Origin of the sequence: Idiomarina sp. T82-3 (genome assembly GCF_001577655.1) — a bacterium.
Classification (GTDB): Bacteria; Pseudomonadota; Gammaproteobacteria; order Enterobacterales; family Alteromonadaceae; genus Idiomarina; species Idiomarina baltica.
Genome location: NZ_LSBQ01000019.1, coordinates 1 through 54,147, shown reverse-complemented (window position 1 = coordinate 54,147; position 54,147 = coordinate 1). Strand labels below are relative to the sequence as shown.

44 protein-coding genes and 1 pseudogene are annotated in these 54,147 nt (G+C 48.3%); 24 read left to right on the top strand and 21 right to left on the bottom strand.

Annotated features, from left to right (window positions below):
• Positions 1–734 precede the first annotated feature (734 nt).
• Positions 735–986 carry a hypothetical protein gene (locus AWU56_RS10705; protein ID WP_286682509.1) on the top strand — a complete coding sequence of 84 codons (252 nt, stop codon included), beginning with the start codon at positions 735–737 and terminating at the stop codon, positions 984–986.
• A gap of 232 nt (positions 987–1,218) precedes the next feature.
• Here AWU56_RS10705 and AWU56_RS10700 read toward each other — a convergent pair whose 3' ends face one another.
• From AWU56_RS10700 to AWU56_RS10690, 3 genes are all read right to left on the bottom strand, one after another.
• Positions 1,219–2,385 carry a YbfB/YjiJ family MFS transporter gene (locus AWU56_RS10700; protein ID WP_006956260.1) on the bottom strand — a complete coding sequence of 389 codons (1,167 nt, stop codon included), beginning with the start codon at positions 2,383–2,385 and terminating at the stop codon, positions 1,219–1,221.
• Positions 2,385–3,257, bottom strand: a complete 873-nt coding sequence (locus AWU56_RS10695) for a LysR family transcriptional regulator (RefSeq protein WP_286682508.1) — start codon at positions 3,255–3,257, stop codon at positions 2,385–2,387. The genes AWU56_RS10700 and AWU56_RS10695 overlap by 1 nt, the downstream gene beginning before the upstream one ends.
• A 147-nt stretch (positions 3,258–3,404) precedes the next feature.
• Positions 3,405–3,590 (bottom strand): hypothetical protein, encoded by a 186-nt coding sequence (locus AWU56_RS10690; protein ID WP_040488077.1) that lies wholly within the window; start codon positions 3,588–3,590, stop codon positions 3,405–3,407.
• Positions 3,591–3,796: 206 nt separating this feature from the next.
• Here AWU56_RS10690 and AWU56_RS10685 point away from each other — a divergent pair, with 206 nt between their 5' ends.
• The 8 genes from AWU56_RS10685 (at position 3,797) to AWU56_RS10650 (ending at position 12,830) form a co-directional block, all read left to right on the top strand.
• Positions 3,797–4,312 carry a TolC family protein gene (locus tag AWU56_RS10685; RefSeq protein ID WP_006956263.1) on the top strand — a complete coding sequence of 172 codons (516 nt, stop codon included), beginning with the start codon at positions 3,797–3,799 and terminating at the stop codon, positions 4,310–4,312.
• On the top strand, positions 4,297–5,046 hold the full coding sequence (locus tag AWU56_RS10680; protein ID WP_242603670.1) for a TolC family protein: 750 nt from the start codon (positions 4,297–4,299) through the stop codon (positions 5,044–5,046). Before AWU56_RS10685 ends, AWU56_RS10680 begins: the two co-directional genes overlap by 16 nt.
• A gap of 3 nt (positions 5,047–5,049) precedes the next feature.
• Positions 5,050–6,156, top strand: coding sequence for an efflux RND transporter periplasmic adaptor subunit (locus AWU56_RS10675; RefSeq protein WP_006956265.1), 1,107 nt, complete (start codon positions 5,050–5,052; stop codon positions 6,154–6,156).
• Between the two features lie 11 nt (positions 6,157–6,167).
• Positions 6,168–9,368 carry an efflux RND transporter permease subunit gene (locus AWU56_RS10670; protein WP_006956266.1) on the top strand — a complete coding sequence of 1,067 codons (3,201 nt, stop codon included), beginning with the start codon at positions 6,168–6,170 and terminating at the stop codon, positions 9,366–9,368.
• 94 nt (positions 9,369–9,462) lie between these two features.
• Positions 9,463–10,470 carry a DUF2339 domain-containing protein gene (locus tag AWU56_RS10665; RefSeq protein WP_006956267.1) on the top strand — a complete coding sequence of 336 codons (1,008 nt, stop codon included), beginning with the start codon at positions 9,463–9,465 and terminating at the stop codon, positions 10,468–10,470.
• A gap of 137 nt (positions 10,471–10,607) precedes the next feature.
• The gene (locus AWU56_RS10660; protein ID WP_006956268.1) at positions 10,608–11,252 is read left to right on the top strand and encodes a DUF1707 SHOCT-like domain-containing protein; all 645 of its coding nucleotides are present in this window, start codon (positions 10,608–10,610) and stop codon (positions 11,250–11,252) included.
• Between the two features lie 24 nt (positions 11,253–11,276).
• On the top strand, positions 11,277–11,894 hold the full coding sequence (locus tag AWU56_RS10655; protein ID WP_006956269.1) for a glutathione S-transferase family protein: 618 nt from the start codon (positions 11,277–11,279) through the stop codon (positions 11,892–11,894).
• Positions 11,895–11,906: 12 nt separating this feature from the next.
• Positions 11,907–12,830, top strand: a complete 924-nt coding sequence (locus tag AWU56_RS10650) for a mechanosensitive ion channel family protein (protein ID WP_006956270.1) — start codon at positions 11,907–11,909, stop codon at positions 12,828–12,830.
• Between the two features lie 29 nt (positions 12,831–12,859).
• On the opposite strand, the gene AWU56_RS10645 is transcribed toward AWU56_RS10650, so the two are convergent.
• The 7 genes from AWU56_RS10645 to argC all read right to left on the bottom strand — a co-directional run bounded on the left by AWU56_RS10645 (position 12,860) and on the right by argC (position 24,315).
• Entirely contained in the window at positions 12,860–15,526 is a 2,667-nt protein-coding gene (locus tag AWU56_RS10645) for a TonB-dependent receptor domain-containing protein (protein WP_006956271.1), read from the bottom strand.
• 91 nt (positions 15,527–15,617) lie between these two features.
• Positions 15,618–18,374, bottom strand: coding sequence for a beta-helix domain-containing protein (locus AWU56_RS10640; RefSeq protein WP_006956272.1), 2,757 nt, complete (start codon positions 18,372–18,374; stop codon positions 15,618–15,620).
• Between the two features lie 156 nt (positions 18,375–18,530).
• Positions 18,531–20,360 (bottom strand): argininosuccinate lyase, encoded by a 1,830-nt coding sequence (argH, locus tag AWU56_RS10635; RefSeq protein ID WP_286682507.1) that lies wholly within the window; start codon positions 20,358–20,360, stop codon positions 18,531–18,533.
• A gap of 9 nt (positions 20,361–20,369) precedes the next feature.
• Positions 20,370–21,572 carry an argininosuccinate synthase gene (locus AWU56_RS10630; RefSeq protein WP_006956274.1) on the bottom strand — a complete coding sequence of 401 codons (1,203 nt, stop codon included), beginning with the start codon at positions 21,570–21,572 and terminating at the stop codon, positions 20,370–20,372.
• 10 nt (positions 21,573–21,582) lie between these two features.
• Positions 21,583–22,515 (bottom strand): ornithine carbamoyltransferase, encoded by a 933-nt coding sequence (locus tag AWU56_RS10625; RefSeq protein WP_006956275.1) that lies wholly within the window; start codon positions 22,513–22,515, stop codon positions 21,583–21,585.
• Between the two features lie 22 nt (positions 22,516–22,537).
• Positions 22,538–23,281: an acetylglutamate kinase gene (gene argB / locus AWU56_RS10620; protein ID WP_006956276.1), complete on the bottom strand. Its 744-nt coding sequence runs from the start codon at positions 23,279–23,281 to the stop codon at positions 22,538–22,540.
• Positions 23,278–24,315: an N-acetyl-gamma-glutamyl-phosphate reductase gene (argC, locus tag AWU56_RS10615; protein WP_286682506.1), complete on the bottom strand. Its 1,038-nt coding sequence runs from the start codon at positions 24,313–24,315 to the stop codon at positions 23,278–23,280. The genes argB and argC overlap by 4 nt, the downstream gene beginning before the upstream one ends.
• Before the next feature lie 92 nt (positions 24,316–24,407).
• Here argC and argE point away from each other — a divergent pair, with 92 nt between their 5' ends.
• The 4 genes from argE to aceA all read left to right on the top strand — a co-directional run bounded on the left by argE (position 24,408) and on the right by aceA (position 30,354).
• On the top strand, positions 24,408–25,568 hold the full coding sequence (gene argE / locus AWU56_RS10610; RefSeq protein WP_006956278.1) for an acetylornithine deacetylase: 1,161 nt from the start codon (positions 24,408–24,410) through the stop codon (positions 25,566–25,568).
• A 49-nt stretch (positions 25,569–25,617) separates the two neighbouring features.
• Positions 25,618–27,243, top strand: coding sequence for a methyl-accepting chemotaxis protein (locus AWU56_RS10605; RefSeq protein WP_286682505.1), 1,626 nt, complete (start codon positions 25,618–25,620; stop codon positions 27,241–27,243).
• Positions 27,244–27,411: 168 nt separating this feature from the next.
• On the top strand, positions 27,412–28,995 hold the full coding sequence (gene aceB / locus AWU56_RS10600; protein WP_286682504.1) for a malate synthase A: 1,584 nt from the start codon (positions 27,412–27,414) through the stop codon (positions 28,993–28,995).
• 24 nt (positions 28,996–29,019) lie between these two features.
• Positions 29,020–30,354, top strand: coding sequence for an isocitrate lyase (gene aceA / locus AWU56_RS10595; protein WP_286682503.1), 1,335 nt, complete (start codon positions 29,020–29,022; stop codon positions 30,352–30,354).
• On the opposite strand, the gene aceK is transcribed toward aceA, so the two are convergent.
• Complete coding sequence (gene aceK / locus AWU56_RS10590; RefSeq protein WP_286682502.1) at positions 30,338–32,038, bottom strand: bifunctional isocitrate dehydrogenase kinase/phosphatase; 1,701 nt, start codon at positions 32,036–32,038, stop codon at positions 30,338–30,340. The two genes, aceA and aceK, sit on opposite strands and share 17 nt — an antisense overlap.
• Positions 32,039–32,149: 111 nt before the next feature.
• On the opposite strand from aceK, the gene AWU56_RS10585 reads away from it, so the two are divergent.
• From AWU56_RS10585 to AWU56_RS10550, 8 genes are all read left to right on the top strand, one after another.
• Complete coding sequence (locus AWU56_RS10585; protein ID WP_286682501.1) at positions 32,150–33,421, top strand: efflux RND transporter periplasmic adaptor subunit; 1,272 nt, start codon at positions 32,150–32,152, stop codon at positions 33,419–33,421.
• Between the two features lie 10 nt (positions 33,422–33,431).
• The gene (locus AWU56_RS10580; protein ID WP_006956284.1) at positions 33,432–34,133 is read left to right on the top strand and encodes an ABC transporter ATP-binding protein; all 702 of its coding nucleotides are present in this window, start codon (positions 33,432–33,434) and stop codon (positions 34,131–34,133) included.
• Between the two features lie 9 nt (positions 34,134–34,142).
• A complete protein-coding gene (locus AWU56_RS10575) occupies positions 34,143–35,456 on the top strand; it encodes an ABC transporter permease (protein WP_272978040.1) in 1,314 nt (437 codons plus the stop codon).
• Positions 35,457–35,470: 14 nt separating this feature from the next.
• The gene (locus AWU56_RS10570; RefSeq protein WP_286682500.1) at positions 35,471–36,694 is read left to right on the top strand and encodes an ABC transporter permease; all 1,224 of its coding nucleotides are present in this window, start codon (positions 35,471–35,473) and stop codon (positions 36,692–36,694) included.
• A gap of 62 nt (positions 36,695–36,756) precedes the next feature.
• The gene (locus AWU56_RS10565) at positions 36,757–37,698 is read left to right on the top strand and encodes a LysR family transcriptional regulator (RefSeq protein ID WP_071464094.1); all 942 of its coding nucleotides are present in this window, start codon (positions 36,757–36,759) and stop codon (positions 37,696–37,698) included.
• 65 nt (positions 37,699–37,763) lie between these two features.
• The gene (locus AWU56_RS10560; RefSeq protein ID WP_286682499.1) at positions 37,764–39,128 is read left to right on the top strand and encodes a GAF domain-containing sensor histidine kinase; all 1,365 of its coding nucleotides are present in this window, start codon (positions 37,764–37,766) and stop codon (positions 39,126–39,128) included.
• A 22-nt stretch (positions 39,129–39,150) separates the two neighbouring features.
• Complete coding sequence (locus tag AWU56_RS10555; protein ID WP_286682498.1) at positions 39,151–39,612, top strand: tellurite resistance TerB family protein; 462 nt, start codon at positions 39,151–39,153, stop codon at positions 39,610–39,612.
• A complete protein-coding gene (locus AWU56_RS10550; RefSeq protein WP_286682497.1) occupies positions 39,609–40,358 on the top strand; it encodes a substrate-binding periplasmic protein in 750 nt (249 codons plus the stop codon). Before AWU56_RS10555 ends, AWU56_RS10550 begins: the two co-directional genes overlap by 4 nt.
• On the opposite strand, the gene AWU56_RS10545 is transcribed toward AWU56_RS10550, so the two are convergent.
• The 3 genes from AWU56_RS10545 to azu form a co-directional block, all read right to left on the bottom strand.
• Positions 40,339–43,452 (bottom strand): efflux RND transporter permease subunit, encoded by a 3,114-nt coding sequence (locus AWU56_RS10545; RefSeq protein ID WP_286682496.1) that lies wholly within the window; start codon positions 43,450–43,452, stop codon positions 40,339–40,341. The genes AWU56_RS10550 and AWU56_RS10545 overlap by 20 nt on opposite strands.
• Positions 43,452–44,513 (bottom strand): efflux RND transporter periplasmic adaptor subunit, encoded by a 1,062-nt coding sequence (locus AWU56_RS10540; RefSeq protein WP_286682495.1) that lies wholly within the window; start codon positions 44,511–44,513, stop codon positions 43,452–43,454. The genes AWU56_RS10545 and AWU56_RS10540 overlap by 1 nt, the downstream gene beginning before the upstream one ends.
• 65 nt (positions 44,514–44,578) lie before the next feature.
• Positions 44,579–45,028, bottom strand: coding sequence for an azurin (gene azu, locus AWU56_RS10535; RefSeq protein ID WP_006956293.1), 450 nt, complete (start codon positions 45,026–45,028; stop codon positions 44,579–44,581).
• 82 nt (positions 45,029–45,110) lie between these two features.
• Between azu and AWU56_RS10530 the strand changes: the two genes are divergently transcribed.
• Complete coding sequence (locus tag AWU56_RS10530; RefSeq protein WP_286682494.1) at positions 45,111–46,262, top strand: trans-sulfuration enzyme family protein; 1,152 nt, start codon at positions 45,111–45,113, stop codon at positions 46,260–46,262.
• Here the strand turns inward: AWU56_RS10530 and AWU56_RS10525 are convergent.
• Positions 46,259–47,950, bottom strand: a complete 1,692-nt coding sequence (locus tag AWU56_RS10525; RefSeq protein ID WP_272978036.1) for an NAD-dependent malic enzyme — start codon at positions 47,948–47,950, stop codon at positions 46,259–46,261. The genes AWU56_RS10530 and AWU56_RS10525 overlap by 4 nt on opposite strands.
• 198 nt (positions 47,951–48,148) lie before the next feature.
• Here AWU56_RS10525 and AWU56_RS10520 point away from each other — a divergent pair, with 198 nt between their 5' ends.
• Positions 48,149–48,556: a hypothetical protein gene (locus AWU56_RS10520; protein WP_286682493.1), complete on the top strand. Its 408-nt coding sequence runs from the start codon at positions 48,149–48,151 to the stop codon at positions 48,554–48,556.
• A gap of 2 nt (positions 48,557–48,558) precedes the next feature.
• On the opposite strand, the gene AWU56_RS10515 is transcribed toward AWU56_RS10520, so the two are convergent.
• From AWU56_RS10515 to AWU56_RS10495, 5 genes are read right to left on the bottom strand one after another with little or no spacing between them, the layout of a single operon-like run.
• Positions 48,559–48,981, bottom strand: coding sequence for an MAPEG family protein (locus tag AWU56_RS10515; protein WP_006956302.1), 423 nt, complete (start codon positions 48,979–48,981; stop codon positions 48,559–48,561).
• 9 nt (positions 48,982–48,990) lie between these two features.
• The gene (gene murI, locus AWU56_RS10510) at positions 48,991–49,737 is read right to left on the bottom strand and encodes a glutamate racemase (protein ID WP_286682492.1); all 747 of its coding nucleotides are present in this window, start codon (positions 49,735–49,737) and stop codon (positions 48,991–48,993) included.
• Positions 49,738–49,746: 9 nt separating this feature from the next.
• A complete protein-coding gene (locus AWU56_RS10505; protein WP_272978034.1) occupies positions 49,747–51,987 on the bottom strand; it encodes a heavy metal translocating P-type ATPase in 2,241 nt (746 codons plus the stop codon).
• Positions 51,988–51,995: 8 nt separating this feature from the next.
• A complete protein-coding gene (locus AWU56_RS10500; RefSeq protein WP_006956308.1) occupies positions 51,996–52,631 on the bottom strand; it encodes a DUF998 domain-containing protein in 636 nt (211 codons plus the stop codon).
• 9 nt (positions 52,632–52,640) lie between these two features.
• Positions 52,641–52,964, bottom strand: coding sequence for a heavy metal-binding domain-containing protein (locus AWU56_RS10495; RefSeq protein ID WP_006956310.1), 324 nt, complete (start codon positions 52,962–52,964; stop codon positions 52,641–52,643).
• Between the two features lie 114 nt (positions 52,965–53,078).
• Between AWU56_RS10495 and AWU56_RS10490 the strand changes: the two genes are divergently transcribed.
• Positions 53,079–53,825, top strand: coding sequence for a 3',5'-cyclic-nucleotide phosphodiesterase (locus tag AWU56_RS10490; RefSeq protein WP_272978033.1), 747 nt, complete (start codon positions 53,079–53,081; stop codon positions 53,823–53,825).
• Here the strand turns inward: AWU56_RS10490 and AWU56_RS10485 are convergent.
• Positions 53,826–54,050: pseudogene (locus tag AWU56_RS10485) on the bottom strand (septal ring lytic transglycosylase RlpA family protein); the annotation flags it as partial.
• Positions 54,051–54,147: the final 97 nt, after the last annotated feature.

Below are 54,147 nucleotides of genomic sequence, written 5' to 3'. Positions count from 1 at the left end.
CACCAGCAGTAGGTGAAGCATCAACCAGATAATCCGATGAGATGCCGGTCTGTCTCACTCTCATGCAAAGGTAAGATCAACCATTTAATCCGCTTACCCGAATTTATTTGCCACTACACGTTCACAAGTTGCAGACCACTATAGCTATGTTCAACGTGTTAAGCGAGTATTGGGCATAGCCAAAAAGTTAAAAGATTCATTTGTGAAAAAGCTTTCAATCAAAAAACTAAAGCTGAAGTTTTAGTAACAAGGTAAGTAACACGCTTGAATCTTAATATTTTTTATCCACTATAAAACAATAAGTTATTAGATCTTATCGATTCCGCCTCCGGCACCACTATTCTAAAGGCCCTGCACTTTGTGCGGGGCTTTTTAGTTTCTGATGGTGTACCAGATTTGTACCAATCGAGCCATCAACGTTACAAGCCACTCGTTTCAAGTGCTCGGTAGCCAAATGTGCATAACATGGTAACGGTTAGCCGTTGAGGCAGACGCTTCACTCCGAATATCAAACTTTACCTCGTCAATCAGACTTCGATTGATTTGGTCTAGATAGAGACCTCTAAAGTAAACGTCTAACCGTCTTAACTTACCAATATCTTTTTGGTGGTCGCGTTTATCTTGCTTTTCAGTCAACCAACGGATTGGTGAGCCCGACAGCTTAACGTCTGACTCATGGTTAACGATTACGGAATCAGATCAGTTATTAGTAGTCAACGATCATGGCTCTAATTATGAATTTGCCAATACGTAATCCAATGAACCACAACCAAACACTCTACTCCGACAGTTCGTACAGAGGGCTTCCGCTTTGGCCTCAGCATTTGCCTTATATTCAGGAACTCTTATTTGATCTACATGACACAATGACAAGAGCGATTGAGGAACATCCACGTACGCTGGCTGTTCGCTTTGATTTGAAAGTGCCTGTAGCCCGTATTCCCTTGCACCATAAACCACGAAAGACCGCACGACTCACTCAATGATATGACACCGTTTGATTACCGAACTGCGGCATAAATATTCTATCAGATGACTGTGTTATAAATGGGATATTTACACTTCTACCTGCCTAAAATATTCACGCTCGAAGTTGTTCGGTGACATTCTGAAGGCCCTGCACTTTGTGCGGGGCTTTTTTATTTCTACAGACCGACTACCAACAATTATTCGTACCATGGAGCCGAATTCTAGAAGGGCTGTCGATCTCTTAAAACCTCAGTTTGTCAATTGTTTAGAGGGTTTAGCAGTTATCGCTCCCGCTAGTACCAAGCCAATGGCGGCAGCTATCAAAGAGCTGTTGAATGTTTCACTATAAGCTCTAAGCGCCTCTGCCAAGAGAGGACCTATAATTTGCCCCACTCCATAAGAAAGCGTCATGACTGCCAGCATATTAAACTTTACTCTGTACTTTATTTTTTGTGCGGCTGACATTGCAATTGTTACGGTTCCCATGAAGGTGGAGCCGACCAAAATGGCACTTAAAAGATAAAAGCTAGAGGACGAACCCATCGTCGGTAGCACTACACCTAACGCCTGTACGCCTAGGTTAGTTTGTAAGGCAAGCTGGGAACCTAGACGTTGATGAATTTTGTGCCAAATAAAGCACGAGGGCATGGCACCTAATCCGAATACCGCCCAGATATGTGACGAATCAACCTCGGGTAACACTTGATGGACTAAAAACGGTAAATAGGTTGCGGTGATTATGTATCCTAAGCCAGCCAGTCCGTAGCAAAAAATAAGTGCACCGGTACCGATATTGGGCGCTTGCCTTTTACTTTCCGTTTGGTAGTTTGGGCTTGCTTTGGGATTGCTATCAAATAGTCCTCTGAGCACCATGATACCGAGAGCTACGGTCAATAATGCCAGTGCTAGCCACATTTCAAAACTGGTTAACAGCAACCAATCCGCTAACACGATCAGTTCTGCAGAGACGACGATGCCAAAACCCACCCCCGCAAATAATAAAGGTGCATGGTGCGAGTGGCCGCGGTGTTCAAGTAGCCAAAGCGAGGCTGCCACCATAGAAAAAGCACTAAACACGCCAGCAATAAAGCGCACCGCAATAATCGCTACTGCGGGCAGTGGCATTGCTAATAATGCCATAAATACAGCCGTGCCGATGACAGCACAAAGACACATACGATGAGCGTTGTGAGGTTTAATATATATAGACAGTAGTGACCCGACCAAATAGCCACAGTAATTGAGTGTAGCTGCCAAGCTACCCGCCCAAACACTCAACACGCCTTCTTCGACCATGTGAGGCAAAATTGCTGTGTAGGCAAATCGCCCAAAACCCATTCCAATAGTAAGAATTAACGCCGCTTCTAGCGCCGTTCTGATGCCGCGATCTTGATTATTACGGTCCACCGATTCCATTACAGCGTGTCCTTAACGACATCGATCAGACGTGAAAGTGCGGGAGTCAGGTGGCCTTGTCGCCATACGAGATAAGTATCAATGGTTTGACAATTTAACGAGGCTAACGTCTTAGCAGCAGGACTCAACTCTAAGACGCTTCTAGGTAACAAAGTGACACAGTGCCCCGCTGCAACGCATGCAATCATGGCGTGATAAGAATTTAACTCCTGGACACACCACTCGGAACTCGCATCAATATCCAAAACCGTCTCAGCTATCTTGCGATAAGTACATCCCGAAGCAAAAGCGGCAAGAGTGCGAGTTTCTAATTGAGTTATATCTTTCACACCCGCTTCGTTGGGTGGTAGTAGAAGAACTAAGTCTTCTTGCCAAACAGGTAGCGAATTGAGTGTCCGATCATCGAGCTCATCGTGCGCTATTTGCTCTGCATGCAAAGCCACAAAAGCACAGTCAATTAACCCTTTTTGCACCTCATCAATAAGCCTGCTTGAGGGGGCTGTCTTTAAACTTACATGAACCTGCGAGAATCTCTTAGTAAAGTCCGCTAGCAGCTGTGGTAAACGACTTGCAGCTGTACTTTCCATACTTCCCATTCGCACACTACCACCGCTTTGTTCCCCCAAAACGACCTGTTTAGCCTCCTCTTCTAGCGCGATAAGGCGTTTCGCATATTCTAAAAATTGCTCGCCGGCATGAGACAACGATAACCGCTTATTAATACGTACAAACAGGTCAGTGGCGACCTCAGACTCAATCTGCTGAATTCGAGTAGTAACATTTGAAGGCGCTCGACCCAGTCTCTCTGCAGCGCGAGTGATACTTAACTCATCAGCCACACAGCAAAAGATTTTCAACGATTCAATATTCATTATATTCTCAATACAGGAATTTATTTAAAAATACATTCTTTATATGAGAATTTCAAATGCTACAGCCAAACTTGAAGCGAATTAGCGTTTAATGTAGCTTTACAGGGTTCGTATCAACCGCGAGAAGTAATGCGTAGACTGGGATTTTTAATTTTTGTACTGTTTGCCGTTCTGACTCAAATCAGTCAGGCGGTCGCTGACGTGCATCAAACCCATCAATCTGCGTTCGAGCAACACCTCAATTTCGAACACGACGAATCCCATATCGATAAAAGCAATCTCCCGAGTAGTGGTCAAATTAGTTTTGATTGTCACCACTGTTGCCATTGTCATGGCTCATTTCACCTCTATGCCATAAAAGCGGAGCGGACATTGACTTTGCCGCGTGTCGCGACGATCCGTCCGGGCTATGCCCAGGCTTATACAAATCCCTCTTCAGCGCCATTATTCCGGCCTCCCATCTCCTCATAACTGCTTAACACGCTGCTTTCGCAGCACTTAATTTGTTTTACGCAGTAACATGACTGAGGAGTCTACCTATGCGTTCGTTTTCGAAACGCAGCAAACGCTTGTTTGCTGCAATTAGTATGGCGTTGAGTTCAAGCTTCGCCAGCGCACAGCAATTGCCTGACCTATGGCAACAAGCAATACAGCAACATCCAAGTGTTCAGGCGGCCGAGCAACAAGCTCAAGCACTGATCCAGCAAGGCCGCCAGCTCAATCAACCGCTATATAATCCAACCTTGTCTTCTCGCTTAGAGCGCGAGGGAGACGTCAATAACTACGCGGTGGGTGTGAGTCAAACGCTCGACTGGAGTACCGGTAATGAAGCTCGCGCCAGCCAAGCCGATGCCATGACAGCGTTAGCACAAAGCCTCTATCGTCAAACGGCGACCCAGCACGCTAAAGAGCTACTCGATGCTTATGTGCGCTGGTTTGATGCCCAAAGGCGATACAGCTTGGCGAAACAGCAGGAGGACGTGGTTCAGCAAGCTATCGACATCGTCTCTGAGCGTCGTCGAGCAGGTGACTTGGGGCCGTGGATGAACAACTGACCATTTTGGCGTTAAGTCGTCAATTACAGCAAACCGCTGCAACATACCAAACGTTGCAGTCTGCTGAAGCGGATTTAAACGCCTTACTGACCACCTCTGATTTCAATCAACTCACCATTGAGGATGGCGTATTTGATATTACACCCAGTTTAACGGTTCGCTGGCAACAGCATCCGCAGTTAAAGGCCGCTTATCTGCAATGGCAGCTTAAACGTGCCGATGTCGACTGGAAGCGCTCACTAACGACGGCCAACCCGACGTTGGGTATTGAAGCGGGCGAGACCGACCACGAAACCGTCGTTGGTTTATCTTTCAGTATGCCTTTGCAGATCCGTAACAGCTACAACGACGCAGTGCATGCGGCGAGTAGCGAAGCACTGGCGGAAGAGAAGCGACTCATGGCGTTGAAGCATCAGTGGCAAGCGGCGCTCAAATCCTCGCTTAACAACTATCGCTTTATCAAAAGCCAATGGCACAGCTGGCAACAACGCTTTCAAGACCGACAGAGCGCTTCGTCCCAAGTGATAGAGCAGTCCTGGGTCGAAGGCGACTTATCAACCACCGATTACCTCACCGCAATGCGCCAACAACTCGACAGTCAATACGCAGGTATCGCGTTACAAACGCAATACCGTTTGGCGGCTATCGAATGGTTATATCGCTCGGGTGAACTCAGCAAAGCTCTGAAGTTAAGCCCGCTCAGTCAGCACACAAGTAACGCGATTGGAGAATAAATCATGTCAGTAAAACCTTTACATGCAGTCATAGCAATGGTGCTGAGCGTTTCAACTCAGGCGCAGGAGCAACATCAAGAAGACCATGAAACACACCAAGAGCCCGCTGGCATCACACTTTCTGAGCAGCAACGTGATATGGCCGACATTGCCACTGGCAAACTCAGCGCTCGCGTGATCGAGTACCCCGTGTATGCGCCCGGCGAGGTAGTGGCGAACGATTTCAATAGCTACGTTGTCAGTCCTCGAATTGATTCCACCATTTTAAGACGCTTTGTCAGTATCGGCGATCACGTCGAACAAGGTGAACCGCTGGCTACGCTATTTAGTGCGCGTATGGCGGACGCACAAAGCAGTTATTTAGTTGCGCTAAACGAGTGGCAACGGGTGCAGTCGCTGGGTGAATCGACAGTCGGTGAAAAACGCTTCGTCGAAGCACAAAATACGTTTACCTCAGCGCGCGCTAAACTCAAAGCGTTTGGTATGCTACTTAACGAAATTGAGCGTTTAACCAAGCCCGATTATCCACTTGGAGAATATCAACTGACGTCTGATATTAACGGCATTGTGGTTAGCGATAACTTTAAGCAAGGTCAACAAGTGAGTGCAGGTACCGAGCTCGTTGATGTGCTGCAAGAAGCAAGTTTGTGGGTGAACGCACGACTACCCGGTACCACCGATCTTAACGTTAAGTTTGGTGATCAAGTGATGGTGACAGTCGATGGAGTCGACTACCCTGCAAAAGTCATTCAGGAGGGGCATACCATCGACCATAAAACCCGCACACGCACTATCCGACTGGCAGTCGATAATAAGCAAGACCGCCTTCATCCTGGACTTTTTGCTGATGTCTACTTCACCGTTGAGTCGGAGCAACCGGTATTAGCGGTTCAGGACTCAGCACTGATGCGTGCTCCAGATGGCGACTGGCAAATCTTCATTGAACGTGCTCCCGGTCAGTTCGAACCCCAAGAAGTCGAACTAATTGATGAAAAAGGTCCGTGGAAGATTATTGACGGGGTATCGGAAGGCACACGATACGTCAGTCAGGGGGCTTTTTTCGTCCGTTCACAAATTGCTAAGGGCGGCTTTGACCCGCATAACCATTAATAGGAGGTTGTATGTTTCAGCGCATTATCCAATTTGCTGTCGCCAATCGCCTATTATTGGTATTGGCCTTATTCGGCATCAGCATCGCGTCCTTTTTTGTGATCCCTAAGCTTAATTTGGACGCCTTTCCCGATGTGACCAATGTTCAGGTTACGGTGAATACCGAGGCGCCCGGGTTAGCAGCGACCGAAGTTGAGCAATTAATTACTTATCCGATCGAGTCTGTCATGTATGCCCTTCCCGATGTTGAGGAAGTCCGCTCCATCTCTAAGACCGGCTTGTCCGGTATTACCGTGGTGTTTGACGAGAGCGTGGATATTTACTTTGCTCGACAACTGGTATTTGAGCGACTGCAAGCGGCAAAAGAGTTGATTCCCGAGGGTGTCGGCACACCCGAAATGGGTCCTAACTCCTCCGGTCTGGGTCAGGTCTACCAGTACTTATTAGTCGCCGACCCTGATTCTGGCGTGACTAGCATGGAGCTACGCAGTCTTAACGACTATGTGGTTAAACTGCTACTCATGCCGGTTGAAGGGATCACCGAAGTCTTGTCCTTTGGCGGCGAGGTTAAGCAATATCAGGTTAACCTTAATCCCGCCAAGTTATTGTCTTATGAACTGACCCAACAGGACGTTATGGATGCGGTTAATAAGAACAACGGTAACGTAGGGGGCTGGTATATGCCTCGCGGTCAGGAGCAGTTAGTTATCCGTGGCACGGGCTGGCTCGCGAACGGTGATAAAGGGTTGCAACAGCTCCGTCAGATTCCCTTAAAAACCGTTGACGGGGTCTCGGTGACACTCGGCCAAGTAGCCACTGTCGAGGTCGGGAGTGAAATCCGCCAAGGTGCGGTATCAATGTCGCGCAAAGTTGACGGTCAGGTCAACCAGTTAGGTGAGGTGGTGTCCGGTATCGTACTCAAACGTATGGGTTCGAACACCAAGGCGACTATCGATGGCATTAAAAAGCGCATTCCGCTTATCCAGCAGGCACTGCCCGAGGGCGTCACGTTTGAGCCGTATTATGATCAAGCCGATTTAATACAAAAAGCCGTGTCGACGGTCGCCTATTCGCTCCTCATCGCATTTGTGTTCATCATCGCGGTATTGGCCTTATTCTTACTGAACTTACGCGCTACTTTCTTAGTGCTGCTCTCTATACCAGTGTCGATCGCCATCGCCTTGATGGTTATGTCGGCTGTCGGTATGTCTGCGAATCTCATGTCATTAGGCGGGATTGCTGTCGCTATTGGTATGCTGGTCGATGGTTCGGTAGTGATGGTTGAAAACATTTTCAAACATCTGAGTCGTCCCGATATTGAGCACCATGAACAGGCAGCAAAGCGGACTGAGTATCACGATCCTGACCCGCAAGCGGCTCAGCTTGATAATCACGGTATCAAACTCCGAGTGAAAGAGGCGGCGAATGAGGTCGCACGACCCGTCTTTTTTGCTGCCATGATCATTTTGGTCGTTTTCATGCCGTTATTTAGCTTTCAGGGTGTCGAGGCAAAATTATTTGAGCCAATGGCGATCAGTATCATTCTGGCAATTATCTCAGCAGTTTTTGTTGCCATCATGGTCGTCCCGGCGCTCGCTAGTTACTTCTTTAGTCGCGGCATAAAGCCTCGAGAAAATAAGTTACTTAAACCCCTAGATAGGGGCTACAAGCGACTGCTATCCATTACCTTAAAAAGTAAAAAAGTGGTGGTTGCGATCGCCGGTGCGTTATTTGTCGCTGCCCTGCTATTGGTTCCGCAACTGGGCACCGAGTTTGCGCCTGAGCTAGAAGAAGGCACGATTAATATTCGCGTGACATTGGCCCCCTCTTCTAATCTCGAAACGGCGTTGGAGGTTGCTCCTAAGCTCGAAAAAATACTGATGTCATTTCCAGAAACCACGTATGCGCTGAGCCGTATTGGTCGCGCAGAGGTCGGCGGCGATCCGGAGCCTATCAGTAATATTGAGATCTATGTCGGTGTTAAACCCCAGTCAGAATGGACTACGGCATCAGACCGTTACGCCTTGCAGGAAAAAATGGAAGCTAAACTCGATACACACCCGGGTCTACTGTTTAACTTTTCACAACCGATTGCAACGCGGGTCGATGAGCTACTGTCGGGGGTTAAATCGCAACTCGCGATTAAGTTATTTGGCCCCGATTTGGATGTGCTTGCCCGTAAAGGTCAGGCGATTGAGGAAGCAGTTAAACAAGTCGATGGCGCCGTTGCTGTAGCAATGGAGCAAATAAAGGGCGAAGCCCAGCTAGTGGTGTCTCCTAAACGACAACAACTCTCACGTTACGGATTAAATGTCTCTGATGTGCTAGATGTCGTCGACAATGGACTGGGTGGTGCGTCAGCGGGCCAAATTATTCACGGCAATGAGCGCTATGACATTTATGTGCGGCTTGCCAAACAGTTTCGAGCAACCGCAGAAGCCATTCGTTCATTACGTTTATTAACGCCATCGGGTGCTTGGGTTACGCTCGGCGAGGTCGCCCACGTCGCGATCGAATCGGGTCCACCCCAAATACGCCGAGATGATGTTCAACGACGTGTCGTCATTCAATCCAATGTGCAAGGTCGTGACATGGGCAGTGTCGTAACGGATATCCGTCAGACCATCGACAACACCGTTGACTTACCATCCGGCTATTCAGTCGATATTGGTGGTCAGTTTGAGAGTCAACAACGAGCGCAAAAGCGGCTATCTATTGTCGTACCTATTTCGCTTGTCCTTATCGCACTGTTGCTCTACTTTGCCTTCGGCACCCTGGGTCAAGCAATGTTGATTTTAGTAAACGTGCCGTTAGCAGTGATTGGCGGTATTGTTGCACTCTTTATCTCCGGTCAATATCTTTCGGTGCCCAGTGCGGTCGGTTTCATCACACTCTTTGGTGTCGCCGTTCTAAATGGTGTGGTTCTGGTAGAGAGCATTAACCAGCGCATCGCGGACGGTCATCAGGTCACTGAGGCAGTATTTGATGGCGCATGGTCTCGCTTACGTCCGGTGTTGATGACAGCCATCACCTCAGCGCTCGGGCTGATACCCATGCTGTTTGCCACGGGTGCAGGCGCTGAGATCCAGCGTCCCTTGGCAACGGTCATCGTCGGTGGACTGGTTTCCGCCACGTTACTGACGCTTGTAGTATTACCGGTGCTCTACCCTTGGTTCTCTAAACAGAAAGTGAAGGAGCTTACGCGAACCTGATTTGTTTCACTGCTTACAGTTTGTAACAAAGCAGATTCGCTTTTCGTCTCCACCGTGATTATTGTTTAATCAAAGTCAAAATGAGGGCGTTGAAATGTACAGCGACAAAGATATTCGCGCAGCCGTCGAGGCAGGTGTCATGCCTAAACAAACGGCGAACGCGTTTCGTGATTTTATTCAACAACAGCGCGGTGGAGTCCTAAATCAAGACCAAGAGTATATTCCTTTGGTACACGGCTTTAACGACATTTTTGTCGTGATCGCCGCAGTGATTGCTTTGGCAGGTCTGTGGACGATTGGTAATACCATGTCGCCGCTGATCGGTGGCGGTTTAGTAGCTGTGGCAAGTTGGTTGTTGTCCGAGTACTTCACTCGCCGTCGACATATGGCGCTGCCATCGATCGTGCTATTGGTGACGGCATTGGGCGGTACCTTCGGTGGCGTGATTATGCAATTACTTGCCATGGCGGTTAGACCCGACCTTGCTAGCGGTGTCGCATTTATTGCTGCCAGTGCCGTTGCAACAGCGCATTGGTTTCGGTTCCGTGTTCCTATCACGCTCGCGGCTGGGATCGCTACGGTGGTTGGTATCATCGTGTCTTTCCTAAGCACCACCTGGTTGCTAGACAGTATCTTAATTGACTTGGTGATCATGACAGGGGGTTTAGTCACCTTTGGCATCGCCATGTATTGGGATGCTTCGGACGTCGATCGCACCAGTCGCCGTTCTGATGTCGCATTTTGGCTTCATCTACTGGCGGCGCCGCTGATGATTCATCCTTTGTTTAACGTCATTCTTGGCAGTGATTTTGAAATCGGCGTTACTCAAGCAGCCGCCACACTGGTGGTTTATGTTGTGTTGAGTGTCGTATCTCTGATTATCGATCGTCGCGCCTTGATGGTATCAGCATTGGCCTACGTTATTTTTATTTTCAGTCAAGTGCTGACAAGCGTTGGCTTGGTCGACTTAGGTAGCGCGGTGATGGGCTTAATCGTGGGTGCTGGCTTACTACTTGTGTCGGTGTTCTGGCATCCGTTACGCAGTTCATTGGTATCTAAATTGCCGCCTGCGCTACTTAATAAGTTACCTTCACTGCAATAAAGCAATGAGCGGCGCAAGCCGCTCTTTCTAATTTATTAGTTAAAAATTGTAGATATTTTGTAAAAATAAGCTTTGAAAAGCGCTTTAAGCGATCCATAATTTAACAATTAAACATTTAAATAACATTTGGAGCCGTTATGGCTGTAAAATTTGAAGACCGTCCCCTGGATAAAGTTCGCGAAGAAGTGATAGACCAGCTGGTTATGAATTACAGTCATGGTGAACTATCGCAAGAGGCTTTTGAGGCGCGGCTTGACCAAGCATTTGATGCGATCGCTCACCAGCAATTAGCCGACTTAGTAGAAGACTTACCCCTGCAAGTTGATGCGAAGTATGAGCAAAGTAAAGCCGCACGTTTTGACGCACACTCCACCAAAATATTCGCTGGCAGCGAACATTCGGTTGTCGCAATACTGTCGTCGCAAAGCATGAAAGGTGCATGGCAAGTACCGGCTAAAATTAAAGCCTACAGTGTGCTGGGTTCACTCAAGATCGACTTTACTGATGCGCACTTCGAGAGCGATGAAATTCATGTTCAACTACTCGACCTTGTTGGTGATATTAAAATTTTTGTTCCCGAGTTTGCCCGCGTGACCTGCAATGTCGCTAACATTATTAGCTCTCTCGATAATCATCTAGAGGCGCCAATACAAGCGCCTAAAGTGCACATCCATATTTCCGGCTATTCCGTACTCTCTTCTATTGATATCAAAGTACGCCAAACAATGCGCGAGCGTTTTATTGCGTTTGCTGATAAGTTAAAGCGTAACTGGACCACCTAAAAACAACAACATGGAGTCTAATCAATGAAGCTCTACGAAATGGCGAAGGCGCCTAACCCGCGTCGCGTACGCATGTTTCTCGCAGAAAAGGGATTACTAGATAAAGTCGAACGGATTGAAATTGACTTGTCAAAAGGTGAAAACCTCAGCGATTCTTTCAAAGCCAAAAACCCCATGCAAAAAGTCCCTGTACTTGAGCTCGATGACGGTAGCTTTATCTGCGAAACCACGGCAATTTGCCATTATTTCGAAAACCAATATCCCGACTCACCTAAACTACTTGGCGACAATGCCAACGACAAAGCCATTATTGAACAATGGACGCGTTGGGTCGATTTTTACTTGTTCTATCCAATTGGCATGGGCTTTCAGCACACGACCGACTATTTCAAGCACCGCATGCAACCCATCCGCGAATGGGGAGAGCACAATATCAAAGAGGCCGAGCGCTTTTTTGACTTTTTAAACGATCAACTCGAAGGTAAAGATTTTATTGCCTGCGGTCAGCTCACCGTCGCCGATATCAATGCGTTCTGCTCAGTCGACTTTGGCAAAGTCGTGAATCTACGCGTTGATGAAAGCCGTCCTAATTTATTCCGTTGGTATCAAGCGATGAAGCAACGCGCTTCTGCTAAAGTTTAATTCGAGCCTGATATGCAAGAAGAAGCATCAAGTTTGTGGGCGGAGTTTAGCTCCGCCTTTACTACCCTATGGCAAACACCACTTTATACCTCCGGCGATACAAAAATCCATTTTAGCCAAGTGGTCATTGCGCTGACCATTATCATCGTTGGTGTTATTGTTGTTCGCATTATAGGTCGCCAACTACTGAACCGTGCCCTGCTGCGCAACGGCGCGTCGGAAAACACCCTATTTACCTTTCGTCGGCTATTTCAGTTTATTGCCTACTTGTTACTGGTTTTACTTGCTCTACCGTTAGCTGGTATTCCGATTACGATATTTGCAGTACTCGGTGGCGCGTTCGCCATTGGTGTGGGTTTTGGTGCGCAGAATTTGCTCAATAACCTGATATCGGGTTTTATTCTATTAACCGAGAGTCCAATTCGTATTGGCGACATCGTTGAGCTTGAGAACGAGCAAGGTCGCATTGAAGAAATAGGTAATCGTTGTGTACGTATTCGTCGGTTTGACGGGATTCATGTACTGGTGCCAAACAGCTACTTTTTAGAGCAACGCGTAGTGAACTGGACACTGGTTTCAAAAGATATCCGCAGCAATGTCAGTGTTGGTGTCGCTTATGGTTCACCGGCTGAAAAGGTACGTGACTTAATGCTGGAGGCGGCGAAAGAGCATAAAAAGATTAACACCGAGTACCCCATCGAAGTGTTATTTGAAGACTTTGGTGATAACAGCCTTACCTTCAATTTGCTGTTCTGGACTTCGGTTAGTGCGCCGATGGATTTACGTCGGGTGCAGTCGGACTTGCGCTACAAGATCGACTCACTATTCGCCGAGAATGATATCGTCATCGCCTTCCCACAACGGGATGTGCACCTCGATACATTAAGACCACTCGAAGTCTCTATTCAACGAGCAAAAAAAAGCGATGCTAATTAGCATCGCTTTTATCAAAACTCTCCGCGTATTTAGAATTCACGCTTATACGTTAGCGAGAAACTAACACCACGCGTTTCTGAACGAAGCAAGGTATCGTCAAACTCAATCTCTTTATCTTGATTCAAGATATTTTGCACCTTGAGCGTGATCTGAGAATTGAAGTCTGGATAGTAACTATAAACCGCGTCTAAACTGTGGAAAGGTTGCTCAAACGCATCGCCACGACCTTCGATACCTGGAATGATAATACGCTCACCAAACACGTTATAAACCAACGATGCAGAGTGCTTACCATTGTCAGAATCAAAGCCAAGCTGACTGTTGACCACCCATTTTGAGTGACCCGTTAAGCGACGTTCGGTATTGGTAATCGACGTCGATACACCGGTTTGTTCAACAATCTTCTGAGTATCCAACTGGATTTCAGAGTCACTTAACGTAACGTTACCCGAAACAAAGAAGTTCGTGCTGAGTGATTTTAACCACTCCATTTCGACACCGTATACTTCACCGGTCTCAGCGTTAGCAATACGTACTAATGGAGGACCGTCTTGCGCGGGCGACTGAACAGATTCAATCGGGTCAGTCATGTCCTTATAGAACATACCCAACGACAAGGTATCGCCATTTTCTTGATACCACTCCCAACGTGCGTCATAGTTCTTGATCGACGTTGTCCGCAAGCCTGGTGTACCGCCGACTGGGAACAAGGTCAACGGATCGAGGTACGTTGAACTAGAGACTTCGCGCAAGTCAGGACGGACTACCGTTTGTCCGTAGCTGAAACGTAACTGCTGCTCGTCAGTTAAAAAGTAAGTCAACGCCAACGATGGATAGAAGTCATCCTCTTGGAATGCTAAATCAGCTAGATCGTTAGGTGTCGGGTTGGTTGGTAAATCGATTTCACCGGTCGTTGGTACCAGTGGTACCACAACTTGGCGGAAGTCTTCCCAACGAACACCCGCCGTAATACGCCACTTCTCTTTAAAGAACACGTCGCCTTCAACGTAGTATGCGTCGATTGCTTGCGCAGAAATATAATCATCGCCCGCTACCGTAGTATCGTTCAATATCGGCGTAAAACTAAGTTCAGTATTCGCTAATAAGTCATCATTAAGGATTTCGCCTAGCTGATGCCCTTGCAAAACGCTCGAGTCGGGGAACGCACGCGTATTGATATCAAAACGACGGTTGGTGGCAAAACGCGTTTTCTGAACAAAGTCCGCGCCCGCCTTTAAGGTGATATCCCAATCATCGAGCATGATTGGTAGAGTTACATTGCCGCCCCAGTTTTCAACTTCATCATCGAGATCTTGAAAAGAGTAACGTGCAGCCGTCGTCGCATTGGTTAGGTTACTCTCAGTTTGACGGTCAAAAACTCCATCTTCGTTACGGTCCGTCAAAATAAACCGAGTCTCTAAGTTACCCGGTGCATAACGGCTTGAACGTGCCTTTGAATACTTCCAATCAATACCCAAGAAGTTCCAGTCGGTAAAGGTATGCATCCCTTTAATTTGGTTAGCCACCATCCGACGCTCTTGGTAATTCACATCAAACTCACGAATACGCTGGTCAGAGCCGAAGTTGATGTTGTTATTGTTACCCAATTTCTCGCGTAAACGATCCTCGGTATCGTTCAGAATGACATGGCTGAAGTCGACTTTGTGATTCGCGCCGTAGTTAATGCCCAGCGTGAACATACCTGACCACGTCACTTGGTGCTCGGTTGACTGCACATCATCCCAACCACGAACCAATGTATAGCTGTCATCAGGGTTTAAGCGGTAGTTTTCACCCAGAAACTGCTCAGAAACCTGCCACTCATTGCGGTACGCAGCCGTGGTCAAAAAACCAATCGCCCACTTGTCAGTTAAATCATAACGGTTACCGTAGGTCACATTGACACCATAATCAGGGTCAATAGACTGCATTTGAGGGTCATAATCTCGGTTCAGTGCCAACGCCACATCCCGATTATCTTCGATGCTAATTTCATCAAGGAATGTGCGTTGTCCCCACAACGCTTGCAACATTTGTGGTGCTGCACGAGTTCCGTCATCTTTACCCTTCCATGAACTCCCGCCATCATACCAATATGAGTCATCGAAATTTTCTGAGTTGCCGCCCACTTTAATCGAGCCATTAAAAACTTCTTGCGTGGGGGCAGACTTCAGGCGGATATCAACATTACCGCCACCAAAGTTAGCCGGCATTGATGCTGAATACGACTTTTGAACAGCTAAACTTTCGATAATATCCGAGGGGAATAAATCGAGTGGAATAACGGCTCGGGTTGGATCAGGGCTCGGTACGGACATGCCGTTAAGTTGCGTACTCGAGTAACGCTCACCTAAGCCACGTACATATATAAATTTACCGTCGACCAGTGTAAGACCTGTAATACGACGAAGCGCAGCAGCGGCATCAGTATCACCGGTACGCGAAATCTGGTCAGCACCCATGATATCGGCCACGAACGCCTGTTCTTTACGCTCTTGAACTACCGCTGCGGCACTGCCCTGTAAACGAGTACCTGTGGTAACCACTTCCTCGATGACTTGCTCAGGGTTGCTTGCCTGCTGCTCTGCTTCAGCTTCGGTTTGCTCGGCGTCTTGCCAAGCGAGTGCCGCAGGTGTTGCCAAGCAGGCAAGCACTGCGAGAGAAATATTTGCCAGAGGGAATCGGTTGGCACGCATGATATTAGCTACCTCTTGTTACTATGGAAGCCGGAGGTGTCCCTAAGGTCACCTCACGGCTTTTAAAGAGCACTTTATGCTACTTAAGGGGTTACTCTAATCCTACAGTCCAACCTGCAGTCCAATCGTTACCTTCTTCAACTGCTCCAACGAATGTCGCGTTGTCGAAGAATGTATCGCCGCTGAGGTCTGCTGCAGTTGCGTCTGTAATGCTGAAGACACCGTTCAAAGTATCGCCTGCTGCGGCAATGCTATTACCTGCTTGACCTGTGAACCAAGTTTCCAAATTGACGTCAGTTGCGCCAAATTTAAAGTTTTCACCGTTGTCACACGCCATGACTGAGTGAGTCATTGCAATGCCACCATCTTGTAAGTGCTGCTGGCTGACCGGGCTACTCTCAACTTCTAAACATTCGCCCATGCCCGCAGGACCTGAAACGATCGTGTTATAGAACGTTGCTTTAGTACCTTCGCGCAAGTAGATACCCTCTGAAGAGTCCTCGCCTTGGAACGTGTTTCCAATGATGGTTAAGTTCGCAATGGTTGGGTTCGACATTGGGGTTACAGCCGGATTGCTACCATCGTTGTCAGCTTCGATACCACGGTTTGCATCTGAGTTGTCAGGGTTTTGGCGGACCAATACATATTGCATCTTGCCTTGGTACCCATTGTCCCAATCGATACTGTCATCTTGCATGTTGGTTAAAACAACATACTTGAAGTTAACCGCACCGCCGAACATTTCGATGCCATCATCTGAGTTGTTATGAACTTGGAGGTATTCCACCTTGGTTCCTGAGCCAACACCGCCGAACGTAATACCGTTAAGTTCGTTATCCGGTGCGATTTCAAAACCACCGTTCATGACACGTACATACTGCAAGGTACCTGAACTATCGGTCGCATCAGTACCACCGAATACAGCACCTTCTGCCGCGCCTTCAACTTGCAATGCACAGTCAGAACCATCAGATGGGCATTTGTTACTCGGTGCGTTACCCAAGATAACTAAGCCGCCCCACTGACCCGGCTGACCTTCGCCAGTCTCAACGTAAGCTGCGGAAGTAAACGTGATAGGCTGTTCAACCGTACCTTCCGCCATAATGTCTGAACCACGGCTGATCACTAAGTAATCGCCACCAGTACGTCCATAAACGGTTGTACCCGGCTCAATAGTCAACGTCATTGAGTTCGCATTGTCACCACCGATGAAAACCGGTCCGCTCAATGCATAAATATTGTCCGCGCTCAGTGTTAAATCGTCCGTGTAAGAGCCCGCTAGCTGACAAGTTGTGGTAGATCCATCTACTGGGGTAATCGCTTCGGTGCCTGCTGGACAACCTGCTACAGGCGCTTCTGAACCGCCCGCAGTGACTTCACCGCCGCCAAAACCAAATGCCCAGCCTTGACGCCAATCGCTGTCACCCGGAACCGCACCAACAAAATCAACTGACTCAAAGAAGCTACCATCAACGGTGTTCGCAACGTCTTGACCTGCACCTAATAACGGAGAGTTTGCCATGGGCTGACCGTTAGCACCTAGCATGATTGAAGTGCTGACTTGGTTGTTCGATTGCTGATTTAGGAACCAATCTTCGAGATTTACATCGCCTGAACCGTACTTAAAGTTCTCACCATTGCTGCAAGCCATGAAAGAGTTTTCCATGGTGATAGTGCCGTCACCTAGATTGGTCTGAGATTGTGGGCTACCTTCAACTTCAAAGCACTCACCCATTTCCGAAGGACCTGTCACCACAACATTGTAAAACTGTGCACCGGTACCCTCGCGTAAATAAATACCTTCCGAAGAGTCTTCACCTTTGAAGTTATTACCGATAATGGTTAAGTTCGCGATAGTCGGGTTAGACATTGGCGTTGCCGCTGGGTTACTGCCATCATTGTCTGCTTCGATACCACGGTTAGCGTCGCCACCGTTTGGATCTTGCTCAACGTAAACGTATTGCATTTTACCACGATAGCCGTTGTCCCAATCGATGCTGTCATCTTGCATGCTGGTTAATACAACGTGCTTAAAGTTGACCGTACCACCGAACATTTCGATACCGTCGTCCGCGTTACCGTGCACTTGTAAGTAGTCAACCGTCGTGCCAGAACCTACGCCACCAAATGTGATACCGTTCAATTCATTGTCAGGCGCGATTTCGAAACCTGCGTGTTTAACAACCACGTAGCGTAACGTGCCTGAGTTATCATCGTCTTGAGAGCCGCCAAACACTGCGCCCTCTTCAGCACCTTCAACTTGCAATGCGCAGTCAGAGCCATCTGCTGGGCATTTGTTGCTTGATGCATTACCTAAGATAACCAAGCCGCCCCATTGGCCAGCGCCTGTTTCTTCGCCCACCACATCTTGTGATGATGTAAAGATAATGGGCGCATCAGAGGTGCCGTCTGCCATGATTTTTGAGCCGCGGCTCACAACCAAGTAATCATTACCCTGACGACCAAATACCACAGTACCCGGTTCAATGGTCAATGTTGCTGAATTCGCGTTGTCACCACCGACAAAGGTAGGTCCGTCGATAGCATACATAACTGTTGTGCCATCACTTTTGCTGTTCACTAAAGTTGTGTCAGCGGTAATGCGTCCTGAGATGACTTGAACTTGTACTTCTTCGCCGAGCGCTTCTGACGCTGCTAACGATAGTGAACCACTCGCTGTACCTGGCAAGTCAGCGCCCGTATCGCCGCCGTTGTTACCACCATTGTCACCACCATTATCTGGCTGCTGTACTTCAGCACCCGAATTGATATTGATGTCGCCACCGCAACCAGCAAGCGCTAACGCTGCTGCGATCGCAGATGCTTTGAACAAAGAATTCAGATTCATTGGGTTCTCCCGACTTGGATGTTATCCATAGGTTAAAAGTCGAGGAGAATGGTAGGGAGCTAGCGTGACAAATTTGTGACAATTGCAAACTGTCATCAAATCTTCATATTAGAGTAACTCAACTGCAATGTACGAAGTTAAGTTAATGGGCTGCTTTTACAGCCCATATTCCATCGCAATTTCATCGCAACAGTGTTTCTTAGGGCACAACTCACAGTCTTTCATTACCTTTTCTGGTAACTGTGCTTTATCGCACAGCGTAAAGCCTTGCTGCTTAAAAAAGTCAGGCACACGGGTCAACACAATCACGCGCTTTAATCGGATCTGACGCGCTTTCTGACACAAATGCTCAACCAACATACGACCTTGACCTCGCACCTGGCTTTGTGGATTGACTCCCAACGAACGTATCTCAGCTAAGCCCGTGGTATAGATATAGAGCGAAGCACACCCAGTGACTTTGCCATCGACTTCAGACACGGCAAATTCATTGATTGAGTGCACAATATCATCTTTGGCTCGTGGCAGGTTTTCGCCGGCACCCGCCCAATGACCGACCAAGCCGACAATCGCATCAATATCATCCAGCGTAGCATCACGAACCTTAATACGCAGACCTTGCTGAAGCTTCTTAAGCGCAGCTTGTGTCTGTTCAATGCTGGTGCCCCCGAGTGCATTTCGTTTTGCCAATAGCGCTTCAATGCTCAACCATTCATAAACGTCAGGCATAATCACCGAATGCACTGCTTGCAAAGTACTGAGAGGCAAATCTTCGAGCGGTTGCTGGTGCTTAAGCGCTAACTGCACGCATTCCCCTACCACTTCATGCGCGGTACGAAATGGAACGCCTTTGCTAACCAAATAATCAGCAAGCTCAGTCGCATTTGAATAGCCGCCCTTCGCTGCTTGCAGCGCCCGCGACTGATTTACAGTGAGACCGTTTACGCATTGCTGCGCAATATCGATAGAGGCGCCCCATTGAGTGTAGCTGGCAAATATGCCCTCTTTGTCTTCTTGCATATCTTTGTTGTATGCCAACGGTAGTGCTTTCAATGTCATCAGCAGGCCCACTTGCGCGCCTACCACACGTCCCGACTTACCGCGAATAAGCTCAAGCGCATCGGGGTTCTTTTTCTGCGGCATCAGTGAAGAGCCGCTACTCACATCATCGGCTAATTCAACAAACCCCGCTTCACCACTGGCATAAAAAATTAAATCTTCAGCCATGCGTGAAAGGTGAATCATCGACAGTGAAGCCACCGATAGCAGTTCGACAATAAAATCGCGATCGGATACGGCATCTAAACTGTTCGCCGCCGGCGCGCTAAACCCCAAACGAAGCGCTAAGTCCGTTCGATCGATCGGATAAGCCGTACCCGCTAGAGCGCCCGATCCGAGTGGACACACGTTGATACGCGCTAACGCATCTTTTAACCGTGCCTGATCACGCTTAAACATCTCAACATAGGCTAAGCACCAATGCGAAAATAGTACCGGTTGTGCGCGTTGCAAATGCGTATATCCAGGAATCACCGTTGTTGCCTCGCGCTCGGCCAAATTGGCCAGCGCTGCAATCAATTGTTCGAGTCGCTGCCACTGGGTCTCTACCTGCGCTCGGCACCACAGTCGAATATCGGTGGCGACTTGGTCATTACGGCTACGACCTGTATGCAGTTTTTTACCCAGATCGCCAATGCGTTCGATCAGCTGACGTTCAATAAAGGCGTGAATGTCCTCATCACCCGCCACCGCGACATCACCTAAGCACCCACTCCAGTGTTGTAAAATGTCATGCAATGCATGCTGTATATGGCTGTACTCATCGGTCGTTAAAACGCCCACCTGTTGCAGCGATTGCGCCCAAGCAATACTGCCCCGAATATCAAACTCAAGTAGTACACAGTCAAATGGCAGCGAGTCATTAAACTGCTGAAAGGCTTGGCTGGGAGGCGCACTAAACCGGCCTCCCCAAAGTCCCTTGGTCATATTCGCCTCCTACACTTTTGCCGTTTGTTTTAACGCGCGGATACGGCTCGACAGTGAATAGAGGCGAATAAAGCCTGCGGCATGCTTTTGGTCATAAACATTATCGGCACCGAAGGTGGCAAACGCCTCGCTGTAAAGAGAATAAGGAGAACACTTTTGCGTGACAGTAACATTACCTTTATAGAGCTTAATCACGACTTCACCGGTTGCCACTTGGTTCAGACTTTCGGCGGCGGCTAACACCGATGCTTGGTTAGGGGTAAACCAACGCCCATCGTAAAGCAACTGCGCAAATTGCTCGCTTAACTGTGTTTTCCATGAGCGCGTCATTTTATCAAGCACCAACTCATCAATGCCACGTAAAGCGTACATCATGATGGTCCCCCCCGGCGTTTCATAACAGCCACGGCTTTTCATACCCACTAGACGATTCTCGACAATATCAACGCGACCAATACCATGTTTCGCACCTAGTTTGTTCAGTTGTTCGAGGCATTTCAGAGGCGACAACGCTTCACCATTAACACTCACCACAGCGCCTTGCTCAATCGCTAGACTGATATACTCAGGTTCATCGGGTGCTTGTTCAGGTGAGCAAGTCAATGTCCAGACTTCATCACTCGGTTCACACCAAGGATCTTCAAGCTCACCTCCCTCATGTGAGATATGCCACGCGTTGGCATCGCGACTATAGATTTTCTTGAGTGACGCAGAGCAGGGAATATTACGCTCTGCAAGATAAGCAAGTAAGCTCTCCCGACTACTTAAGTCCCACTCTCGCCAAGGCGCAATCACCGTCAGTTCAGGCGCCAGCGCGGCGTAGCAAGACTCAAAGCGGATCTGGTCATTACCTTTGCCAGTACAACCATGCGCTAAGGCATCCGCATTGACTTTACGTGCCAATTCTACTTGCGCTTTGGCGATTACCGGACGAGCCATCGCCGTGCCAAGTAAATAGCTCTGCTCGTAGACGGCACCGGTTTTCAGGCTTGGATAAATGTAATCGGCTGCAAACTCATCTTTAAGATCAACAATATGACACTCGCTAGCGCCGGAGGCTTTTGCTTTTGCTTCCACGCCTTCGAGTTCTTCTGCCCCCTGCCCTACGTCTGCGACAAACGCCACCACCTCACAGCCGTAGTTTTCACGCAACCAAGGCACAATGACAGATGTATCTAAACCACCAGAATAAGCCAATACTACTTTGTTCATTGTTTGCTCCTTAGCTCGCGTGTTGCAGGGTCAGTGTGTTTTTAGGGTTAAGTAAAAGATGAAGCAGCGCATTTTGTGCAAATAGCCGATTTTCTGCCTGCTTAAGACACAGTGAATCGTCGCTATCCATCACTTCAGAAGTGATTTCGTAATCACGATGGGCGGGTTGGCAATGCATCACGGCATTCGCTCCGAGCCGTTTAATGAGGGCGGCGTTCACCTGATAAGGCATAAAGGTGGCTTTAACCTCATCAAGACTTTGCTGTTGTCCCATCGAAACCCACGTATCGGTATAAACAACATCGCTCTGCACACAGGCCTCAGGATCATGAACCTGCTTAACGGAACCGATCCCGGCTTGATTAAGTTGATCAATATCCGTCGCGCTGAGACCATGACCGGCAGGGGTTACTAAAGTGACATGCATGCCGAGTAGACAACCATAAAGTGCCAGCGAACGCGCCACGTTGTTACCGTCTCCCCAGTAGCTCAACGCTTTACCACTCACATCACCATAATGCTCGACCAATGTAAGACTGTCAGCTAAGGCTTGGCAGGGATGAAACTGATCGCAAAGGCTATTAATCACCGGCACAGAGGCATGCTTAGCCAACTCTTGTAAGGTTGCATGATGATTCACGCGTGCCACAATAGCATCGCACCAACATGACAGGTTTTTTGCGTAATCCGCGATGGTTTCGCGTTGCCCGAGTTGGCCGTTTTGCTCGTCGAGGTAAACGCAATGGCCACCTAAGCGTTGGATACCCACATCAAGCGATAGTCGTGTGCGCAAACTAGGCTTCTCAAACAACGTCACGATGCTTTTTCCAGCTAGACTCTGAGTAAATTTTTGCGGCTGTGACTTTTGCTCAATAGCCGTATCTATCAACTGTATTAGTTGGCTTTGGGTAAGCTCATTACCCGTTAAAAAATGTGTGTTCATACGAATCTCAAATATTAAAAAACTAAGGATTAATCAATGTGCCGGAGTGATGACGGGTGTCGCACGAACACCCGCAGATTCGCACTTGTTTTTGTAGGAATTGAGCAACGTTTAGCGCCTGCTCAACTTTGAGTCGCATGCCACCCATGAGAGTGCCCGACTGGATAAGCTGTTCGATACTGTCACTATCGAGTTGCGCGATAGGTTGTTGTTGGTCGTCAAGCACCGCAGGTACATCGCTGACAAAGGTAAGGGTCGCGGAAAGCGCTTTAGCGAGTCCCGCTGCCGCCTCATCAGCGTTTACATTAAGCCACTGGCCTCGGCTATCAAATCCGACACAGCTCACGATAGGTAGGTGCTTCTGCTCTAATAACGTCAGTAATAACTCACTCACTTCAAAGGGCTCAATACAATGACCCGTCATACCCAATTCGGGCTGCCCTTGTTGGACGCGCAAACCCGTTTCAAATAACGTTAGCCCGACCGGCTTGAGTGTTTGTTTAATTGCCATGCCCAGTAGCTGCTTATTAACGGTGCCGGCGAGTGCCCCCACAATCAGCGGCATTTGCTCTGCCATACTCACACGTAAACCGTGATACTTAACAACTGACAGATTCAACTTGGCAAACAAGTCGTCAACCTGCTGGCCACCGCCATGAACGATAAGCGTGGGCTCTAAGTTTTGTTGCTGAGCAATATGTTGAAACAGCGTCGTTAAACCTTGCGGATCATCAAGTACACGCCCACCGAGTTTGATGACATTCATAGCGGTACGCCCTCCTCACTCGGTAAACCCAACTTTAAGTTGAAGCATTGCAGAGCCTGACTAGCAGCGCCTTTGAGTAAGTTATCAATGGCACTGAAGATCACCAACGCGTTGCCATTCAAATGCCAGCCGATATGACACCGGCCGCTATTAACCACATCGTTCAGTGCCGGGTATTCACCCTCGGCTATGTGAACGAGGGCGCTGGCTTGATACACGCCGAACACTGTTTTTAATTGCGCCTGAGAAGGTGCTTCACTGAATTGAATAGTAATGGTCGCAAGTATGCCCCGTTTAAAGTCACCTAAGTGAGGCAAAAACAGCGTATTCAGTCCACTGTAGTAATCAATTTCTGGCTGATGACGGTGAACACCGGCCTTGTAGCCTTGTAGCGATAGCTCCGCGGCTTGGGTTTTGAGGCTTACGGAACGACCCGCGCCGGTCACGCCTGACACCGCGTTAATGACGGTATGATTTATTTGGTGGTTAAACACTGCAAGCGGTTTGAGCGCCAGCAGACTAGCGGTGGGATAGCAACCCGGCACAGCTATCCAGCGGGCATTATCAAACCCTTCATCTAGCCATTCCGCTAATCCATAAACTGCTTTGGCCAATGCCTCAGTTGCTGGGTGTTCAAAGCCATAAAAGTGCGGATATAAGTCTGCAGTGGGCAACCGGAAGCCGCCTGACAAGTCAAACACGGTTGCCGTTAACTGACTCAGCTGGGTATACCATTGGCAGCTCACTTCGTGCGAGGTACATAAGAACACGGCATCGGCATTAGCCAAAGCATCCGTAACCGTGCCTACGGGCAAACCGAGCAAAGGTAGATCAACACGCCCCTTAAAACGTGGGTAAAGCTGAGCAATAAACTTATCACGATCATGACTCTGCTCAGATACATATAGCGTCAGCTCGCCGACAAGTGGGTGATCATTTAGCAACGACACCAACTCGGCGCCCGCGTAACCACTGGCACCGATGACCACCACATTCTGGAATGAATATTTTTTTGCTGACTGCTTTCTTTCCATCTCAAAGTCTGCTTACTTATTTGCATCTGGCTGAATTTGTATGCAGACTAACTGAATAAATATATTTATGCAACTTTTATGGATAATTATCTATGTCGATTCCATCCTTTTTTAAAATGTATCAAGCGCTGATAGCTCGCCCATCGATCAGCTCCCTCGACCCAAGCTGGGATCATTCCAATAAAGCAGTTATCGAGTTACTGGCGGATTGGTTGGAACAATTGGATTTCGATGTCGAAATTCAACCTCTGACAAGTAATCCTAGTAAATTTAATTTACTGGCTAAACGCGGCCACGGCAGTGGCGGCCTATTGTTATCTGGACATACGGACACGGTTCCCTATGACCAGCAACGGTGGCAATTCGATCCGTTTAAACTGACAGAGAAAGATAATCGTTGGTATGGCTTGGGCTCGATTGATATGAAAGGCTTCTTTGCTTTCATCATTGAAGAATTAAAGCAGCTACCCGCGCAATATCAAACTAAGCCGATCATGATACTCGCGACTGCGGACGAAGAAACCACCATGGCAGGTGCTCGCCAAGTTGACCAATTTACCAATCTCAAACCTGATTTTTGTATTATTGGTGAGCCGACTGAAATGCAGCCAATACGCGCCCACAAAGGCCATATAACCGAATCCATTAAGGTCATCGGGCGAACCGGTCACAGCTCTGATCCAAGCCTGGGTTTGAATGCGATTGAAGTGATGCATGAAGTTATTGAAAAGCTACTGTCGTTTAAACAAATTATTTCGCATAAATATTCAAACAAGCTGTTTGACATTCATTATCCAACAATGAATTTTGGCTCGATACACGGTGGCGACAACGCCAACCGAATTTGTGGCTGTTGCGAGCTTCAGTTGGATATTAGACCGTTACCCGGGATGAGTATCACCGATTTGTACGGTGACCTGAATCAATTGTTGAAACCCGTTATGTTAAAATACCCCAACGCAGTCGAACTCATTGCAATGCATGAACCTATCGCAGGTTTTGAGCAGGCTCCGGATGGGGCCTTGGTGGCATTGGCTGAACGTATCGCGGGTTCATCAGCGCAGGCAGTGAATTACTGTACCGAAGCGCCGTTCTTACAGCAGCTCGGATGCCAAACACTGGTCATGGGTCCAGGCTCTATTAAACAGGCACATCAGCCCAATGAGTATTTAGAGCTCGATGACATAAAAACCACAGCAGCCCAGTTTCGTCGACTGATAAAGGGTTTATGTTTTGACGACATAAGCCGATAAGAGGGTGTTTTAAACAGTTAGGTTATATAGATAAAAATTAGAGGGACGTATGTTTAGAAATTTCTCGATTGGAACGAGATTAGCCGCTACCTTCGGATTGTTAGGTGCAATCGTTTTGGGGCTCGGCGTTTTCGCATTGATGCGACTTGATGGCGTTGTGACACAGCTTGATTTTATTACAGATGAGCAAATGCCAGCTATTGATAATGTAAACGATCTCGATCGCGAGTTCCTTCGCGTGCGTGTTCACGCAGCTAATGTTGCAACCTATTTGAACGACGCAGACCGGTTGCAAGCCTATCTCGCAAAATATAGCGACGCAAAAGATAGCTTAAAGCGCAATTTAGGTGAATATCAAAAGCTCATCAACGATAGCAGTGAGCGCGACAAATTTAAACGTCTCAGCGCTTTACTTGATGAGTATTGGGCGGATGACGAACAATTTCTTAAGTTGGTTAATGCTAAACTAGCGGAGCCCATCGCCTCACTACGAGAAACAACGATACTACCTCTAACCAACAAGATATCGACAGTACTCGACAAGCTTTTAGCAGAAGAAATGGCGCAGGTAAGAAGCGTTTCAGATCGCGCAAAGAGTATTGCGTCAATGGCCCAGGTCGGCGTCATCACCGCTATTATCATTGCTCTTATTTTAGTGACTGTATTCGCTTTCTTACTCACACGCAGTATTGTCACCCCGCTGCGCGGCGCGGTTAAATTTGCCGAGACTATCGCCCAACGCGATCTAACACAGCATATCTCTGTTCAGGGCTCTGATGAGCCGGCACAACTACTTCGCCAACTTATCGAGACGCAGCGTGAGCTACGTGACTCAATGGGCCAAATTGCGCAGTCATCTCAGCAGTTGGCCTCAACCTCGGAAGAGCTCAGCTCGGTGACCGATGACAGTAGCCGAACCATTCAGCAACAAACAGAAGAGCTCGAACAAGCAGCCACTGCGGTTAACGAGTTAACCACTGCCGTTGAGAATGTAGCGCACGATGCACAGAGTGCCTCGGAAGCATCCGATGCTGCCGACGAACGTGCTCAGTTTGGTAACGACCGTGTTATCAAGACCGTTACAGCGATTGAAGAGTTATCCCAAGAAATTGGCGACTCATCGAATAATGTCACTGAGCTTGCCGAAAAGGTTAAAGGCATTACTAAGGTGCTGGAAGTTATCCGCGGTATTGCTGAGCAAACCAACTTGCTGGCACTCAACGCAGCGATAGAAGCCGCGCGTGCGGGCGAGTCCGGTCGTGGCTTTGCAGTGGTTGCAGATGAAGTACGCTCACTAGCTCACAAAACTCAGCAATCAACGGTTGAGATCGAAGACATGGTCGCCGCAATTAATGATTCTAGCGACCGTTCTGTGAATACCATGAAACAGAGTTTAGAGCGCGCCTCTCGAACTTTGGATATTGCGCGTGAAGCCGGTGATGCATTAAAACAGATTGCAACAGCGGTTAGCGAAATTAATACGCATAACACGTCAATCGCTAGCGCTGCGGAGGAACAAGCCAACGTAGCACGCGATGTCGATAGAAACCTAGTTAGTATCCGCGACCTGTCCAACTCAACAGCCTCAGGCGCTGAGCAAACCAGTGCTTCAAGCCAAGAGTTATCACGCTTAGCAGTGGATCTAAACAACTTAGTCGAGCGTTTCAAAGTATAAGACTCAATGTGCGGGGATGCATGTCCCCGCACAATTTTTAATCGCCTTGAGACAATAAGTAAAATAAGTATAGAAAATAGCCGCCATCATCCGTATAAATTAGACGAATATCACACCCCACTCTAAGCTGAATCTGTGTTAACAAATCACTAACATCAGGTTCAGGTTATGACATCTCGACTTTCCTTTAATGCGAAATCAGTGCCCCATCAAGCGCGCTTATTTACGCCACAATTTATGTCCTATTTTGCCGACTTGTGCGAACGCTTCATGCCACGTCATGCAGAATTATTAGAGGCTCGGTCAAAAAGACAACAGCGTATCGATGCGGGCGAATTACCCGACTTTGATCCAAACACTAAAACCATTCGCGAAGACGATTGGCATATTCGGCCATTACCCAAAGATTTGACTCGTCGCCGCATAGAAATAACCGGTCCTGTTGATCGTAAAATGGTTATTAATGCACTCAACGCCAATGTTGACTGCTATATGGCCGATTTCGAGGACTCCCAATCACCGACTTGGGATGGATTGCTCGACGGCCAAGTTAATTTAATTGACGCCAACCGCAACACGCTGAGTTATCAGGATCCAAAGAGCGGCAAAGCATACAACGTGAATCCCAACCCGGCGCTGTTAATTGCGCGAGTACGTGGATTACATCTGCCAGAAAAGCATTTGTGCTTTGAAGATACGCCCGTGCCGGGCGCTCTGCTCGATTTTGCATTGTATTTTTACCACAACTATCGCGTCCGATTAGATGAAGGTACGGGTGTCTATTTCTATTTACCCAAATTAGAACACAGCAGCGAAGCACAGTGGTGGAGCGACGTGTTTCACTACTCGGAACAACGTTTTCAGCTCAAGCCGGGTACCATTCGCGCCACTGTACTTATCGAAACACTACCGGCCGTTTTTCAGATGCATGAAATTTTGCATGCACTTCGTGACCATATCGCCGCACTCAACTGCGGTCGTTGGGATTATATTTTTAGTTATATAAAAACCCTGAAAAACCACTCTGATCGTGTGCTCCCCGATCGCCAGCAAGTCACGATGTCGCAACCGTTCCTTAACGCTTATTCGCGTCTACTGGTACATACCTGCCACAAACGGGGTGCGCTCGCGATGGGCGGTATGGCGGCGTTTATTCCGAGTAAAGATGCCAGCGAAAATGAACAAATTCTCGCTAAAGTCGCCAAGGACAAGCAGCTCGAGTTTGATAATGGCCACGATGGTACTTGGATTGCTCATCCTGGGCTTGCCGACACCGTTAGCACGATATTTGTTGACCAGCTCAGCGGCGATAATCAACTGAATGTCTTGCGTGAGCAAGATCATGCCATCACTGCATCACAATTACTCACCCCATGTGACGGTGAGCGTACTGAGGCAGGCATGCGCACCAATATCCGAGTTGCATTGCAATACATCAGCGCGTGGCTCGATGGTCGCGGTTGCGTGCCTATATACGGATTGATGGAAGACGCTGCTACCGCAGAAATTTCGCGGGCATCAATTTGGCAGTGGATAAAGCACGAAAAATCCCTCAGTAACGGGACTTCTGTCACTAAGGCTCTATTCAAACAATTCCTCGCCGAAGAAGCAGCGAAAGTGAAACAAGAAGTGGGTGAATCAATGTGGCAACAGCAGCCTTTTGATAAAGCCGTCGCGTTACTCGAAGACATCACAACTGCCGATGAGTTAGTGGAGTTCCTCACACTACCCGGCTACCAACAACTTGATTAATTAACCAGACAACAGGACAACATCATGACTTTATCAACACAACAAGCAGAACAAGCTAAAGCGCTTGAACAAAGCTGGAAAAACGATGCCCGTTGGGCACAGGTTAAACGCCCCTATAGCGCCGAAGAAGTAGTAAAACTTAGAGGCTCATTGCAAGTGCAACATACATACGCGCAGCACGGTGCCGACAAACTATGGCGCTTGATTAACGGTGAAGCTCAGCAAAAATTTGGCAAAGATTACGTCAATGCACTTGGCGCTTTGACTGGTGGACAAGCGGTTCAACAAGTCAAAGCGGGGTTACAGGCGATTTACCTCTCGGGCTGGCAAGTCGCGGCTGACAATAACTCGTCACGCAATATGTATCCAGATCAGTCGCTTTATCCCGTCGATTCTGTACCAACCGTCGTTGAGCGCATCAACAACTCGTTTGCTCGTGCTGACCAAATTCAATGGTCAAAAGGTATCAGCCCAGATGATGAGCAATACATTGACTATTTTGCACCTATCGTCGCGGATGCCGAGGCAGGCTTTGGCGGTGTATTAAACGCCTATGAATTAATGAAGCGTATGATTCAATGTGGTGCTGCGGGCGTGCACTTTGAAGATCAGTTAGCGTCAGTTAAAAAGTGCGGCCATATGGGCGGTAAGGTTTTAGTGCCTACCCAAGAGGCGGTACAAAAACTCATAGCAGCGCGTTTTGCGGCCGATGTTGAGGGCGTACCCACCTTGATCGTAGCACGCACCGACGCCAATGCCGCCGACCTGCTAACCTCGGACTTCGACGATAACGATAAACCATTCGTTACCGGTGAACGCACGGCTGAAGGCTTTTACCGTGTTAAACCAGGTATTGAGCAAGCTATTTCGCGCGGTCTTGCTTATGCGCCCTATGCGGATTTAATTTGGTGTGAAACTGCCAAGCCTGACCTCGACGAGGCACGTCAATTTGCCGAGGCGGTGCATGCTAAGTATCCGGGTAAACTCTTAGCCTACAACTGTTCACCTTCGTTTAACTGGAAGCGCAATCTCGACGATGCCACTATCGCCAAGTTCCAACGCGAACTGGCTGCCATGGGCTATAAGTTCCAGTTCATTACCTTGGCGGGTGTTCACAACATGTGGTATCACATGTTTGAGCTTGCGCACGACTACGCTCGTAACGATATGTCAGCGTACGTTCGTCTGCAACAACAAGAATTTGATGCAGCAGAAAAAGGTTATACGTTTGTCGCTCACCAGCAAGAAGTCGGTACTGGCTACTTTGATTTACTGACTAATGCGATTCAAGGCGGCAGTTCATCTGTCACCGCATTAACCGGTTCAACTGAAGAAGACCAGTTTAAAACGACCGCGTAAAGCGTAAATCGGCAGCGTACGGGAAGATATCTTTAATTACCCCCTCCTTGATATCTTGCTGGCGCTGCCGCCAATACATCGGATCAACCAACTCGGGGTGAGCACTTAACAGGAGTTCGCGGTAGCGTGGTTGTGGCACCGCGAATATGGCCAACTGTTCGGGAAACACATCGTCCGGCGCAAAAGACACCTCATGATCGGCTTTAGCCAGTGACTTAAAATTCATGTCAGTGAGGTAACGAACCTCGTCATAGTCATAAAAAACCACGCGCTTGTGGCGTGTCACACCGAAGTTCTTCAACAGCATGTCGCCGGGGAATATATTCGCCGCAATCATATCTTTAATCGCACGACCATAGTCATCGATAGCCGCTGCCTGTTCAGCCTCACTGGCATACTCTAAATACATGTTGAGCGGGATCATACGACGCTCAACGAAACATTGGCTGATGACTAGCAAATCGCCTTCGAAACGAATACTGCTGCCAACGGTCGCTAACAGCTCATCCATTAAGTCATCGGCAATACGGTGCTTAGGGATCGCCACGTCAGAGAACTCGAGGGTATCTGCCATACGTCCCACACGATCGTGTTGTTTAACCATGCGATAGCGTTCGACCACCGTATTCCGGCCGAAGCCTTTGGTATCGCCTAGCTCGTCCTTAATAACTTTAAACACGTAAGGGAACGATGGCAGTGTAAATACCGTCATCACCATTCCTTTTACCCCAGGTGCTGCGCTAAGTTGCTCATTTGAGTTGGCAAGTTGCTTTAAAAAGTCGCGATAAAACTCGGTCTTAGCCTGCTTATGAAAGCCAATTGAAGAATAGAGCTCGGAAAAAGTCTTGCGCGGCATGAGTTGTTTCAGAAAGCGCACTAACGCCGATGGAGCCTCGGTTTGCACCATAAAATACGAACGCGCAAAACCAAATATCGCCGCCATTCTGTCCGACTGAGTAATAAAGGCATCCACATACAACCGTCCTTCCGGGTTAATCAAGATGGGTACAATAAACGGATAGCTGTGTTGCTGAGTGACTATGCGGCCAACTACGTAGGCCGCTTTATTTCGATAAAAGGGCGTTTTCAGTACGTCGATACGTACTTCGTGTGGCTCAACTTCGTCTTCTATGGCACGTTGCAAAAACGTGGCGCGCAGTTGTTCAACATCGTGTTTAAGGTTCTCGAAGGTGTCCCCTAAGCCTAAATCTAAAAATAGCTGTTCTAATGTTTGGGTGAAGCCTTGATAGACAGGGAAATAAGACTGATAAACGTGCTCAATAGGAACCGGGGTACGTTCCTCTAACGTCGACTCGACAAAAATAAAAGCATTGTGAAAATACTGACGCTCAAACGCACGACAGAACACCGAATTATAAAAAGTTTCGGCTAAATCCGCTTGCGGATGAAACTGCAACAGCGACTGGTAGCGTTGCCGAACGCTCAACCATAACCTCTCATCAAATTGCGCTTGATACTGCAGCAACTCATCGCTGGTTAACGCCACTTGTTTGTCATAGTAACTTATTCGCTCTGCCGCCGCGCCAATAACGTCTTGCCAACGTTGCGCTAAAAAGCGTTCAGCAGCGCCCTGCGTAAGCAATTGAAAGCGACTAAAGTGGCTGTGAAAGCCCGCTAAGATAAGTCGCGCAAGTTCATCGGCTCGGTTTAAATCAGTGCTCATTCAGCTTTTTCTCGCGGTTGATATATCTGCTTACATTCTTACACACATCAAAATACAACCCTTTTCTCTCTTATAGCGACTTATTAATCAAGTTAAATCAGAGGGAACCTTATGACTAAGATATCAGACACCAGCGGACAAGACGTTGTTCGCGCACCTAAAAAAACACCTTGGCTCAAATGGGGAATGGGCGGTATTGCCGCTGCGGCCCTTATCGCTGTGAGTATTCCGATGCTCACCACCTGGTCTTCAGCCGAGGCTGCTGTAGAGTCAAGTGAGCTGCGCTATGCAACCGTAGAGCAAGGCAACTTTACGCGAGATGTATCAATTCAGGGCAAAGTGGTGGCAGCTGTAAGCCCCACTTTATATGCGCCAGCCGAAGGGGTGATTACTTATCACGTTGGAGCAGGCGACGCGGTGGAGCAAGGTCAAGCGCTGGCAACCATCGAAAGTCCCGAGCTAAAAAGTAAACTCGAGCAAGAACAAGCGAGTTTAGCTAGCTTAAAAATGGAACTGGATCGCCAGCGCATCAACTCCAAAAAAGCGGCTTTAGAAAATCAAAAATTGGTTGATTTAGCACACGTCACCCTGACGGCCGCGGATCGCGAAAAGCGCCGTGCTGACAGAGCTTGGGAAAAGCAAGCCATCAGCGAAATCGATTATGAAAAAGCGCAAGACGAATTGGATAACGCCCAAGTCGTATACAAGCACGCAGTGCAGGATGCCAAACTCAACAGTGAGAGCTTGGCTTTCGATATTCAGTCACTGCAACTTAAAGTGGACCGTCAACAACTACTCGTGAACGAATTGCAACGCCAGGTCGATGGTTTGACTATCGCTTCGCCAGTTAACGGTATTGTGGGTAACTTAGAAGTCGATCAAAAAAATCAAGTCGCCAAAAACCAAGCCGTGTTAGGTGTTGTCGACTTATCCGAGTTTGAGGTAGAGCTCGGTATTCCAGAAAGCTACGCCGATGACCTCGCCATTGGTATGGCGGCTGAAATCAACTACAACGGCCAGCTCCATAAAGCCACTCTCGTCGCGGTTTCGCCGGAAATTCGCAATAACGAAGTTATCGGCACATTGCGTTTTAGCGAAGATACACCCGCGGGTCTGCGCCAAAACCAGCGTTTGACGAGCCGCATTATTCTTGACCAAAAAGACGATGTGATGACTCTGCAACGAGGTCCTTTCCTGCAGAATCAAGGTGGTCGTGTTGCCTACGTGGTCAACGACGGTATCGCACTAAAAACCCCCATTCAAACAGGCGCTAATAGCCTATCAAAAGTGGAAATCATTTCGGGTCTAAAGGTCGGCGATCGCGTCATCATTTCTGATACTCAATCATTCAACGGTGCCGAAAGCGTCGTTATCAATCAATAAGGAATACACCATGCTTGTAATGAACAACATCACTAAAGTATTTCGTACAGAGACTGTCGAAACCCACGCACTTAAACAGTTTAGCCTTACCGTTAATGAGGGCGATTTCGTTGCGGTCACCGGTCCGTCGGGCTCTGGCAAAACCACCTTTTTAAATATTGCGGGTTTGCTCGAGTCGTTTGATGACGGCGAGTACACGCTTGACGGGCGCTCAGTGAAGAACCTTAACGACAAGCAACTCTCGCAACTGCGGAATGAAAAAATTGGCTTTATCTTTCAAAGCTTCAATCTCATCCCAGATCTCAATTTATTTGATAACGTCGACGTGCCACTGCGCTATCGCAAACTGAGTAAAGCTGAGCGAAAAGAGCGTATCGAACATAGCTTGGATGTCGTGGGTCTCGCCAACCGTATGCGTCACCTGCCGTCACAACTCTCTGGCGGACAACAACAGCGCGTTGCGATCGCTCGCGCGTTAGCGGGTAACCCGTTGTTTCTACTCGCCGATGAACCCACCGGTAACCTCGACAGCAAAATGGCCGACAGTGTGATGAGTTTGCTCGAGGAAATTAATCAGTCCGGGACGACGATTGTCATGGTGACCCATGACTTGTCACAGGCTGAACGAGCCCATCGCCATATTCAAGTGTTAGATGGGCAAGTCACCGAGCAAAAGCGCGGTGCGCCTGAACTCGCCACAGTGAACGCATAGGAGGCGCTTATGTGGTTATATTATACTCGACTTGCTTGGCTCAGCTTAAAACGTCATCCGCTATTATCACTACTCATGAGCGGTGCTATTGCCTTGGGCATTGGCGCTGCCATGACGACGATTACTATCAATTACTTAATGTCGGCGGATCCTATCCCTGAAAAAAGCGACCGCTTGTTTTATGTACAGTTAGATAATTGGTCACCTAATGAACCCTATGACGAGCCCAATGAGCCACCCGATCAGTTAACGTACACCGACGCGACCGCACTAAAAGCGCAAGCGCCTGCTCAACTGCAAACCGCTTTAGCGCAGTCGGGTGGTGTTATTGAACCACAAGGCTTAGGTAAAGAACCGTTCTTGGCACGCTTGCGCCTCACCCACAACGACTTTTTTACCATGTTCAATGCACCCTTTTTATATGGTCAAGGCTGGAGCGATAGCGCAGATGAGACGGGCGACAGAAGCATCGTGCTGAGCAAAAGCGCCAATGAGGAGATCTTTGCTGGCGAAAATTCAGTGGGTCGCACGGTCAGGTTAGAGGGTAAAGAATTTCGTGTGGTCGGCGTGCTCGATGAATGGGTACTTAAACCTCGTTTTTACGATGTCACGACCGGTGCGTTTAACGAAATGGAAGATGCTTACTTACCGTTTAAGCTAAAAGAAACGATGGAGCTTCCTAACAGCGGCAATACGAACTGCTGGAAGATGCCCGAGGGAGAAGGCTTTAAATCATTTTTGACCTCTGAATGCGTGAACTTTCAGTTCTGGGTACAGCTCGACAGCGCGCAAGAAAAACAAGAGTACATGAGTTTTCTCAACGCGTATGTCGAAGAACAAAAGAAACTTGGTCGTTTCCCGCGTCCTCTGAACAATCGGCTTACCGATGTCATGGGTTGGATGGAGCATGAGAATGTGGTTGATGACGATGCTGAAGTGATGATGTATCTGTCGCTTATGTTCTTAGCCGTATGCTTACTGAATACTATCGGGCTATTACTGACCAAGTTTAGCTTTAAAACCGGCGAAATCGCACTGCGACGTGCGGTAGGCGCAACCCGCATGCAGCTCTATCAGCAACAGTTGGTAGAAACCGTATTCATTGGCGTTGCCGGCGGTATCGGTGGCCTTATTTTGGCCGCATTAGGTCTGCTGGGTATTGAATACTTATACGGTGATCAGGTTAAAGATCTTGCCTCACTCAACCTGCCGCTGCTGGGTATCGGTATTTTGCTCGCCATCATAAGCAGTGTATTGGCCGGTGCCTACCCAACGTGGCGCACATGTCGTATTCCGCCTGCTTCACAACTTAAATCAGAGTAATTAAGGAGATAATTATGAGTCAGATAGGACCCATTTTCAGAGCTCTGATGCGCAATAAAGTCGGTGCCCTGCTCATCGCGCTACAAGTGGCTGTGACCATGGTTATTATCGTCAATGCGATACACCTTATTAATGCCCGCGGCGATCTCATGGGTCGTTCATCAGGCCTTGATGAAGCCAATCAGTTTTACGTGACCAGTGTCGGTTATGCCAATGATTTTGATGCGCCGTACGTGATCGATACCGACTTGGACGGCATCCGCCAACTCCCGAGTGTGGATGATGCGGTACAGATTAATGCGATCCCGATGAGCAACGGTGGCTGGTCGATGGGCTTACAAACCAAAGCCGGTGAAGGCGAAAACTCGGTGCCAACGGCACTCTACATGACCGATGAGCATGGACTGAATACGCTCGATGTTGAGTTGATTGCTGGCGAGAACTTTAAAGCCACCGAAATCAGTTATCGCGACCGCAACACTCGGGATTGGCCGCAGTCAGTAATACTGACCGAAGCGTTAGCAAAGAGTTTATTTCCTGACTTGAGCCCAACAGAAATCGTTGGCCAAACCGTTTACATTCAAAGTAATGAGCCGTTGACCATTATCGGTATTATGGATCATTTACAGGCTCCATGGACGGGCTGGACAACGGTCAATCACTCGATGCTTGTACCGAACAAATTCGACTCGCCGTACTCGCGTTATCTAGTGCGAGCTAAGCCAGGACAACGTGAACAAGCCATCGAGCAAGTTGAACAGTTTATGAAACAGCGCGAAGTGGGGCGTATGGTCAGAGAAACTGAAACCATGACACAGGTGCGTATGGATAGCTATCGCGGTGACTCTGCGTTACAAGCCATTCTGTGGACCATCATTGTAGTGCTCTGCATCATCACAGCTTTGGGTATTGTCGGCTTAGTCAGCTTTTCCATTAACCGTCGCCGCCGCCAAATTGGTACACGTCGGGCACTTGGCGCACAAAAAGCTGACATCATGAGTTATTTCCTCACCGAGAACGTGATGATTACCAGTGTTGGCGTGCTACTGGGCATCGCTGGCAGTATTGCGCTCAACATGTGGCTTGTTTCGAGTTTTAACTTACCAAGACTGAGCTATATCTACTTACCTATCGCCATGATAGCCATGTGGGCAATAGGCTTGTTCGCAGTATGGGGACCTGCCTTGCGTGCTGCGCAAATATCGCCCGCTATCGCAACCCGTAACGTATACCACTAGCGTTACACATTCATAACATTTATAATCCCGATACATGCTTTGTATCGGGATTATTGCGTTTTATGAACACCATCAAGGACATCGACCTTAACCTCTTAGTTTATCTAGACGTGCTGTTGCGAGAACGCAACGTCACCCGCGCAGCAGCACAATTAAATATTACTCAACCCGCCATGAGTAATGGGCTAAAACGTCTACGCAACCTCCTCAACGATCCGATTTTAGTTCGAACATCCGATGGCATGACACCCACTCAAAGGGCTTTAGACATGCAGGAGTCCTTGCGTACAGTGCTTTACTCTGTGGAAGAAATGATCCAGCCCGTACGCGAATTTGATGCGCCAACTAGCAAGCGCGTTTTTCGCATCATGGCATCGGACTACGCGGCGTCAACACTGATGCCGCGATTACTAAGTCAGCTTGAAGAGCAGGCACCTCATGTATCCTTAGATATCATGACACCCAGCGATATCAGTTTTCACGACGTTGAAAATGGTAAAGTCGACTTAGCCATTAATCGCTTTGAAAAACTACCGCAGTCGTTTCATCAAAAAGTACTGTGGCAGGATGAGTTCTCTTGTCTCATCCACCGTGAGCATCCGCTACTAAATAGCTACACGTTAGACGAGTATTTAAAAGCCCAGCACGTATGGGTATCAAAAACAGGCTTTGGCGTGGGCGTCGGTATGGACCCTCAAGACGTACAGAAGCTGGGTTGGGTTGACGAAGCTTTAGCAGAGCTGGGTAAACGTCGACAAATTAAAGTATTTACCCGCAACTACCACGTCGCTATGTACCTGGCTCGACAAGGACTGATTGCCACGCTGCCGACCCGAGCAGCCGCTTTATACAAAGATGACGATCACTTGGTCACGAAAGAACCACCGTTTCGCATTCCTGGGCTGACCTTGACCATGATTTGGAGTCCTTTACTCCAGCATGATGCTGGGCATCGCTGGTTCCGCCAACTGGTCGCCGATACAGCAGCAAACGAAGCCTTTTGATGAAGGGTTCGACAATAATTCCCACTATTGTATAGTGGGATTATAAGCAATCGGTAAATAAAGTCATGGTTGAAACACTTGAGAATATACTCTTGCAGGTTTCTAAGTCGCCCATTATCGACGAAGGAAAACTCGAACAAGCAACCCAACTGATTATTAAGTCAGTGATTCAAGGTTTAGCTATTAATCGTGTTGGCATCTGGTTATACGATGATGAAAGCGCCTGCATTACCAGTACTTACTTATTGGATGCAAATGATGGCGAACAATCACCTTCGACTATTTGCGCGAATAATTTCCCCAATTATTTTGCTGCGCTCAAACGCGAGCGAACTATCATCGCTAACCGTGCATCAGATCACCCTGCCACCAATGAACTTACTGATTACCTGAATAAATTCGGTATTGTCGCGATGCTCGATGTGCCGCTAAGGCATCGAGGTAAAATGATCGGGGTCTTATGTTGCGAGAGCTCTCGCGCTAATCGTTCCTGGACCGAAGACGAAGTGGCTTTTGTCGGCATTCTTGCTGATATCTACGGTCGCGCCGTCAGTGCGGCAGAGCGTGTAAAATACGAACAACTGCTCATTAAACACAACGAGGATCTCGAGCAGCGTGTTGCCGAACGTACACAGTCCTTAGAGGACGCGCTTAATAATTTTAAGCAAGCCCAAGATCGTCTCATTGAAACCGAAAAAATGGCGGCTTTAGGTAAGCTTGTCGCGGGGGTTGCACACGAGGTCAATACGCCATTGGGCATTGCCGTAACTGCCACAACACATTGCGAACATCGCCTTAAAAAGCTTAAGCAAAGCTTTGAAGATGGCAAAATATCCCGCAACGTGCTCACGCAGTATATCAACGACACGCTTGATGCATATACATTAATGAACAGTAACCTAGAACGCGCGGCTAGCTTAATTCAAAACTTTAAACGTACCGCTGTAGATCAGTCGAGCTTCGAACTGGTTGAGTGCTCTTTGGGTGACTACATTAGCTCGCTCGTGATCAGCTTGCGACCCATGGTGAAGAAGAAGAAAGTCACTATCCAAACGCACTGCCAGGAAGAACTAACCATAAAAACATACCGCGGTGCACTCGCTCAAGTGATCACTAACTTGATCAGTAACTGTGCTGAGCATGCGTTTAAGACCCCCGATGAAAACCACCACATTGATATTTTCGTAGAAAAACAAAATACCGATGCGGTACTGCGGATTACCGATAATGGAGCAGGAATCGAGCCCGATATTCAGCATAAAATATTTGAGCCTTTTTATACCACGGCTCGGGATGACGGCGGTTCGGGTTTAGGCTTGTCGATTGTCTATAACCTAGTGCAACGTAAGTTAAATGGAACCATTGATGTGCAATCGCAACTAAATAAGGGAACCACCTTTACTGTGCGTTTACCTAATATCATCGACTGAACATAAGAGTGAAAGAAGTATCATGCTACAGAAATTAAAAAGTTGGTTAAGTACCCGCGTTGCCGATGACAGCGACACCCGTCCGCATTTTGGCAGCTTAGATGCAAACGAAACGCTGAGTGTTATTTTAATGATGGAAATAGCCTTGGCTGATGGCAAGTTTGAACAGAGTGAACACGACTACTTAATCCATGAACTGAAGCGTGATTTTGACCAAGCGCCTGAAGCAGCGGAAGAAGTCATCAACCACGCCAAAATACATGTCCGCGACGCGGCTTCACTACAAGAGTCAACCGCTCCGCTGAAAGCACTTGCTTACGCAGACAAGGTTGTACTGCTTGAGTCTCTATGGGAAGTTGCTTATGCCGATGGTGAGCTCGATCCGCTAGAGGAAAGCATGCTACGTAAACTCGCCGACTTGCTGTATATAGACCACTCAGACTATATCCGTTGTAAATTGGCAGCTGAAGAGTCGGTTGGATGAAAAAACCTCACTGGCTCTTACTCATCGGTTTAACGTCCTTTGCATTATCCGCGGCGGATACAAAGGATGCGTTAACCGTCGGGTTGGCCAAGGGCTATGAACCCTATCAGTTTGTTAATGGCAAAGGGGTAGCGAGCGGTTTTGATATTGATGTGGCAAAAGCCGTTTTTGACCAACTAAAAGTCAGTTACCAATTTAATGCGTACAGTTGGGATGATGTGATGAGTCTGCTACGCCACAATGCCTTAGCCATCGCAGTGGGTGCCGAAGTGAGTGCAGCACGAAAACCCTATTTTTTGTTCACCGACGCGTATTATACCCGTCAACCGGCACTACTGACCCTAGCTGAAAATAGACAGATCAGGCGTGTTAAGGATTTAATCGGTCAACATATCACCGGCGACCGCCACTCATCCTTGGAGGCATATCTCAGTCAACTGGGCGTAAAAAGTCAATTTCGCATTGAACAGATGGAATCGAAAGAAGAGGCAATAAATGCCTTAGCCAAGGGTCATGTGAAAGCTGTGATTATGCCCAAGCGCGTTGCGCTTTACCTTGCCGATAAGGTCGGGATCAAGCTAAAAGTGCTGTGGCAGTCTCCACAACCTACGCAAGTGGCTTTTGGTGTTTCGAACAATAACCCCGAATTGGTCAACCAAATTAATGACGCCCTTGATGCACTGCGTGCCGACGGCACTCTGCAACGCATCAAGGACCACTGGTCAATTAATGACCCTGTTGATTAGCCGCTTCTAACTCATCGTGCAATCGTTGAGCTTCGTCTGCACGCGGCTTAGTAAAGCGCGCTAGCCAAAGGTATAGAACGGGCGTCAGATATAGCGTAAACACCGTCGCCAAACCTAAACCGCCGAAAACGACCCAACCAATTGAGTTACGCGCTTCTGCACCCGCACCGGTTGATAGAATCAGTGGCAATCCACCTAAAATGGTTGAGACCAAGGTCATCATGATAGGACGTAAGCGAATAGATGCCGCTTGCTCTACCGCATCGCGCACCGACAGTCCGCGGTCACGTAATTGGTCCGCGAACTCGACCAACAATACCGAGTTTTTCGCCAGAAGACCTATCAACATCACTAAGCCGATTTGCGAGTAGATATTAAGTGAAATGCCTGTCAGCGCAAGCGCATAAATGGCCGCCGCAATACCGAAGGGCACCGTCAGCATCACTACAAAGGCACTATTTACACTCTCAAACTGAGCAGCAAGTACTAATAACACAATCAAAAATGCCAAAATGTAAGTCATTGCCACTTCGCGATTGGTGTCTTCGAATGTTTGTGCCTCGCCCAAGAAAATAAGTCCCATACTATCGGGCAACACATCCTGAGCGATGGCACGTAATTCGTCAGTCGCCTCAGATAACGGATATTCTGGCGGAATTTCAACTTCGACCTCAATGGCGCGCCGTTGAGCATGTCGCTCGAGCTCTGCTGAGACCCCCTCCTCGACAATTTCTGCGACACTCGAGATAGGCACTAACTCACCGGACGTCGATGACACGTAAAGGTTCTGCATATCTTGTGGCGACTTAATCGAGCTTAAACGGGTCTGTAAAATCACCGGGATCTGTTGGTCACCGACGTTCAAATCCGCCACATCATCGCCGTTGATAGCCGCACGTAACGTCGACGAAACATCATTTAATGATACGCCGAGCTCAGCGGCTCGACGACGATCGATTTTAAAGCGCAACTGTGGTTGCGTTGGCTGATACGAAATATTTGGGTTGGTGTACGTCTCAGAACGTTCTTGAATCGCCGCGGTGAACTTACGTGCAGCTTGGAAAATATCACCATAACTTTCACCAGTAATCGCCATCTGCACTGCACCGCCCCCTTGGCCACCGCGGACGTTTAGTGAGTTGCTACCAAACGCACGACCGGGCGCGCCAGGATTTTGTCCAAGCGGTCCACGTATTTCGTTGATCACTTCCTGCTGAGTAATATCACGTTCTTCCCACGGATACATGTTGGCGGTAATAAACACAATATTCGGGTCCCATTGACCCACCACTGTATACAATGTCTCAAACGCGCCGTTTTGTTGATAAGGAATCAGTACTTCCTCTAGCGCGCGTGCTTGGCGATCCATAAAATTAAGACCAACTCCGTCGGGACCTCGTGCGAAAATACGGACGACACCTCGGTCCTCATTCGGTAACAGTTCACTCGCTACATTATCGTAAACAAATACCGCCCCAGTTGCCGCAACTATTGAGAATGCCACGATCAGCCAAGAGGTATTGAGCGCCCACTTGAGCGTGCGCTCGTAGCCGGTTTTAAACCAATCGCCGATGGGACCAAAAATATTCTTCTTACCGGCATTTTTGGGGAGTCTTGCGGTAAATGCTGGAACGAGAGATAACGCCACGAATGACGAAATAATCACAGCCGCCGCAAGGACACCACCAAACTCTCGGAATAATCGACCCGCAGTCGAAGGAAGAAACGCGATAGGTACGAAAACGGCTGCCAATACAGCAGTGGTAGCAACAACAGCGAAAAACACTTCGCGTGTCGCCAATACCGCTGCCGCTCTGCTTCCCAAGCCCATTGAACGACGTCGCTGAATATTTTCAGCAACCACGATGGCATCATCAACAATCAGTCCAGTGGCGAGTACGAGAGCAAGCAAGGTCAGTATATTTATCGAGAAACCCATCAACCAAATAGCCGCAATCGCGCCAAATAAGGCAACAGGTATCGAAAGCGCAGGCACGATGGTCGCACGAAACGAACCAATAAAGACCCACAACGTTGCGACAACCAACGCGATGGTTATTGCCAAAGTCGTTACCACTTCAGCAACCGACTTGCGAATAAATAAAGCGTCGTCGTTAGTGACGGTCATTTCCATATCCGGGAAACGATCACGTAAACGTTCGAGCATCGCCAGCGCTTGATCAGAGATTTCAATCGTATTTGAACCCGCTTGGCGAATAACCCCCACGCCGACCACTGGCTTGCCATTTAGGCGTACAAAACTGTTCGCATCTGCAGGACTAAAATAAGCTTGAGCGACATCGCCAATGCGCGTATCGCCCGAAATTATAATATTTTCGACTTGCTCGGCATTAATTGAAGTAGCATCGGCACGAATAATAATACGTTGATCCGTTGAGCGTAAGCTCCCTGCAGGCACATCAAAAGGAGCCTGACGCAATGCATCGGCGACATCCGTTACCGATAGCCCGAAACTCGTCAAACGTAGCGGATCAAGCGCAACGCGTAGCACGCGCTCACGGGCACCGTTAAGCCGAACATCCGCCACGCCCTCGATAGACAAAAACTCGGGCGCGAAATCTGTTTCTAACCGGCGTGTTAACTCTTCTAAACTCAACTTATCACTGGAGACGGCAATATCTAGGACTGCGCGCGCATCATCGTCTGCTTTTACAACGTTTACTTGCTCAACGTCTTCGGGTAGTTCGCGCCTAACTTGGTTAACCGCTTCGCGAACTTCGGCTGCCACGACATCAAGGTCAACACTCGGCTGGAACTCAACCACGGTGCGAGCAGAGTTTTCTTCTGACTGCGAACGAATCGACTTCACGCCAGACACACGGGCTGCAGCTCCCTCTAAGATACTCGTTACTTCAGCATCAACGGTTTCTGGCGCTCCTCCCGGTAGCGTAGCCCGAACGGTCACTACAGGTTGGTCTACATCGGGTAATTCACGTACTTCGACACCCATAAGTGCCGCGATGCCAGCAAGCGCAATTAAAATGTTGAGTACAACAATGAGGACGGGCCGACGTATTGAGACTGACGGTAAGTCATTACCCTCATGTGCAGGTAGCTGTTGTTTGTCAGACATTACTCAACCACCTCTTCAGTGCCCGTATCCAACTCACTCATCTCATATTTAATAGGCTGACCATTACGAAGACTCTGAACACCTTCAACAATCAATGTATCGTCGCGGTTGATATCCCCAGAAACAAGAACGCGTCCTTCTAAACGTTGTTCGATCTGAACCTCAATGCGTTTTGCCTTACTATCTTCTGCAATCCATATATAAGGATTATCTGCACCCCATGACAGCGCGACTTCGGGAATCGACGCAAACTCCTCGCCTGCGAGTTCTATCGCTGTGCGAAAACTAGTGCCCGGCAGGAAGTCATCATTTTTGTTATCAACTTTCGCACGCGCTCTAAACATCCGCGTCGTAGGATTAATACGGGAATCGAGTTCTACTATTTCAGCATTGACAGGCTGTCCTGAATAACGCCATGGCTCCACCTCTAGAGTGACACCGGGCTTAAGCAAATAAACTGCCGCTTCAGGAATTTGGAAATTGATGAGCAACGTATCGCGGTCATCAATCGTCGCGATTTGCGTCTGCTCATTGATACGATCACCCTCTTCAACATCAGTAATGCCTACAATGCCATCAAAGGGTGCAATAATTTTTCGATCAGCTATCTCGGTCTTTACGCGATCGACTTCCACTTCCGCCAAATCACGCAACAAAATAGCATTATCAAGCTCGGACTGTGGCACCGCACCTTGTTCGAAGCTTTGCTTCAAACGTTCTACTGTGCGCTCGGCATCTTTTAAACTGATTTGCGCCTGTCGCAAAGCGACTTGCTCACGTCGGTCGTCCAGTTGCACGAGTAAGTCGCCTGCTTGCACACGGTCACCCGGTTCAAAATTAACCTGAGTAACCCGCTCACTGACCGGTGAAAACAACGTGACAGCGCGCTGTGCTTCGGCGGTACCTACAGCTTCGACACGGTTCTTTTCATTTTCAAATTGAACCGGCGCAACATTAACAAGCGCTTCACGCGCACCATAGCTCTGAGCCGTTGCTCCAGCCGATGCAACCAATAATGAGACTAACGCAGTAACCTGCAAACACCATGTAAAACGTTTCATAATTCCCTATAAAAACCCGCGGGTGCAAAGCAGCCGCGGGCTTTTTTAACTCGCTTGGATTCAGTTTATTGAGTCAGTTTGAACTGACCTTTCATGATCGCCGAGTGACCTGGGAATGTGCAATAGAACATATAGTCACCGTCTGCACTCATTCCTTCAGTAGAAAAAGTCACACTCGTGGATTCACCACCACCGATAACATCAGTTGCAGCAATCACTTTATCCGAGTCAGGCACATAGTTGTTATCTAAGCCTGCCGACATGCCTTGTTGCACCACTGACTGCATATCGCTTGATTGACTCAAGACCCAGTTGTGGCCCATTACTTTCTTACCCATCTTACCTGAGTGCTTCAAAGTAAGGGTTACTTCAGAACAGCTAGCAGGTACAGAAAGTTCACTTTTATCATAACGCATGTTATCTGAACCAGTGATTGTAAGTTCACATTCGTTAGCAAGTGCAGAGTTTGCGACTAACAACACTGAACCCGCGATTAAAGCTTTTAACAAACGCATTGCAATACCTCTCATTTTGAGACCAAAATACACTCAGATCATACGCAATAGAGCTAAATTAGATTACTGAGTAAACGATTTTATGACAAAAAAGATAAATGACAGTTTCCAGACGTCTCTCGCACAAGGCGGAGAGAACACTACACAACCTTTCAAGCCGATTATCCCGGGTATTTTTACATCAACGACCTATCAAAGAGATGAGGATAATCAATATCGTAGCGGAAGAGTCTATTCTCGCGCCGATAATCCAACTTACGATGCGCCAGAAAAGTTAATCGCTCAACTTGAACACGCCGCCGACGCGAAACTATTTGCCTCGGGCATGGCAGCCGCGACCGCTGTATTTCAAGCACTCAAGCCCGGCGATGTCGTATTGGCACCTGACATCATGTATTGGGCGTTACGCAACTGGCTGAAAGGTCTAGCGACCGATGCCGGATTGCACGTTCACTTTGTCGATATGACACAACTCGATCAGGTGGAAAATAAAATCACGCAGCTACAGCCCAAATTGATTTGGCTCGAAACGCCCGGCAACCCGATGTGGACCGTGAGCGACATTCGCGCCATTGCCGATATTGCCAAATATCAAGGCGCGTGCGTTGCAGTCGATTCAACCGTAGCCACACCGATACTAACACGTCCACTCGAGTTGGGTGCCGATATTGTTATGCACTCTGCCACTAAGTACTTGAACGGCCACTCTGACGTTATCGCCGGCGCACTGGCCACACGAGAAAACGATGATTTCTGGCAGCGTATTTTGGCAATACGCGCACAAGGAGGCGCAGTACCGTCCCCGATGGATGCAGCTCAGCTATTACGCGGCATGCGTACTTTATTTTTGCGCGTGCGCGAAAGCTGTGACTCGGCCATGTTTCTCGCCCAACAACTGGAGCAACACCCCATGGTCAGTGAAGTGCTCTACCCAGGACTCCCCTCCTTTGCAGGTTATGAAATCGCCTGCAAACAGATGGAAGGCGGCTTTGGCGGCATGCTGTCAATTCGGTTAGTTGGAGGCGAGCAACAAGCCGTCGGCACCGCAGCCAAAACACGTCTATGGCACCGCGCAACTTCGCTCGGTGGTGTTGAGAGCCTCATTGAGCATCGTGCCAGTATTGAAGGGGCGGGCACGCCTGTACCCAACGACTTACTAAGATTGTCCGTCGGCATTGAGCGTAAAGAAGATCTACTCGCCGATTTAGTTCATGCCATCGAGGCGTCAGCTTAAATGCTGACGCGCTTGTAATGACGGTACTCAGGTGACCAGAAGTTTTTCTCAATACGTTGCTTGAGTACCTCATCGTCGATTTCGAGCGCAACGCCCTCTTCTTGTGCCACTTTCGCAACGGCAAAGGCAATGTCTTTACTCAATTGAGCCAGCTCGGTAAAACCGGGTAATAAGTTCTTATTCTTACCGTTGGCGCTCGGCGAGGCTTTCGCCAGCGTCTTACTGGCCACTCGGAACATCTCATCACTAACACGTGTCGCCTTCACCGCGATAACACCTAAACCGATGCCCGGAAAGATATAGCTGTTATTACATTGCGCTATCGGATACGTGGTGCCTTCCCACTCAACTTCGCCGAATGGGCTGCCGGTTGCGACAATCGCTTTGCCCTGCGTCCACTTAATTACGTCGTGGGGATGCGCTTCAACGTGTTTAGACGGGTTCGATAGTGGGAAAATAATCGGTTGATCAACGTAACGTGCCATCGTGGTAATTACTTGTTCAGTGAATAACCCCGCTTGACCCGAAACACCAATCAATACATCCGGTTCAGCACAATGAATCACATCCAGTAGCGACGGATAGTCGCCACTGTATTGCCAGTCTTTTAGGCTATCAATCGGTTGCGCTAACGCCTGCTGGAAGTCACGTAGGTCACTCATGCTATCGACCACTAAGCCATAGCGGTCGACCATGAAAATCTGCTTTTTAGCTTGTTCTTCGCTCAGCCCTTCAGCAACCATCTGAATCATCACTTGTTCAGCGATACCACAACCGGCCGACCCTGCGCCAACAAACACGACTTTCTGCTCACTCAGCTTTTTGCCTTTCTGACGACACGCAGCGAGCAACGTACCGACTGTGACAGACGCAGTGCCTTGAATATCATCGTTGAAACAACACACTTCATCACGATAGCGGCGAAGCAACGGCATTGCATTAGGCTGGGCGAAGTCCTCAAACTGCAACATGACGCCCGGCCAACGCCGTGTTACTGCCTTGATGAACTTCTCTAAGAACTCATCATACTGCTCTTGATTAATGCGTTTGTGACGCGCGCCCATATACATCGGGTCATTCAGCAGTTTTTCATTATTCGTGCCGACATCAAGCATCACTGGTAGCGTATAGGCTGGACTGATGCCGCCGCAGGCCGTGTAAAGCGACAGCTTACCAATAGGGATCCCCATTCCACCAATGCCTTGGTCACCCAAACCAAGAATACGTTCACCGTCGGTGACCACGATAACTTTAACTTTTTGCTTGGTGGCATTGCGTAAAATGTCATCGAGCTGATCGCGCTCGGAATAGGAGATAAATAAGCCACGTGAACTGCGATAAATATCAGAGAATTTTTCGCACGCATCGCCTACTGTAGGAGTATAAATAATCGGCATCATTTCTTCTAAATGATCGGTCAGCAAGCGATAAAACAAGGTTTCGTTGTTATCTTGAATGGCGCGCAAATAGATATGCTTATTGAGTGGAGTCTCAAAGCTTTTATACTGCATATAGGCACGTTCGGCCTGTTCTTCAATGGATTCATAACGGGGCGGTAACAAGCCCGTTAAGTTAAATGCCGCTCGCTCTTCTTTACTAAACGCGCTGCCTTTATTCAGCAACGGTGTTTCTAACAACGATGGTCCAGCATAGGGAATATACAAAGGACGTTTTTGTTCGTCAGACATGCGCTCGGACTCCTAAACCAAGATAAATTGACTGCCGAGATAATAGCAGAAAATCCAGCGGTTAGGTTGAACGAAACACACACTCAAAAAACAGGACTGACCAGATGCGGTTAATCTCCTATAAAAATAGATGAACTTATTCGACAAGAAACCAGTATCTGGTGCACAATAGATTAAATTTTTTAGAACTTAAGAGTTATGGATAACTGTAGGCTATCAGACGAGGCGTTTCTTAACGCAATTAAACAAGGCGAGTTTTCTCGAGATAGTACCGATCACAGTTGGCATTTGCGTTTGGCATGGATACATTTAAAACGTGCACCTTGGCCGATCGCGCTTGCCGAAGTGGTCGCCACGTTGCGTGCCAACCAACATATCATGTCATTGAACGAACGCTATCATCATACCTTAACGGTCGCGACACTACGTATTATGAGCCAACGTTTAAGCGAGCAACCCTGCTCTGACTTCACAGAGTTTAAACAACAGAACGCTGACTTAGTCAACGACTTAAAAGCCGTACTCGCACAGCACTATAAGCCAGAGACACTGGACTCACCAACAGCCAGACGTACGTTCGTGAGCCCAGATAAGAAACCGCTTTAGCCTTACTTCGTTACTAAGTGAACAAGCGTAAACACTAATAGAGCCACGTTAGCTAACCAACCCAACATAAAAAAGTAGCTACGCGGACTCGGATTTTTGTTTGTCGCTATCACATAATAAAGAATCATGTGAAGAATACGCGCGACCGCAAAAAAGCCCGTCAGTAAAGCGGTCCAAAACGGGTTGGCGCCACTTAGTACGGCTAAAAATACCGTGCCTAACATGACACTTAAGTTTTCGATACTGTTTTGGTGCGTGCGCCACGCTCTAAAGGTAAAACTTTCATGGCCTTGTTGCTGAGGCGGCTTGCCTGGAATTGCACCGTCTTCTTTTGCTTTCCTACCACTGGCAATCAACCATTGTAGTAGGACCGTTGCCAATATCACTGCAAGGGCAATAAAGGTTCCATTGTATGCTTCAAACATGGCTCTTCCTTACAAGTTAAGTTGCCACCGTTTTGCCACCCGACGCACCGCTTCGACATTTTCTGAAGCGTGGATGGTTATCGGTGTTTCGTCAAACTGACGTTTTAGATCTAAATGCTGACTTAACCACTGTACCATTGCTTCGCCCGAATGGATCGTTTTTGCGCCACTGAAATATTCACTAATCGCATCGCTAATCAGTGGAAAGTGAGTACATCCTAACAGCACAACGTCTGGGCGCTCTAGCGCGCTAAAGTAATGGTCAAAGGTGGCATGTAAAATCGCGCCCTCGTAAAGTTCCTCCTCGACAATCGGCACAAACAACGGCGTCGCCATCGCCGTAGCATGCTCAAAACCAAGCTGCTTTATACGCCGTTGGTATTCGCCGGATTGAATCGTCGAGCGTGTTGCAATCACAAGTACCTGGCTGTCATGGTTTACTTCAGTTGCTTGTTCAAGCGCCATCACGCCGGGTTCTAACACCCCATACACCGGTTTATTAGAAAACCTCTGCATGGTTTCCAGCGCCACTACACTGACCGTATTGCAGGCAACAATTAACGCATCAACATCGGTACCGTTAAAAAACTCGACCGCTTCGAGTGCGTAGCGAGTCACGGTATTACTATCCTTACTACCGTAGGGTACGCGCGCCGTGTCTCCAAAATAGAGTAATTCGGAAAAATAACGGCTCCGTTGCAATGAGCGGGCAACAGTCAAACCGCCCACCCCGCTATCAAAAACGCCTAACTTCACTGAGGCTCCTTACAAAGTAATACGTTTAAGACGTAACGCATTAGAAATAACAAAGACACTTGAGAGCGCCATAGCGCCTGCGGCTAGCATCGGTGACAGAGTAATGCCCCAAAACGGATACAATAAGCCCGCAGCCACGGGAATCAACGCCGTATTGTAGGCGAACGCCCAAAATAAATTTTGGCGGATATTGCGCATGGTCTGACGCGATAGACTGAATGCATTACGCACTCCGTTCAAATCATCAGACATCATCACTACATCGGCACTTTCGATCGCCACGTCTGTACCTGTTCCAACGGCAATACCAATGTCGGCGGCCGCCAGTGCGGGCGCATCATTAATACCGTCGCCAACGAAAATTAACTTACCATACTGAGCTTGCAGCTTTTCTACCGCAGCCACTTTGCCATCGGGCTTAACTCCCGCCACCACGTCACTGATACCGAGTTCTTTTGCCACTTTTTGTGCAGTCGCCTCGGCATCGCCCGTAACCATCGCGGTGCGTATGTTCTGTTCCGCTAAATGCTCAATCAAAGCCTTGGCCGAAGGTCGAATAGGATCAGCGACCGAGAACACCGCGGCTAACTGACCATCAATAGCTACATATAGGGGCGTTTGCCCATTGCGTTCAATGGTTTGAGTTTGTTGCTGGGTACTGTCGAGTGCAACCGATTGCTCATCCATTAAGGTACGTGAGCCGACCAATAACGTACGACCATCAACCTTACCCTCAACGCCAAGCCCCGCTAGAGCATTAAAACTCTCCGGTTGGGTCAACTGCTTGCTTTGTGCTTCAGCGTAATTAACTAACGCCTGAGCCGTTGGGTGCTCTGAGCGTTGCTCTAGACTCGCCGCTAGCATTAACGCATCACTATCGGCTTGTACTGCCTCCCAGCTCACCACCTCGGGGTGACCCGCGGTCAGCGTTCCAGTCTTATCGAATACTACAATACGCGCGTTCTCAATTTGCTGTAACGCACTGCCTTGTCGAAACAATACGCCCTCATCGGCTCCTCGCCCTGTGCCAACCATGATCGAAGTCGGTGTGGCAAGTCCCATGGCACAAGGGCAGGCAATGATGAGTACCGCGACCGCGTTAATTAAGGCAAACGTGAGCGCATTGACGTCTTTAGCAAAGAACCACACCAAAAAGGTTAATGCCGCCGCCGCCATAACCGCTGGGACAAACCACAGCGTGATGCGGTTAACGGTATCTTGAATAGGTAGCTTCGCGCCTTGTGCTTGTTCAACCATGCGGATAATTTGCGCCAGCACCGTGGTTTCACCTATCGCAGTCGCCTTAAAGCGAAAACTTCCCTGCTGATTAATGGTTCCGCCAACCACCTTATCGCCCGTTTCTTTTGCCACCGGCTCGGCCTCGCCGGTAATCATCGACTCATTCACATAACTGTCGCCACTCACGATGGTGCCATCGACAGGCACCTGCTCGCCCGGACGTACTTCGATAATATCGCCTTTACTCAGCGACTTAATATCAACAGTCTCGCTACTGTCGTCGTCACGAACACGACGCGCCGTTTTGCTTTGTAAGTTCAATAAGCGTTTAATCGCATCGGACGTGTGACTTTTCGCTCGCGCTTCTAAAAAGCGCCCAGCCAAAATCAACGTCACTATCACTGCGGAGGCTTCAAAATAGACATTCACCGCATGCGCAGGAAGCCACTGCGGCATTAGCGTGGCAACGACGGAGTAACCCCAGGCAGCCGTCGCACCCAGCACGACAAGTGAATTCATATCAGGGGCTCGACGCAATAGCGCTGGAATACCTATTTGATAAAAGCGACGACCGGGCCATGCCAACACCACCGTTGTCAGCAACATTTGTATCCAAAAATTGGTGGTTTGGCCTAAGCTGGAATCAACCCACTCACCAAATGCTGGGATCAAATGGCTACCCATCGCAATAACAAAAACGGGCAAGGTAAACAGCACAGCAATGATCAGATCGCGTTTTAGTTGTTTAAATTCGTTCGCCTTTTGCTGCTCTTGTCGCGCCATTTCCGCCTCACGATCGACAATCGCATGAGCGTCATAGCCTGCGTCCCTTATCGCCTGAATCGCATCCTCTTGCGACGCTGTGACTAGCGTCATTTCCGCGGCATCAGAGGCTAAGTTAACACTGACATCCTCAATGCCTTTGACACCATTTAACGCCTTATCAACGCGACTCGCACAGGAGCCGCAGTTCATTCCTTCGACCGATAAACGTATTTGTTTGCGTGTCATACTGCCCTCTATTCGTTTGAGGAGTGTTTACGGGTGATTCCAAGTAGTAGCCAGAATACAGCTAACTGGGCAATTTCGAGGTACCGTTGAATTGCGCCTCGAACGGGTTCGAGGTTTTCGGTTGGCATGATGAAAAAGCCTAACCCGATAATGATCGCCAATAACACAAAAACAATTCGCAACGCCCAATGCGCGCGAGGGGTAAAGGCGAGCAACAACGTACCGGCGGCAAAGCCCAAGTAACTTAGAATACCGATCCAATTGTGAATCGTTTGCGATGCCGAACCGTCAATCGGACAACCGGCATCGCAAGGCGCAAGCGCTGCGCCCAAATAAGCAAAGGGGTAAAAGAACAGTAATGCGTAGCCGAGTGCACTGATACCCTCAACACGTACTCGGCTACGCGCAGACACCAAGAAACTTAACACCACAATCGCAAAGGGTACAAAGCCGACCCAGCCCAGCACGCCAGCTGCCGTTGTGCCGGTAGCATTAATTTCGCTGATGTACTGGCTCATGTGGCTGTAATCGGGCTTAACCCAGCTTGCCACCAACAGTAAACCCAGCCAAAAAATCGATACCACCACCAGTTGTGGCGTCATCGCTTGTTTTGCGGACGTGTGATCGGGTGTTGATGTCTGCACTGTTGCTCCTTATTTTTTAAGTTTAACGGCGGTACCGCTGACGCTGACCATCATCATAGCACCTTTTTGACCAACCACTTCATAGTCGATATCAATGCCAATCACCGCATCAGCGCCTAATAACTTGGCTTTTTCTTCAACCTCTGCAAACGCAATTTCGCGCGCCCGAGTCATCTCACGTTCATAAGCGCCAGCGCGGCCGCCGACGATATCGCGTACCGCACCAAAAATATCTTTGAATACATTGGCACCTAAGATCGCCTCACCTACCACAATATCGAGATACTGTTCTACTTCATGACCTTGGATAGTTGCGGTTGTTGTTTTTATCATGTCATTCTCCTTCGAGTTGTCTGGAATAATCCTAACGAATCCTATTTCGAACTGACAATTAAATCGATACTATAGTTGTAACGATAAGTGTCCTCTTTTTATAACAGGTGTGCAATGTTTCGAGTGCTAGGCAGTAGCGGTGGGCTCAGCGGTAACCCGCAAAAAGGCTCAACCTGCATCCAATTAAACGGTGAAACGCTCATCGATGCCGGAACTGGCTTATCGTCGTTACAACTCAGCGAGATGAAAGCCATTCGCCATATCTTTTTGACCCATGCCCACATGGATCATATAGCGGCGCTACCCACCTTCGTCAGTAACCTGTTTGACCAAAGTCGTTTACCGCTCAAAGTGTATGGCCTCGCCCACAGCTTAGAGCGCCTTAAACAGCATATTTTTAATAATGATATTTGGCCCGACTTTACTCAGGTGCAAGATAACGGAACGCCCATGCTCGAGTTAGTTGAGATTAATCCAGGCCAAGTCATTGAGCATCAAGGCATGACGCTCACCGCGTTCGAAGTGCCACACGCCATACCCACCATTGGTTACGCAGTGCAACAACCCAAAGTCAGTGAACACTCACATTTTGTGTTTTGTGCCGATTGCATCGTGACCGACGCCCTTGTCTCAAAGCTCAACGAATTACCCCCCATTAGCACACTGATGGTGGAATGTTCGTTCCCTGACAGGCTCGAAGAAGTAGCGATCAAAACCCAGCACATGACGCCGTCATTAGTTAGCCGCCTATTAGAGCAACTCGAAAAGCCGCCACATAGCATCTGGATAACACATCTTAAACCGAGCTACGAGGAAGAGCTCCGCGACGTTTTGCGCGCAGAGCCCTGGCATGTGCTTTAGTTAGTCAGTAATCACTTGCATTTTTACATCAATGATACCGACATCGAGGTCAGCGATTTCGCCAAAAGCGGAACGTGAAAGATCAATAATACGTCCTTTGATAAAGGGGCCCCGGTCATTGATCTTCACCACCACTGACTCACCACTGGCGAGATTGGTCACACGCACCAAGGTGCCGAACGGCAAGGTTTTATGCGCCGCGGTATCGTCAAAATGGCTGTAATATTGAGCGACAATTACGGTGGCCGGTCTAGCGGCAATTATCTTGGCCGGTTGATCTGATAAGGTTCGGCACAGCAGAACGGAGGGAGTTCACTGTGCC

Coding starts and splice junctions, on each gene's coding strand:
- AWU56_RS10705 (WP_286682509.1), top strand. CDS start 735: ATGAATTTGCCAATACGTAATCCAATGAACCACAACCAAACACTCTAC.
- AWU56_RS10700 (WP_006956260.1), bottom strand. CDS start 2,385: ATGGAATCGGTGGACCGTAATAATCAAGATCGCGGCATCAGAACGGCG.
- AWU56_RS10695 (WP_286682508.1), bottom strand. CDS start 3,257: ATGAATATTGAATCGTTGAAAATCTTTTGCTGTGTGGCTGATGAGTTA.
- AWU56_RS10690 (WP_040488077.1), bottom strand. CDS start 3,590: ATGACAATGGCAACAGTGGTGACAATCAAAACTAATTTGACCACTACT.
- AWU56_RS10685 (WP_006956263.1), top strand. CDS start 3,797: ATGCGTTCGTTTTCGAAACGCAGCAAACGCTTGTTTGCTGCAATTAGT.
- AWU56_RS10675 (WP_006956265.1), top strand. CDS start 5,050: ATGTCAGTAAAACCTTTACATGCAGTCATAGCAATGGTGCTGAGCGTT.
- AWU56_RS10670 (WP_006956266.1), top strand. CDS start 6,168: ATGTTTCAGCGCATTATCCAATTTGCTGTCGCCAATCGCCTATTATTG.
- AWU56_RS10665 (WP_006956267.1), top strand. CDS start 9,463: ATGTACAGCGACAAAGATATTCGCGCAGCCGTCGAGGCAGGTGTCATG.
- AWU56_RS10660 (WP_006956268.1), top strand. CDS start 10,608: ATGGCTGTAAAATTTGAAGACCGTCCCCTGGATAAAGTTCGCGAAGAA.
- AWU56_RS10655 (WP_006956269.1), top strand. CDS start 11,277: ATGAAGCTCTACGAAATGGCGAAGGCGCCTAACCCGCGTCGCGTACGC.
- AWU56_RS10650 (WP_006956270.1), top strand. CDS start 11,907: ATGCAAGAAGAAGCATCAAGTTTGTGGGCGGAGTTTAGCTCCGCCTTT.
- AWU56_RS10645 (WP_006956271.1), bottom strand. CDS start 15,526: ATGCGTGCCAACCGATTCCCTCTGGCAAATATTTCTCTCGCAGTGCTT.
- AWU56_RS10640 (WP_006956272.1), bottom strand. CDS start 18,374: ATGAATCTGAATTCTTTGTTCAAAGCATCTGCGATCGCAGCAGCGTTA.
- argH (WP_286682507.1), bottom strand. CDS start 20,360: ATGACCAAGGGACTTTGGGGAGGCCGGTTTAGTGCGCCTCCCAGCCAA.
- AWU56_RS10630 (WP_006956274.1), bottom strand. CDS start 21,572: ATGAACAAAGTAGTATTGGCTTATTCTGGTGGTTTAGATACATCTGTC.
- AWU56_RS10625 (WP_006956275.1), bottom strand. CDS start 22,515: ATGAACACACATTTTTTAACGGGTAATGAGCTTACCCAAAGCCAACTA.
- argB (WP_006956276.1), bottom strand. CDS start 23,281: ATGAATGTCATCAAACTCGGTGGGCGTGTACTTGATGATCCGCAAGGT.
- argC (WP_286682506.1), bottom strand. CDS start 24,315: ATGGAAAGAAAGCAGTCAGCAAAAAAATATTCATTCCAGAATGTGGTG.
- argE (WP_006956278.1), top strand. CDS start 24,408: ATGTCGATTCCATCCTTTTTTAAAATGTATCAAGCGCTGATAGCTCGC.
- AWU56_RS10605 (WP_286682505.1), top strand. CDS start 25,618: ATGTTTAGAAATTTCTCGATTGGAACGAGATTAGCCGCTACCTTCGGA.
- aceB (WP_286682504.1), top strand. CDS start 27,412: ATGACATCTCGACTTTCCTTTAATGCGAAATCAGTGCCCCATCAAGCG.
- aceA (WP_286682503.1), top strand. CDS start 29,020: ATGACTTTATCAACACAACAAGCAGAACAAGCTAAAGCGCTTGAACAA.
- aceK (WP_286682502.1), bottom strand. CDS start 32,038: ATGAGCACTGATTTAAACCGAGCCGATGAACTTGCGCGACTTATCTTA.
- AWU56_RS10585 (WP_286682501.1), top strand. CDS start 32,150: ATGACTAAGATATCAGACACCAGCGGACAAGACGTTGTTCGCGCACCT.
- AWU56_RS10580 (WP_006956284.1), top strand. CDS start 33,432: ATGCTTGTAATGAACAACATCACTAAAGTATTTCGTACAGAGACTGTC.
- AWU56_RS10575 (WP_272978040.1), top strand. CDS start 34,143: ATGTGGTTATATTATACTCGACTTGCTTGGCTCAGCTTAAAACGTCAT.
- AWU56_RS10570 (WP_286682500.1), top strand. CDS start 35,471: ATGAGTCAGATAGGACCCATTTTCAGAGCTCTGATGCGCAATAAAGTC.
- AWU56_RS10565 (WP_071464094.1), top strand. CDS start 36,757: ATGAACACCATCAAGGACATCGACCTTAACCTCTTAGTTTATCTAGAC.
- AWU56_RS10560 (WP_286682499.1), top strand. CDS start 37,764: ATGGTTGAAACACTTGAGAATATACTCTTGCAGGTTTCTAAGTCGCCC.
- AWU56_RS10555 (WP_286682498.1), top strand. CDS start 39,151: ATGCTACAGAAATTAAAAAGTTGGTTAAGTACCCGCGTTGCCGATGAC.
- AWU56_RS10550 (WP_286682497.1), top strand. CDS start 39,609: ATGAAAAAACCTCACTGGCTCTTACTCATCGGTTTAACGTCCTTTGCA.
- AWU56_RS10545 (WP_286682496.1), bottom strand. CDS start 43,452: ATGTCTGACAAACAACAGCTACCTGCACATGAGGGTAATGACTTACCG.
- AWU56_RS10540 (WP_286682495.1), bottom strand. CDS start 44,513: ATGAAACGTTTTACATGGTGTTTGCAGGTTACTGCGTTAGTCTCATTA.
- azu (WP_006956293.1), bottom strand. CDS start 45,028: ATGCGTTTGTTAAAAGCTTTAATCGCGGGTTCAGTGTTGTTAGTCGCA.
- AWU56_RS10530 (WP_286682494.1), top strand. CDS start 45,111: ATGACAAAAAAGATAAATGACAGTTTCCAGACGTCTCTCGCACAAGGC.
- AWU56_RS10525 (WP_272978036.1), bottom strand. CDS start 47,950: ATGTCTGACGAACAAAAACGTCCTTTGTATATTCCCTATGCTGGACCA.
- AWU56_RS10520 (WP_286682493.1), top strand. CDS start 48,149: ATGGATAACTGTAGGCTATCAGACGAGGCGTTTCTTAACGCAATTAAA.
- AWU56_RS10515 (WP_006956302.1), bottom strand. CDS start 48,981: ATGTTTGAAGCATACAATGGAACCTTTATTGCCCTTGCAGTGATATTG.
- AWU56_RS10505 (WP_272978034.1), bottom strand. CDS start 51,987: ATGACACGCAAACAAATACGTTTATCGGTCGAAGGAATGAACTGCGGC.
- AWU56_RS10495 (WP_006956310.1), bottom strand. CDS start 52,964: ATGATAAAAACAACAACCGCAACTATCCAAGGTCATGAAGTAGAACAG.
- AWU56_RS10490 (WP_272978033.1), top strand. CDS start 53,079: ATGTTTCGAGTGCTAGGCAGTAGCGGTGGGCTCAGCGGTAACCCGCAA.